Here is a 56,316-nt window from a genome sequence, read left to right on the forward strand (position 1 = left end):
ACTGGTTTCGGGTGGTGTCGGTCCCGGCGATCAGCAGGCCGGCGACCAGCATCCGCAGCTCCGCGAGGTTCAGACGGTCGCCGTCGTCACCGGCGCGGATCAGGTCGGAGAGCAGGTCGTCGGTGAGCGTCCGGCGGCGGCAGGCGACCATGTCGTCGATGTAGTCGTCGAGTTCCTGCCACGCCTGCAGGATGTCCTGCTGATGGTCCCCGACGCGCCACGAGAACACCTGGAAGATGTCGTCGGTCCACTCCGAGAACAAGCTCCAGTCCTCGGGCGGTGCACCGAGCAGGGCGCAGATCACCGGGATCGGGTACCTGCGCGCGATGTCGTCGACCAGATCGCAGCGTCCGTGGGGTAGCTGCTGATCGATCAGGTCGGTCATCACCGCGACCACGGTGTCGCGGAGCCGCTCGGTGGCTCGCGGGGTGAACGCACCGGCGATCAATCGCCGCAGCCGGTGATGCTTCTCGCCGTCGAGGCTGATCAGGTTGCCGGCCACCCGATCCCAGAGCGGCCCCGACGTGATGCCTTGCGATGCGAGAAACATTCCCTGCGGCACCCGGAATCGCGGGTCCCGCAACACCGTCCGGACGAGGTCGTAGGTCAGCACCTCCGGCCCGTGTACACCCGCCGCGATCGGTGCGCGGCCGCGCGCCTGCGCCAGCATCCGGTGGAGGACGTCGGGATCTGTCACGTCGTCGTAGTCCAGCTTCGGAGGGCCGCCGTCGTTTCCCGGGGCGATCACGCGCGAATACGTCTCCACGGTCATGAAAATCACCTCGTGTCGAGTCTGACGGCGTCCGGCTGAGGTCCCCTAAGTACCGCTCTACTGCATTGCGCGCGACTCTCGATCTGCGCCGCGGTGGCTCTTAAACTGTGTGGGTGCGCTTGACGTGGCCGATGGTCGGCCGCTCAGGGGAAACGCGCCGAATACAAGACGCGCTTCTCGATCCCCACTGCGCCGGTCTGGTCGTCAGCGGCGCCGTCGGCGTCGGAAAGAGCCGACTCGTCCGGGAGACGCTCGCCGAGCTCGCCATTGCGGGTTGGCAAACCCGTTGGGCGACAGCGACCTCGGCCGCCCGCACCCTTCCGCTGGGAGCGCTGACTCGCTGGGTGCGGACCACCTCCGACGACGGGCGTGAACTGATCCGAAGCGTCACCGAAGCACTCACCACCACACCCGACGGCGGTCCGGTCGTGGTCTGCATCGACGACGCCCCGTTGCTCGACGACCTGTCGACCATCGTGGTGCAGCAGATCATCGCGCGAGGGTCGGCAAAGGTGTTGCTGACCGTCCGCAAAGGCGACCCCGTTCCGCCGGCAACTCAGGAGTTGTGGCGGGGCGCGGAATTCGAGTGGTTGCACCTGCAACCGCTCGACGAGGTGAACACGCGAGAACTGCTGACCCGCACCCTTCGCGGTCCATTGGATCCCACAGCAGCGCAGCGCCTTTGGGACCTGACCCGAGGTAATCCCCTGTACCTGCGCAACATCGTCGACCAGGAGGTGGCCGATGCGAGACTGCTCAGCCATGACGGGATCTGGGTCTGGCGCGGCGATCCCGTCCTGCCACCCAACCTGGTCGAGCTGGTCGAATCCCGGCTCGGGACCCTGTCCGGCCCGGTCTGCGACGTCGTCGACGCGTTGGCGGTGGGCGAGCCTGTCGAGCTGCGGGCCCTGATGCGCATCACCGGAGCCGACGCCGTCGAGGAGGCCGACCGTCGCGGGTTGATCACTTACAGCAGGATGTTCGAAGAGGTGGAGGTGTCCCTGGCACATCCGCTCTACGGCGAGGCGCGCAGGCAGAGCGCTCCCCGGGCCAGCCTGCGACGCCTGCGCGGGATGGTCGTCGCCGAACTCGCCGCATCCGAACGCCGCAACGAGTTGCAGACGGTGGTTCGACGCGCCGAGTTGAGCCTCGACGCCGACATCGCACCTGATGCCGACCTGTTGCTCGAAGCGGCCACGGCAGCCGCGGGAATGCTGGATCTCAGGCTGGCAGAACGTCTTTCCGGAGCAGCCATCGCTGCGGGAGGCGGCACCGAGGCGCGTCTCGTCCGCGCTTTCGTGCTGTCCTGGTCGGGAAACGGAGAGGAGGCCGAGTCGCTCTTGGCCGAGATCGAGATGTGTACGCTCTCGGAATCCGATCGGGCCCGACTGATACTCCTGCGTGCAGTGAACAGACTGTTCACGCTGGCCGATCCCGAGGCCGCGAAAGCAGTCATCGACCAAACCCCTCCCACCTCGCGGCCAGTCCGCAGAAGTATCGCGGTGTTCCAGGGCCTCTACTGGGCATTGACGGGCAGACCCGACGCGGTGCTCGAGCACGCCGGGGCATTGTCCTTCGACGAGACCTCGGACCACCTGCAGGGTCGGCTGACTGCGTTGGCCCTCACCGTCGCCCATGGCGAGGCCGGTCGCACGGCTGCGGCCATCGCGGCGGCGGAGCACGGTTATCTGATTCCGGTGCGCGGATTCATCGTCATCGCCGACGCCCATATCGATGCGATGCTGCTGGCCGGCCGGGTGACCGACGCACTGACGGTGGCCGCCACCATGCGGCGAAGGGCGTTGGCTTCGCGCGAGGGGCCGTTCGGCCATGCGGCCGAGGCGGTTTCGGGGCACGCCGAACTCGGCGCCGGTCACCTCGATGCGGCGTGCACCCTGCTGCGCTCCGCCGTGGATCGCGTCACCGTGTGGAGCGCGGCCACGGGCTTTCCCTACCGCTACCGCATCCTGTTGATGACCGCCCTGGCGATGCGCGGACTGACCGGCGACGCCGACCGGATCCGCACGACGCTGCGTAGCAGCTGGCACCCGAGTTGGCGCCACCTCGACTACGCCGGCGCCATCGGAGAATCCTGGGTGCTGGGCGCCCAGGGCGCGGTACGAGAAGCGATCCACACGGTCCACGTCGCGGCCGAAGAAGCCAGAGCGAAAGGCCAATACGCCGCCGAGGTGCTCTGCCTCCAGACGGCGACACACTTCGGTGACGCATCGAACGTCGAGCGGCTGCGTGAACTCGACGACCTCGTCGAAGGACCGCGGGCCGGTTTGGCCGCCCGTTTCGCGGCCGCTCTGCGGGCAGCCGATGGCGACGAATTGGACCGGGTGTCACACGAATTCGAATCGGTCGGCGATCTGATCGGAGCCGTCGACTCCGCGGCACATGCCGCGGCCAGCCACCGCCACAGGAGTCTGCGCGGATCCGCACTCCACTGCTCGGCCCGCGCCGAGGAGTTGGCCGAACGATGTGGCGGAGCGTTCACCCCGGCGCTTCGCCAGGCCGTCGACCGGCTGCCCCTGACCGACCGCGAGCGTGAGATCGCGATGCTGGTCGGTGAATCGCTGTCGAATCGGGACATCGCAACCAAGCTGACAGTCTCGGCGCGCACCGTGGAAAGCCACATCTACAAGGCCATGGCGAAGACCGGCGCAACGAGCCGAGCGGAACTGGCCGCGCTCGTGGCTATCCACCCCTCGCACCGCAGTTAAGTAGCTCACCGCATCATCGCCCGGTGTCCCCGAAAGTCAGTATCGCGCTACTGACGCACCCGTCAGAGGAGTAGCTGACGATGTAGCCGAGTACGGGGAAAGGAACGGTCATGACCGTAGTCGGATACGTCGGCTCCCATGCCTCCCACGGATGGGCGGTGACGACGGCACGAGTGTCGACCCTGGTGCACTGGAGGACTCACGAAGTCGAGGACGGCGGGGTCCGGGTCCCGCACCTCTATCCGAGGCACTATGCCTTCATGGAGAACGCACTGCTGTCCCGGGAGATGGACCACTTGTAGGGGCGTAGCGGCTCCGTCGCGTCAGACCACTGAGCACGGCGCCGAGTGCGCCCAGAACCACGAGCACCAGGCCGACGAGCAGGGTGACGGTGAGCCAATGGTGCAGGCTGTCGACGGCGTGGTCGACCATCACCTCGGCCACGGTGCGGATGTTGCCGGTGGTGCGGTTCAGCGCCGTCTCGACGTACCGGTCGGCGATCTCGATGCCCGCCCAGCCGGCCGCACCCACCAGGAGCGCCGAAACACCCAGCGCCGTCAGCGCTTTCCCGCGTCGACGGGCCGCCATCAGCGTCAACAGGGCCAGCAGTCCGGTCACCACCGCCGCCCCGACACTGATCCACGGACCCCACGTCGCCAGCCACCGCAGCTTGCCCGGCTGCAGTTCGGGCGAGTCGACGGTGATGGGCACGGTCAGGGATTCGGGGACCTGTAGGTCCAGGTTGCCCAGGGTGGCGTCGAACGACGGATCGGCGAGCATGGGCGCGACGTCGATCAGCCACTGGTCGGTAGAGTTTCCGCTGGGCACCGCGCCGGTGAACATCCACCGGTGCGCGATCCGATTGGCCTGCCCGAACTGCCCGGGGAAGCCGTCGTTGTGGGTGTACGAGTCGGCCACGTGAGCCACCAGCACCGGGTTGAGCGTGTAGCCGCTGTCGGCGGCCAACGCGACCGTCTGGGTGGTCAGCTCACCGGCCATCGCCTGCTGCAGGCGTGGATCCTCGGCGGCCGACGACGCCAGCGCGGCGTAGCCGTCTTCGTCGACGATCGTGGCCTGTGCCCACAGGGCAGGCACCGCCGCAGCCAACGCCACGGTCGTGAGCAGCCACAACAGCAGCGCTGCGAGGAAACGCATCGAGGTGCGGGCGCCTACTTGGCCATCCGGCGGGGCCGGATCAGCGCGAGCTTGGTCATCACCGTGTTCATCATCTTCAACGCGCGGTCGGAGTTGTTGTAGTAGTTGCCGCCGGCGCCGATGTTGGTGCGGGGGCTGACCACGGTCTCGATTCGGCAGTACTTGCGCAGGCCCTCGGGGCCGCCGAAACGCGCGCCGATGCCCGAGGTCTTCCAGCCGCCCATCGGCGCCGTGGTGCACATCAAGTTCGAGATGACGTCGTTGACGTTGACGCCGCCGCAATCCAGTTGCAGCGCAACCTTTTGCGCACGATCGACGTCCTTGGAGAACACCGCCGCCGACAACCCGTACGGGCTGTCGTTGGCCAGCCGGATGGCCTCCTCCACCGAGGACACCTTCATGATCGGCAGGGTCGGCCCGAACGTCTCCTCGGTCATACACGACATCGAATGGTCCACGTCGACGAGCACGGTGGGCTCGTAGAAGCTGCCCGAGCCGGTGCCGCGCTTGCCGCCGGTCAGGACGCGCGCACCCTTGGCCAGGGCGTCGGCGACGTGCCGTTCGGCGACGTCGACCTGGGAGTCGTCGATCATCGAACCGAAGTGGTTCCCCTCTCCGCTGCCCATCCGCAGGTTCTTGACGTCACGCACCACCGCGTCGACGAACTGGTCGTAGACCTGCTCGAGCACGTACACCCGCTCGACCGACACGCAGGTCTGGCCGGCGTTGAACATCGCCCCCCACACCGCGGCGTGCGCGGCGAGGTCGATGTCGGCGTCCTCGAGCACGATCATCGGGTCCTTGCCGCCGAGTTCCAGGCTCACGGGGGTGAGCCGGCGCGCAGCGCGTTCCATGACCTTGGCGCCGGTGGCGCTCGAACCGGTGAACTGGATGAAGTCGGAGTTGTCGATGACGGCTTCGGAGACCGCCCGGGCGCCCTGGGCCAGCGCCAGTACGTCGGGTGCGCCGGAGTCGAGCCAGCCGCGCAGCAGCAGCTCGGCGGTCAGCGGGGTGCGCTCCGACGGTTTGAGCAGCACCGCGCAGCCGGCGGCCAGCGCGCCGATGGCGTCCATCAGCGCGTTGGCGACGGGGTAGTTCCACGGCGCGATGATGCCGACGACCGGGCGGGGCCGGTAATGCACCGTGATCTTCTTGATCGACATCATCGGCAGCGCCGCCGGCCGGGGTTGCGGCGCCAGCGCCTTCTCCATGGTGCGGATGTAGTACGACGTGATCATCAGGATCAGCGGCACTTCCTGCGCGGCGTCGACCGCGGACTTGCCGGTCTCGGCCATCAGCAGCTCTTCGATCTCGCTGCGGTGCTCGCCGAGCCACACGGCGTACCGGGCCAGCACCTTGGCGCGGCCCTTCGCGCCGCGGGCTTCCCACTCGCGTTGCGCCGTGCGCAGCCCGGCGGCCAGGTGCGGCACGTCTGCGGGATCGGTCCACTGGACCTCGCCGGCGACGGCGCCGGTCGCAGGGTTTCTGATGGTGCCGGTACCGGTGAACGGGTCGGGCGTCTGCACGTCGGTCGTCGCGGTCATCCCTCCATGCTAACGACCGCTGTGACGTGCGTCTCCCCGGTGTTGACGCGCGTCAAGATCAGGGCGCGATGCCTCTCAGGTAGGCGGCCTGGCCGAGGTGCTGGGCGGCGTCGTCGATGATGCTGACCAACCGGGCGCCGGCGGTCACCGGCGGGTTCCAGTTCCGGTCGACGATGCGGGCGAGTTCGTCGGGCGACACCGAGGCCACGTACTGGAGTGACTCCCGGTGCACGGCGCGGTAGTAGCCGGCCAGCAGGTCCGCCGGCGCCCGCACCTTGGCGACCTCCTCGGCGGTGTGGCCGTAGCCGTGCGCGTCGCGCGGCAGATCGAGCGCGAAACGGTCCACCCATCCCTCGCGGAACCACACCTGCTCGGTGCCGGCGATGTCGCAGAGTTGGGCGTCCTGGATGCGCGCGCTGTGCCACACCAGCCACGCGATCGTGTTGGCCTCCGGTGTGGGTCGGTACAGGGCGACCTCGCCGGTCAACCCGTCGGTGACCTCCTCGACATGCTCGATCAGGCGGGTGAAGAAGTCGCGCAGAAGTTCGCGGGCCGCGTCGGCGTCGGACATCACTTCACGCTACGCCGCTTCATCCATTGGGCGGCCCGCCGCTTCATCCATCAGGCGGCCCGCCGTATCTATTGGGCGGTCCGCCGCCTCATCTATTGGGCGGCTCGCCGCCGTGGAACACCGCTTCGACGTTGTTCCCATCCGGATCCCGCACGAACGCGCCGTAATAGTTCTCGTGGTACTCCGGCCACAGCCGGGGTTCATGCAGCGGTTGCGCTCCCAGCGACAGCGCCGTCCGGTAGAACGCCTGCACCGACTCGGCGTCTTTCGCCACGAACGCCACGTGCACCTCGCGGTTGGGCCCTGCGGCATCGCCGGCGGCCGCGTCGGCGATCCAGAACTCCGGGTGCTCGTCGGCGCCGTACCCGATGGCCACCCCGAAGTCCATCAACCGGCGGTAGCCCAGCACCCCGAGCACCTTGTCGTAGAACGTCGTGGACCGTTCCCAGTCGGCGCAGTTGATTCCGAGGTGGTCGATCATGGGCTGAACGTACATTCGGGGTATGACTTTCGACCTGCTTATCCGCAACGGCACCGTCGTCGACGGCCTGGGCAACGAACCGTTCGTCGGCGATGTCGCCGTCCGTGATGGCGTCATCGTCCAGACCGGGACCGTGACCGGTGACGCCGACCGCGTCATCGACGCGACGGGACTTCTGGTCACCCCCGGCTTCGTGGATCTGCACACCCACTACGACGGTCAGGCGATCTGGTCCGATCGACTGACACCGTCCTCCGCCCACGGTGTCACGACCGCGGTGATGGGCAACTGCGGTGTCGGCTTCGCGCCGTGCCGCCCCGAGGACCACGACGTGCTCGTCGATGTGATGGCCGGGGTCGAGGACATCCCCGGCGTGGTGATGGTCGACGGGTTGCCGTGGCACTGGGAGACGTTCCCCGAATTCCTCGACGCCCTGGACGCGCGGAAACGGGACATCGACGTGGCGGCCCTGCTGCCGCACTCGCCGCTGCGGGTGTATGTGATGGGGCAGCGAGGGGTGGACCGCGAACCGGCGACCGCCGAGGACCTCGCCTTGATGGGCAAGCTCGCCGAAGAGGCGGTGCAGGCCGGGGCGCTGGGTTTCGCGTCGTCACGGTTCACGTTGCACAAGACCGAGAGTGGCCATCCGATACCCAGTTACGACGCCGACCGCGCCGAGATCGAGGCGATCGCGCGTGGTGTCGAGGCCGGTGGCGGTGGGCTGATCCAGTTCGTTCCCGACCTCGTCGCCGGGGACTACGAACCGGTCCTGCGGACGGTGTTCGACGTCGCCGCCGACGTCGGCTTGCCGGTCACCTTCACGCTGGCGATCGGCAACGCCGGCGAGCCGTTCTTCCTCGACGCGCTGACCATGGTCGAGAAGGCCAATCAGAACGCCGGAGCTGACGGGCCGCTGGTGACCGCCCAGATCTTCCCGCGTCCCATCGGCCTGGTGCTGGGCCTGGAGCTGTCGGGCAATCCGTTCGTGTTGTACCCGAGCTACCGCGAGATCGCCGCTCTGCCGCTGGCCGAGAAGGTCGCCTTGATGCGCAAACCTGAAGTGCGCGAAAGGATCCTCAACGACACGTCCGCCTCCGACGGTCACCCCCTGATGTTCGCCGCCCAGGCGTGGGACTACATGTTCCCCCTCGAGGATCCGCCGAATTACGAACCGTCCCCGGCGGATTCGATCCGCGCCCGCGCCCGCGCCCGCGGTGTCAGTCCGCTTGAAGAGGCCTACGACCGCCTGCTCGACGACGACGGCCACGCGATGCTGCTGGTCACGCTGGCCAACTTCCGCGACGGCAGCCTGGACACCGTGGCCGAACTGATCCGCCGCGACGATGTTGTGCTCGGTCTCGGCGACGGCGGTGCCCACTACGGGATGATCTGCGACGCAAGCTTTCCCACCTACATGCTGACCCACTGGGTCCGCGACCGGGCCGGCGACAAGCTGACGGTGCCCGAAGCGGTGCGGGAGCTGACCTCGGTGCCGGCGCGCGTCGCCGGCCTGCACGACCGCGGCCGCATCGCGGTCGGTTACAAGGCAGACATCAACGTCATCGACCCCGACGCGATCCGCCTGCACCGCCCCGTCGTCGCCCATGACCTGCCCGCGGGCGGCCGGCGTCTGGACCAGCGCGCCGACGGCTACGTCGCCACCGTCGTCTCCGGTGCGGTGATCGCCGAGAACGGCGCACCCACCGACGCCCGCCCGGGCCGGTTGGTCCGGGGGCGTCAGCCCGCTCCGGCCAGCTAGCGACGGGACCGGCGCAGCGCCGGATGCTGACTCGCGATCAACGGCAGCACCAACCGGCGCGGCAGCAGTTCCATCAGCCGCGCCGAGATCTCGTGTTGCAGGCCGGGAATGACCGCGCCGCGGCCCTGGTCCAGCCCGTCGATGCCGGACTTGGCCACGGTGCGTGACGGCATCCACAGGAACTTCGGGAACGCCGCGGCGAATGTCTGCTCGTCCATCCCGGCGGTCTGCAGGAACTCGGTGCGCACCGGACCGGGATGCAGCGCGGTCACGGTCACCCCGGTGCCTGCCAGCTCGCCGCGCAGACCGTCGGTGTAGGTCCGCACGAACGCCTTGGTGGCCGCATAACCCGATTGGCCGGGGAACGGCTGGAAGCCGGCAGTGGACCCGACGTTGAGGATCGCCCCGCGTCCGCGCGGCACCATCTGGTGCACAGCGCGCGTGGTCAGGTCGATCACGGCTTCGACGTTGACCCGCACCTGGGCGATCTCGGCTTCCGGCGTGGACTCGACCACCGGCCCGATGGTGCCGATCCCGGCGTTGTTGACCAGCACGTCGACGGTCAACCCCCGGCGCGCGAGCTCGTCGAACAGGTTCGCCCGCGCGTCGGAGTCGCCGACGTCGCAGGTGAGCACCTCGACGCGCACCGAACCGGACAGTTCGTCGGCCAGCGCGCGGAGGCGGTCCTCGCGCCGCGCCACCAACGTCACCCCGTGGCCACGCGACGCCAGTTCCCGGGCCAGGTCGGCGCCGATCCCGGCGGACGCGCCGGTGACGACGGCGGTGGTGGACGCAGACGGTGTCGGCAGAGGCATGCTTTCGAACGTAGCGTCGTAGGCTCGGTCCATGAGCGTCAAGGTGGACATCGACCGGTTGGCCGACACCCTGGGCGACTTCACCTTCGCCTACCTGGTCACCGTCGGCGACGACTTTCGCGCCCACACCGTCGCCGTCGATCCGGTGCTGGTCGACGGTGTCCTGCAGATCGCCTCGGTCGGCAACAGCACCCGTCGCAATGCCGCCGCTCATCCCGACGTCACCCTGGTGTGGCCGCCACGACAGCCCGGCGGGTACACGTTGATCGTCGACGGGCACGCCACCACCGACGAGCAGGGCCTGCACGTCGGACCGACCGGTGCTGTCCTGCACCGCAAACCGGGTCCGGATTCGCCGCCGTCGGCGACCGGTTGTGGGGACGACTGCGTGCCGCTGCGCAGCTGAGCTTTCACTCACGGCGCGCACAAACCTGGTCTGGGCGGGCCGCGGATGCGCTGATAGACCGTTGTGACCGTCCTGAACGCACCCGCGGCCGAACCGCAGCGCGCCACCCCGCAAGCCCGTACCGCGCTGTGGGCCAGCCTGGTGGGCACCACGATCGAGTGGTACGACTTCTTCCTCTACGCCACTGCCGCCAGCCTCGTGTTCAACCAGGCGTTCTTCCCCGATCAGAGCACCTTCGTCGGCACGATGCTCTCGTTCGCAACGTTTGCCGTCGGGTTCGTCGTCCGGCCCATCGGTGGGTTCGTGTTCGGCCACGTGGGCGACCGGATCGGCCGGAAGAAGACGCTGGCGCTGACGATGCTGCTGATGGGCGGCGCCACCGCGTTGATGGGGGTGCTGCCCACTGCCGCGCAGATCGGGGTGGCCGCCCCGATCCTGTTGCTGCTCTTGCGGATTGTGCAGGGGTTCGCGCTGGGCGGCGAGTGGGCCGGCGCGGTCCTGTTGGCCGTCGAGCACGGGCCGACGCGCCGACGAGGACTGTTCGGCAGTGTGCCGCAGGTCGGGTTGGCACTCGGGCTCGCGCTGGGCACCGGGGTGTTCGCGCTGCTGCAGATCGCGCTGCCGGATGACGCGTTCCTGACCTACGGTTGGCGCATCGCGTTCCTGTTCAGCATCGTGCTGGTGATCTTCGGCGTGGTGGTGCGGTTGAAGGCCAGCGAGACACCGGCTTTCGAGAAGGTTCGCGACAGCGGCGAGCGCGCTGCGGTACCGGTACGCGAGGTGTTCCGCCCGCCGGTCCTGCGCTCGACGGTGTTGGGCATGTTGTCACGGTGGGGTGAAGGTGCGGCGTTCAACACCTGGGGCGTCTTCGCGATCTCCTACGCCACAGGCACTCTCGGGCTCGGCAAGGTACCGGTGCTGATCGGGGTGACTGCGGCCGCGCTGTTGATGGCGGCGCTACTGCCGGTGTCGGGTCTGCTCAGCGATCGCTACGGACCCAAGCGCATCTACACGATCGGTATCGCCGCCTACGCGGTGGCGGTGTTCCCGGTCTTCGCGTTGCTCGGCACCGGCGACTTCGCGCTCTACGCGATCGGGATGCTGTTGGTGTTCGGCGTCATTCACGCGCTGTTCTACGGGGCCCAGGGCACGCTGTACGCGTCGCTGTTCCCGGCGCGGATCCGCTACACCGGGCTGTCGACGGTGTATCAGCTCTCGGGGGTGTACTCCTCCGGGTTGACGCCGCTGATCCTCACGGCGCTGATCGGTGTTGCCGACGGTTCGCCGTGGATCGCGTGCACGTACCTGGTCGTCACGGCGATGATCAGCATCGTCGCCACGCGGGCGTTGAAACCCGCGCCGCTGCACACACTCTGAGGTCGCCGACTGCACGCTTTCTGACGGATTTCCGCGGATTCTCGTCAGAAAGCGTGCGCTCGGCGCCTGAGACACGAAAAAGCCCCGGCTCGCCAAGCGAGCCGGGGCCTTTCTCGTACAGGGACCTAGAAGTCCATACCGCCCATGCCACCGGTCGGGTCGCCCGCAGGTGCGGCGGCCTTCTCCGGCTTGTCGGCGACGACGGCCTCGGTGGTGAGGAACAGCGCCGCGATCGAAGCTGCGTTCTGCAGCGCCGAGCGGGTCACCTTCACCGGGTCGGCGACGCCGGCCTTGAGCAGGTCCTCGTACTCGCCGGTCGCGGCGTTGAGGCCGACGCCCTTCTCCGAGTTGCGGACCTTCTCGGCCACCACGCCGGGCTCCAGCCCACCGTTGAAGGCGATCTGCTTCAGCGGGGCCTCGAGCGCGACGCGCACGATGTTGGCACCGGTGGCCTCGTCGCCCTCGAGCTTGAGGTCCTCCAGCGCCGGAGCCGACTGCAGCAGAGCCACGCCACCACCGGCGACGATGCCCTCCTCGACGGCAGCCTTCGCGTTGCGGACGGCGTCCTCGATGCGGTGCTTGCGCTCCTTGAGCTCCACCTCGGTGGCAGCGCCGGCCTTGATCACCGCAACACCGCCGGCCAGCTTGGCCAGGCGCTCCTGCAGCTTCTCGCGGTCGTAGTCGGAGTCGCTGTTCTCGATTTCGGCGCGGATCTGAGCCACCCGGCCGGCGATGGCGTCGGAGTCACCGGCGCCCTCGACGATGGTGGTCTCGTCCTTGGTCACGACGACCTTGCGGGCCTGGCCCAGCAGGGAGATGTCGGCGGTCTCGAGCGACAGGCCGACCTCTTCGCTGACGACCTGGCCACCGGTGAGGATCGCCATGTCCTGCAGCATCGCCTTGCGGCGGTCACCGAAGCCCGGGGCCTTGACGGCGACGGACTTGAAGGTGCCGCGGATCTTGTTGACCACCAGGGTCGACAGGGCCTCGCCCTCGACGTCCTCGGCGATGATCAGCAGCGGCTTGCCGGCCTGGATGACCTTCTCCAGCAGCGGGAGCAGATCCTTGACGGTCGACACCTTGGAGCTGACCAGCAGGATGTAGGGATCCTCGAGGACCGCTTCCTGACGCTCGGCGTCGGTCACGAAGTAACCCGAGATGTAGCCCTTGTCGAAGCGCATACCCTCGGTGAGTTCGAGCTGCAGGCCGAAGGTGTTGGACTCCTCGACGGTGATGACACCCTCGTTGCCGACCTTGTCCATGGCCTCGGCGATGAGCTCGCCGATCTGGGTATCACCGGCGGAGATCGCGGCGGTGGCGGCGATCTGCTCCTTGGTCTCGACCTCCTTGGCCGAGTTGAGGAGGCTGCTCGTGACGGCCTCCACGGCCTTCTCGATGCCGCGCTTCAGACCGAGCGGGTTGGCGCCGGCAGCGACGTTGCGCAGACCTTCGCGAACCAGGGCCTGGGCCAGAACGGTGGCGGTGGTGGTGCCGTCGCCCGCGACGTCGTCGGTCTTCTTGGCGACTTCCTTGACCAGCTCGGCGCCGATCTTCTCGTACGGGTCCTCCAGCTCGATCTCCTTGGCGATGGACACACCATCGTTGGTGATCGTGGGGGCGCCCCACTTCTTCTCGAGGACGACGTTGCGGCCCTTGGGGCCCAACGTCACCTTTACCGCGTCGGCGAGGCTGTTGAGGCCCCGCTCGAGGCCGCGACGGGCCTCTTCGTCGTACGCAATTGTCTTGGCCATTGCGAAGTGTTCCTCCGGATTGGGGATGCACGTCTTGCTGGTCGGGCGCAGTGCCCGCGACGGACGGCTCCGGTGTGCTCCGCTGACGCGGCCCGTTGCCTCACCGTCCCGACCTAGCACTCACCGGTCGCGAGTGCCAACTGCATTCTTAGCACTCGACCAGGGCGAGTGCAAGGTCGGAAGGAGTTCCGCTGTCGGCGAACACGGCGGCGTCGCCGTGCTCCGTACAGTCGACTCATGACCGACTGGACCACCGCCGACATTCCCGACCAGAGCGGCCGCACCGCCGTCATCACCGGCGCCAACACCGGTCTGGGCTTCGAGACTGCCAAGGCCCTGGCCGAACGCGGGGCGCACGTGGTCCTCGCGGTGCGCGACGCCGGCAAGGGGGACCGTGCCGCGGCACGCATCGCCGGGGACGTGACCGTCACCGAACTCGACCTGACCTCGCTGGCCTCGATCCGCGCCGCGGCAGAGGCACTGAAGGGCCGCTACGAGCGGATCGATTTGCTGATCAACAACGCGGGCGTGATGACGACGCCGAAGGGCACCACCGCCGACGGCTTCGAGTTGCAGTTCGGCACCAACCACCTGGGCCACTTCGCGCTGACCGGTCTGCTGTTGGACACGCTGCTCGACGTCGACGGTGCGCGCATCGTCACGATCAGCAGCAACGGCCACAAGATGGGTGGGGCGATCCACTTCGACGATCTGCAGTGGGAGCGCAGCTACAGCCGGATGGGTGCCTATTCGCAATCCAAACTGGCCAACCTGATGTTCACCTACGAACTGCAGCGCCGCCTGGCGCCGCGCGGCAAGACCATTGCGGTGGCCGCGCACCCGGGCACGTCCAGCACCGAGCTGGCCCGCAACCTGCCGGCCGTCCTGCAGCCGGCGCTGAACCGGGTGACGCCGCTGCTGGCCCAGAGCGCCGCCGCGGGCGCGCTTCCGACGTTGCGCGCGGCCACCGACCCCGGTGTCCTCGGCGGGCAGTACTACGGGCCCGACGGCATCGGCCAGCAGCGCGGCCACCCCGTCGTCGTGGCGTCGAGCAACCTCTCGTATGACGTGGCGACCCAGCAGCGGCTCTGGACGGTGTCCGAGGAGCTGACGAAGGTGACCTACCCGATCAGCTGACGCGCGCGTGGCGCGCCGTGCGCGCCTGGTCGCGGGAGCTCGAGGCCGATCGGCGCACGTCGCGGTCCTCGGCGCGCTCGGTGCGCTCGGTGCGCTCGGCGCGCGGACTCCGGTCGGCATGCGACCCGCTCTCGCTGCGCCGACGTTGGGGCCCGAGGTCCGGTTCCTCGCCGTCGCCGCGGAGCAGCCGGCCCTCCGACAGATACGGCCGGGTGTCGCCGGGCTCGTCGTGGCGGCGGTAGCCGGCGTCGATGACGGGACGCAGGATCGAGTCGGCGACGTCGACCACCCCGTCGGGGACACCGAGGTCGCGCAGCGGCCGGGTCAGCGGCAGCTGCGGGGTCGGCACGAAGTATCGGGTGACGTTGCCGGAGACGGTGACGTTCTCCGGCGGGATGTCGGCCGGGTCGATCTGCCAGGAGGGCGGCCCGTGGACGTAGAAGAAGCCCAACACGGCATTGGCCATCGCGACCAGGTTCCACGGCCGGTCCGGCGGGTCGGCCCACGGGTCGTACTCACCGACGACGACCGTGGTCGGGTACGGCAGCTCGGGCATGCGTCGCACCCGGTAGTTCAGCAGCGGGACGAAGGCGCCCTCCTTGAAGAGACGCGCCGCGCCCGGCTCGGGTGGGGCGATCAACACGAGCCGGAGGTTCCTCGACGTCGGCGCATCGGCGGCGAATTCCTCGGCCAGCCGGGTGGCGACCATGCTGCCCATCGACTCTCCGACGATCACGACGTCACCCTCGAGATCCCGGACCATCTCGCGCGCCCGCTCCACCCCGTCGCGCAGCGACCGGTCGAACGTGAAGGGGTCCTGGGAGTAGTCGACCACCAGCGGGTGCTCGTCGCCGTGGAAGTGGCGGCCGATCTGCGGATAGGTGGCCGCGATCGCCGGATAGCGCGGGTTGAGCGACTTGAACAGCGACGCCCCGGGGATCACCACGGTGGTCTCGGCGCTGCCTACCGGGGGCAGCACCGCCGTCGCGGCCAACAGCGCCGAGGCGAGCAGCAGCGTGGCCGACCGCCGTGCGCGCCTGAACACCATCTTCTCGTCCCCGTTCGAGAGTGCGTCCCCATCAGCGTGGCACGGCACGGCCGACGATGTGACGTAGTTCACAATCTGAGGTCGCAACGCCTGCCGGGCGGACACGCCGGACCGGACACGCCGCGTTGGATGCATTCGCGGAACCGCCTGCCCTAGACTGCATTTCCGGTTCAGGAAAGGAGTCGTGGGTGCGGGCTGACGCAGCGCCCAGCACCCAGGCGTTGCGGGGCTGGCAGCGACGGGCACTGGTCAAATACCTGACCGCCAAGCCCCGGGACTTCCTCGCCGTGGCCACGCCCGGCGCCGGTAAGACCACCTTCGCGCTGCGCATCGTCTCCGAACTGCTCGCCGAGGGCACCGTCGAGACGATCACGATCGTCGTGCCCACCGAGCACCTGAAGATCCAGTGGGCGCAGGCGGCCGCGCGGCACGGCATCGCCCTGGACCCGAAGTTCTCCAACTCCAACGCCCAGACGTCCTCGGAGTACCACGGCGTCGTCGTCACCTACGCCCAGGTCGCCACCCACCCGTCGCGCCATCGGGTGCGCACCGAGAACCGCAAGACTCTGGTGGTCTTCGACGAGATCCACCACGGCGGCGACGCCAAGAGCTGGGGCGACGCCATCCGCGAGGCATTCGACGACGCGACCCGGCGTCTGGCGCTGACCGGAACACCGTTCCGCAGCGACGACAGCGCGATCCCGTTCGTCACCTACGAGACCGGCCCGGACGGGTTCGCCCGCTCCAGGGCCGACTACACCTACGGCTACAGCGACGCCCTGGCCGACGGGGTGGTCCGGCCGGTGATGTTCATGGCGTACTCGGGTGAGGCCCGGTGGCGCGACAGCGCCGGGGAGGAGCACGCCGCCCGGCTCGGGGAACCGTTGACCGCCGAGCAGACCGCGCGGGCGTGGAAGACGGCGTTGGACCCGAAGGGCGAATGGATGCCCGCGGTGATCGCGGCGGCCGACAAGCGTCTGCAGGGCCTGCGGCAGCACGTGCCCGACGCCGGCGGCATGATCATCGCCTCCGACCAGACCACCGCTCGGGCCTACGCCGAGCTGCTGCTCAAGATCACCGGCGAACCGGCGACGGTGGTGCTCTCCGACGACAAGGGTGCCTCGGACCGCATCTCGGAGTACTCGGCGGGCACGTCGCGGTGGCTGGTGGCGGTGCGCATGGTCTCCGAGGGCGTCGACGTGCCGCGCCTGGCGGTCGGCGTGTACGCCACGAGCGCGTCGACGCCGTTGTTCTTCGCCCAGGCGATCGGCCGGTTCGTCCGGTCGCGCCGTCCCGGGGAGACCGCGAGCATCTTCCTGCCGTCGGTGCCCAACCTGCTGCTGCTGGCCAGCGAGATGGAGGCCCAGCGCAACCACGTGCTCGGCAAGCCGCACCGCGAGACGCTCGAGGACCCGCTCGACGCGGAGTTACGGGAGCAGAAGCGCGACGAGCCCGGCGAGGAGGAGAACAAGATCGAGTACCTCGGCGCCGACGCCGAACTCGATCAGGTGATCTTCGACGGGTCGTCGTTCGGTACGGCCACCCCGGCCGGCAGCGACGAGGAGGCCGACTATCTCGGCATCCCCGGGTTACTCGACGCGGAGTCGATGCGAGATCTGTTGCGCCGCAGGCAAGAAGAGCAGCTCACCAAACGCACCGAAGCAGGCGGTCCCGCGGTTCCGAGGACCACACACGGACAGCTGCGCGAGCTGCGCACCGAACTCAACACGCTGGTGTCGCTGGCCCATCACCGCACCGGACGCCCACACGGCTGGATCCACAACGAGCTGCGGCGGCGCTGCGGCGGACCGCCGGTGGCCGCCGCCACGCGCGAACAACTGCAGGCCCGCATCGAGGCGGTCCGGGTGCTGCAGCGCGAGCTGACGGCCTGACCGGCTGCTGACCGCCTGCTACAGTCGGCTGTCCTTCGGCGCTGGTCAGAGGAAGTCCGGTGCGATTCCGGCGCGGTACCGCCACTGTGTGCGAGACGACATCTCGTGAGCCAGACACTCGCCCTCGCCGATTCCTTTCCACCGGGGCGGAACTCCCCGAGAAGGGGTGGGTCGATGACCGACCGCAGCCGTCACCTCGTCCTCGTCGGGATGGGCGCCGACGCGCACGCCCGCCACACCGAAGCGACCCAACTCGCCGAGAACATCGGGGCACGCCTGGCCTATCTGCAGCTGGCCACCCCGACGCTGTTCGACGTCCTCGACGACATCGCCGCCGCCACACCGGGTTCAGCGGTCCGGCTGCTGCCGCTGCCGGTGGGTGCGGCGCCGGCTCCGGCCCGGTCGTGGTTGCGGCGTATCGCCGGGGACTGGGTGCGCCGAAACAAGGGTCTGCTCACGGTCGAGACCGTCAGCGGCGCGGTCACCGGCTGGGAGTCCGGGCTGACCTCCCCCGCCTGGGAGGACCTCCCCTCGTTCGGACGTCACGTCCTCGTCTGCCGCGGACCGCGGTGCACCGCAAAGGGTTCCGCGGCCACCGCACAGGCCATCGCCGAAGCGCTCAAAGCCCGCAGGCTCGGCGACGACGAGGTGCTGGTCACCCAGACCGGCTGCCTGTACCCGTGCAACCACGCACCCGTGGTCGCCGTCCACCCCGACGACGACTGGTGGGGTCCGGTCGAACCCGACGACGCGCCGGCGCTCGTAGCGTCGTGGACCTCCCGCGCCGCCGGATCCGGCCGCGCGGTGCAGACGCCGCCGCGCACCTGAGACGCAGCCCACCGACCCTGCCGCCCGTCCCGGCCCGTCAGCTGTTAACGTCACCGCAAGCCGTGGTGAACGGGAAGCCGGTGTGACACCGGCGCGGCCCTCGCCACTGTGATCGGGATTGCGACGTTCCTTCCCACCGCGCTGACCCGCGGTGGGGCCACTGAGGCCCACCGGCCTTGGGAAGGCGGAACGCTCGCGGTATGCCCGTCAGCCAGGAGACCGGCCACGGCGACGAAGTACCCCATCCACGAGGATCTGGAGAGGCGGGCTGACAGTGGCCTATGCATTGCCCCGAACCCTGACCGCGGTTGCCGCGGTCGTCACCATTGCCGCGTCGGGTTGTTCGTCCCCGGACCCGCAGGAAGACAGCAGATCCGAGAACGCGGTGACCGTCGAGAACTGCGGCATCGAGGTCAGCGTCGACGGACCGCCCGAACGCGTATACGCCGCGTACCAGCCGGCCACCGAGATCGCGCACGCGCTCGGCATCAGCGACCGGCTCGTCGGCACCGCCTACCTGGACTCACAGGTGCTGCCCGAGTACGCCGAGGCGCAGAGCCAGGTGCCCTATGTGCCGCAACTCCCCAGCCGCGAAGGGCTGTTGGCCGCGCGTCCTGACTTCGTGCTGTCCGGCTACAACAACTTCTTCGCCGAAGGCGACGCCGACGAGAGCGTGGGCACCCGCGCGAGCCTGGCCGAACTCGGTATCCAGTCCTGGATCCTGAGCCCGTTGTGCCCCAGTCAGGACGGTCTGTCCGACGAGGCCATCGACCCGGCCTCGGTGCGCGTCGACACCATCTATCGGGATCTGCGTGATCTCGGCACGATCTTCGGCGTCGAGGATCGCGCCGAGCAGGTCATCACCGACCAGCAGCAACGGATCACCGCCGTCGAGGAAGCCGTCGCCGGGGCCGACCGCCCGAAGGTCGCGATCGTGCTGATCGACGACGACGGCGGATACCGCGTCGCCGGCGGCGTCGACTTCGGCACCCAGATCATCGAACACGCCGGCGGGGTCAACGCGTTCGCCGATCTGCAGCAGCGCCGACACGTCGAGGTCGACATCGAGGAGATCATCCGGCGCGACCCGGACGTGATCCTGACCAGCGTCTGCTGCGACATCTCGTTCACGGCCGAGACCGGCGCCGAGGAGGCCGCCGCGCTCGCGCAGAGCCCGGCGCTGGCCGGCGTGAGCGCAGTGCGGAACAACCAGGTGCACCCGTTCCTGTTCGCCGACCGGGCCGCCGGGGTGCGGGCCGCTCACTCCGTCGAGTTGGTGGCGTCGATCCTGCACCCCGACCGGGTCCGCTGAGCAACCCTCCGACATGCCCGTCGCCCTGACCCGCCCCGCGACAGGTACCGGCCGGCCGGCCGGTAGCGGCCGGCAGCTGCTGCGCAACAGGGGGGTCCGGCTGCTCGGCCTGACCGTCGCGGCGCTGGGTCTGGTTGTCGCAGCGCTGATCTCGCTGCTCGTCGGCAACTACACGATCGGGGTCGGCGACGCCCTGGCCGCGCTGACGGGTCCGGCCGAGACCGACGTGGACCGGATCGTGCAGCACGTCCGCGTGCCCCGTACCGTCACCGGCCTGCTGGCCGGCACGGCTCTGGGCGTGGCTGGGGTCGTGATGCAGGGCATCACCCGAAACCCGTTGGCGGGACCGGGAATTCTGGGCATCAACTCCGGTGCGGCGCTGGCGGTGGTGATCGCGATGACGGTGTTCGGCGTGACGACCGCCGGCGGCTACGTGTGGTTCGCCTTCGCGGGGGCCGCGATCGCCGCGGTGTTCGTGTACTCCCTCGGCTCGCTCGGTCTGGGCGGGGCGACACCGGTGAAGCTGGCGCTGGCCGGGGCGGCGTTCACCGCCCTGGTCGGCGCGGTCACCACCGCCCTCACCCTGCTGGATGCCACCACCCTCAACGATTTCCGCTTCTGGGTGGTGGGTTCCCTGACCCGCGCCGATGCCGCCGCACTGACCGCGGTGGTGCCGTTCATTGCCGCCGGCGCGGTCGCCGCGTTCGCGACCAGCCGCACCCTCAACGTCGTGGCCCTCGGTGAGGACATGGCCCGCAGTCTGGGAACCACCCTGTGGTCGGCGCGGCTGCTGGCCGCGCTGGCGGTGGTGCTGCTGGCCGGCGCCGCCACCGCGATCGCCGGCCCGATCGGTTTCATCGGCTTGGTGGTCCCGCACATCGCGCGGTTGATCACCGGGCCGGACTACCGGTGGATCATGGCGTGGACGGTGGTACTGGCCCCGACGTTGCTTCTGCTCGCCGACGTGCTCGGCCGAATCCTGGTGTCGCCCCAGATACTTCAGGTCGGCATCATCACCGGGCTGGCCGGCGCCCCGTTCTTCCTGTACCTCGTGCGCAACCGGAAGGTCTCGGGTCTGTGAGCGCCGACATGCTGGTGCTCACCGACCGTCGTGCGCGGTTCGCGGTGCGGGTCAGTCGCCGCGGCACCCTGCTGACGGTGCTCGCCTGGACGGCGGCAGTCTCGGTCGCGGCGGCGTCGCTGACGCTCGGCGAGTTCCCGATCAGCATCACCGAGGTGCTCGACGTCCTCGCCGGTGGCGGCACCCTGATCGACCGCGACGTGGTGCTCGGCGACCGGCTGCCGCGCGCCGTCACCGGACTCGGGGTGGGCGCGGCCTTCGCGCTGTCGGGCGCCATCCTGCAACGCATCGCCCGCAACCCGCTGGTGAGTCCCGACGTGATCGGCATCAACTCCGGGGCGGCGCTGGGCGCACTGCTGGTGATCACCGTCGTCGGGGGCAGCGGCGCGGCCGTCGTCGTCAGCGCGCTGGCCGGGGCCCTGCTGGCCTCCGCGGTGATCCTGCTGGTGGCCTACCGGCGCGGGCTGCACGGCTTCCGTCTGGTGCTGGTGGGCATCGGCGTTGCCGCGATGCTGACCTCGGGGATCTCCTACCTGCTGACCCGCGCCGACGTCCACGAGGCGATGAGCGCCGCGGCCTGGCTGACCGGCAGCCTGGCCAATCGCGACGGCATGCACGTCGCGGTGATCGGGACGACGCTGGTGCTCGTCGTGCCGGTGCTGGCGGTGGTGGGCCGCCAGCTGCGGCTGCTCGAACTCGGTGACGAGCTCGCCACCTCCCTGGGCAGTCGCCAGCGCCACCGCATCGCGCTGGTCCTGGTGGCCGTCACCCTCGCCGCGATGGCCACGGCCGCCGCCGGCCCGATCGGATTCGTCGCGCTGGTCGCACCGCAGATCACGCGCCGGCTGCTCGCCGAGCGGCACGTGGGGCTGGCCCCGTCGGCGGCCGTCGGCGCACTCCTGGTCGTCGCCGCCGATCTCGCCGCCCGAGTGCTGTTCGCGCCCGCCGGTATGCCTGTCGGTGTGGTCACCGCCGTGCTCGGCGCCCCCGTACTCCTGTTCCTGCTTGCCCGCGCCAACCGGATCGGAAGTGCCGGATGACCCACGACGTCCCCGTCAGTCTCACCGCCCAGCGGCTCAGCCTCGGCTACTCCGGTCGCGTCATCGTCGAGGAGGCCAGCACCACGCTGCCCGCCGGCGCGATCACCGCGATCATCGGGCCCAACGGCTGCGGCAAGTCCACCCTGCTGCGCGGCCTGGCCCGGCTGCTGGCGCCCCAGCACGGCGTCGTGCATCTCGACGGACGTGACCTGGGCGCCATCCCGAGCCGCGAGCTCGCAACCAAAGTCGGTCTGCTGCCACAGCAACCGGCCGCCCCGGACGGCATCACCGTGGCGGATCTGATCGGCCGCGGCCGCCACCCCCACCAGCGCTGGTTCCGGCAGTGGAGCGCCGCCGACGACGCCGCCGTCGCCGCCGCGATGCAGTCCACCGGTCTGACCGAGCTCGCCGAGACCCCGATCGACGAACTGTCCGGCGGCCAACGTCAGCGCGTCTGGATCGCACTGGCACTCGCGCAGGACCCCGAGGTGATGCTGCTCGACGAGCCCACCACCTACCTGGACCTGGCGCACCAACTCGACGTGCTCGGGCTGCTCGCCGAGATCAACCGCGTGCACCGGCGCACCGTGGTGCTGGTGCTGCACGACCTGAACATGGCGGCCCGCTACGCACACCATCTGATCGCGATGCGCGACGGCCGACTCGTGGCCCAGGGGTCGCCGCACGACATCATCACCGCCGACATGGTCGGTGACGTCTTCGGTGTCGAAGCCACCGTCATCACCGACCCGATCACCCACACCCCGCTGGTGCTGCCGCACCCACGCGTCGCGGCTACAGCCCCAGCAGTTCCGGAAGATCGGCCACCGAGTCGATGACATGGTTGGGTTGCATCGCGAATTCGTCTGCAGCCCAACGGTCCAGCGTGTCCTGACGGAACTTGCCGGTGCGCACCAGCACCCCGGTCATGCCGACCACCTGCGCGGCCAGCACGTCGTTGTTGAGGTCGTCGCCGACCATGTACATCTCCTCGGGGTCCACCCCGAGCCGGCCGGCCGCGGCCAGGAAACCCGCAGGGGCGGGCTTGCCCACCGCCGTCGCCTTGCGACCGCAGGTCTCCTCCATGCCGATCAGGTACATGCCGGTGTCGATGCGCAGCCCGTCGGCGGTGTTCCACGCGGTACTGCGGTGCATCGCGACCACCGGAACCCCTTGTGCCATCCAGTCGTACACCCACGACAGGGTCAGGTGGCCGAACTCCGGGCCCGCCCCGCCGAGCAGCACCACGTCCGGGGTCGGGGGTGCGTGCGGCCCGCTGAACTCCTCGGAGGACACGAGGTCGATGCCCGGCATGTCTTCGGCGATCTGTCCGCTGTTGACCAGGAAGCAGCGCGCACCGGGATACCGGGTGCGGACGAATTCGGCGGTGAGCACCGCGGCGGTGATCACCTCGTCGGGGGCCACCGCCATGCCGGCCTCGGTCAGCAGGTCGGCGATCTGCACCCGCGTACGCGTGGTGGTGTTGGTCAGATAAGCACACGCGATCTGCTGCCGCGCCAAGCTCTGCAACGTCTCGGCCGCGCCGGGAATCGGCTTCCAGGAGGTGACCAGCACGCCGTCGATGTCGAAAAGCACTCCACCGATCGCCATGAATCGACAGTAAACCGCCGTCGTTCGGACGCAACTCGGCCCGGTCAGTCGCGCGCCCAGGCGCTGGCGCCGACCCACGGCGTCACCCCGGCGGCGATGTCCCACGCCAACTCGGCCGGCACGTCGACGACCTCGTAGTGCTTGACCCCGGCCGCGGTGGCGGCCACCAGGGTGGCGACCCCGGCGCGGCGCTGCGGCCAACTCTGCCGCACGGTCCAGGCCACCACGCCCGCGCCGTCCAGGCAGTCCCGGCGCCGGTCCAGGCTGCCCGCGCGCGCCGCCAGCCACCCATCACCGACCCGGTGGCCCAACGCTCGGGAGCGGTCCACCGCCAGCCCGACGCCGACCACGGTCAAGACACCGACGACGACCCAGACCCATCCCGGCAGCGAACCGACGACGGCGCCGACCCCGGCGGTGACCGCCGCGAGCACCGGCAGCACCAGGGCCCGCACCCAGCGCCGCCGTACCGCGGCCGGGCCGTGCGGGCGCAACGGCCCGTCGACCATGTCCGGCTGGTCGATCAACGCGCGCAACACCGACGCCGCGGTTCCCCGCGGGCACGGCGGTAGCAGTTGGGAGGCCTCCCCGACCCCGGACACCCCGGTCATCACGGCGTCCAGGCGCGCACCTCCGAACAGCCGCACCAGCAACGGTTCTCGCAGGGTGCCGCCGCGCAGGCGGCGCATGTCGAAGGTGTGTTCACGCACCCGCACCAAGCCGTGGGACAGGTGCAGCAGTTCGGCGTCACGGCGCAGCATCAGGTTGCCGTAGGTCAGCAGCGACTGGGTCACCGACAACGCCGCCGAGGCCAACACCAACGCCGCGACCGCGCCGGCGACCACGGCCGCCACGCCGACCGACTCGACGACATCGGCCCCCGCCTGAGTCCACGGCGAATCCTCCAGCGCGCCGAGCACTCCGGTCTGGCTGATCACCCCCGCGGCTGCGGCGATGGTCACCATTCCCCCGAAGGTCAACGCGCTGTAGCGCAGCCACGACGGTTGCCACCGCGCGAGCACCTGGCCCGGCGTCTGGACCGCGGGACCCAACGATTCGGCGAGCAGGGTCGCGCGCAGCCGCGGCACCTGCTCGGCGGCCATCGCGTCGAGCGCGAACGCAGACTCGGCGCTGGCCTGCTGCCCGGTGCTCACCGTGACCACCGTCAGTCCCAGCAACCGGTGCAGCAACCGCGAATCCGTCGATACCGATCGAATCCTGTTGCGCGGCAGGGAAACCACCTTGCGCTGCAACACCCCGGAGCGCAACTGCACATCGTCGGGCCCGATCCGGTAGGTGGTGGTGAACCAGCGCGCCACGCCGTAGGCCACGATCAGCACCACGCCGAGCATCGCCCACACCGGATTTCCGGTGGCCGAACCGAGCACGAAAGAGCCGACCAGCACCGGCATCTGACGCAGGATCTCGTGCACCGGATGCACGAGCAGCATGCGCGGGTCGAGTCGCTGCCAGTCGCTCATGTCGCGTCCTCGACCCCCAGCGCGGCGATGTCGGTCAGCCGTGCGACCAACCAGTCGGCGACGTGGGCGTCCAACGCGACGATGCGCACCGCACCCGCCGACGACGCCGTCGTCACCGTCACGTTGGCCAACCCGAACAGCTGGTCCAGTGGGCCCCGGTAGGTGTCGACGGTCTGCACCCGCGAGATCGGCGCGATCCGGCGTTCCTGCACCAGCCACCCCGACCGGGTGTAGACCGCGGTCGCGTCGACATCCCAGCGGTGCACCCGGTAGCGCCACAGCGGCGCGATGACCACGTTGACCACGATGCCGACCACGGTCAACGCCGCCACCAGCAGGTGCAACCACACCCACCGCCCGTCGACCGCGAACCACACCATCTGGCCCACCACCGCCATCGACCACGGGATCAGCGACCCGATCGCCCACACCAGCGGGGCTTTCTGGCTCGGCGGATGCGCGGGGTCGACCAGGTCCATATGACGAGCATGCCTGGCCACCATCAGTAAGTTGAACCCCATGAGCCGCAAATGGACCGCCGACGACGTCCCCGACCAATCCGGCCGGGTGGCCATCGTCACCGGCGCGAACACCGGGATCGGATACGAGGCCGCCGAGGTGCTGGCCGCCAAGGGCGCCCACGTGGTGGTCGCGGTGCGTGATCTGGCCAAGGGCCGTGACGCCGTCGCCCGCATCACCCGCGCCACCCCCGGCGCGCAGGTCAGCCTCCAGGAACTCGACCTGTCGTCGCTGGACAGCGTGCGGCAGGCTGCCGCCGCGCTGGCCGCCGCCCATCCGCGCATCGATCTGCTGATCAACAACGCCGGCGTGATGTACCCGCCCAAGCAGGTCACCCGCGACGGGTTCGAGTTGCAGTTCGGCACCAACCATCTGGGCCACTTCGCGCTGACCGGGCTGCTCCTGGAGAACCTGTTGCCGGTCGAGGGCTCCCGCGTCGTGACCGTCGCCAGCATGGCGCACCGCAACATGGCCGACATCCACTTCGACGACCTGCAATGGGAGCGCCGCTACAACCGCGTCGCCGCCTACGGGCAGTCCAAGCTGGCCAACCTGATGTTCACCTACGAACTGCAGCGCCGTCTGGCCGCCAAGAACGCGAAGACCATCGCGACCGCGGCCCACCCCGGCCTGTCGAACACCGAACTGATGCGCCACATCCCGCTGATGAAGCTGCCCGGGGTGCCCAAATTCGCGGGTCTGGTCACCAACAGCCCCGCGGTCGGGGCGCTGCCGACGCTGCGCGCGGCGACCGATCCCGCGGTCCAGGGCGGGCAGTACTACGGTCCGTCCGGGTTCCAGGAGATGGTCGGCCACCCCGTGCTGGTCGACTCCAACAAGAAGTCCCACGACGTCGCGGTGCAACAGCGGCTGTGGGCGGTCTCCGAAGAGCTCACCGGCGTCACCTACGGCATCTGATGCGTTCGGTCGACGAGCACCGGCAGGTGGTAGCCGGGCTGATCACCGGACGCGTTCCGGTCACGGTGGCGCCGACCGAGGCGCTCGGACTGGTGCTGGCCCGTGACGTGGTGGCCGGCGTCTCGCTGCCGGCGTTCGACAACTCCGCGATGGACGGCTACGCGGTGTTCGTCGAGGACGTGGCCGCCGCCGGCCCCGACCAGCCGGTGCGTCTGCCGGTCGCCGAGGACATCCCGGCCGGGCGCACCGACATCCCGACGATCACACCGGGCACCGCCCACCGGATCATGACCGGGGCGCCGCTGCCGACCGGCGCCACCGCGGTGGTCCCCGTCGAGGCCACCGACGCCGCGACCGACGTCGTCAGCATCCGGGCGACCGCCCGTCCCGGCCAACACATCCGGCGCGCCGGTGAAGACGTCACCGCGGGCACCACGGTGCTGCGCGCCGGCCAGGTGCTCACCCCCGCCGCGCTCGGCCTGGTGGCCGCACTGGGACTGACCGAGGTGGAGGTGATCCCCCGACAACGGGTGCTGGTGGTCTCCACCGGCACCGAGCTGGTCCCCGCGGGCACCGCGCTGCAGCCCGGCCAGATCTATGAGTCCAACGGCGTCATGCTCGCCGCCGCGGTCCGCGACGCGGGCGCCGAGGTGGTGGCCTCCCCGATGACCGGAGACGACGTCGAGGCGTTCCGGGCGGCGATCCGTTCGGCCGGGGACGCCGACGTCATCCTGACCACGGGCGGGGTCAGCGCCGGCGCCTACGAGGTGGTCAAGGACGCATGGTCGGATCAGGTCGAGTTCGTGAAGGTCGCGATGCAGCCGGGCATGCCGCAGGGTGCCGGCGTGGTCGACGGCACCGCGGTGATCACGCTGCCCGGCAACCCGGTCAGCGCGCTGGTGTCCTTCGAGGTGTTCGTCCGGCCGGCGCTGCGCGCGGCGATGGGCCTGGCCGACACCGAGCGGCCGCGCCGCACCGCGACGCTGCGCGAGGACCTCACCTCCCCCGGCGGCAAACGCCAGTTCCGTCGTGGCGTACTCGACGGCGACTCCGTGACCAGCTACGGCCCGCCGGCCTCACACCATCTGCGGTGGCTGGCGTCGGCCAACTGTCTGCTCGAACTCGACGAGAACACCACCGAAGTCGCCGCCGGTTCCCAGGTCCAGGTATGGGACCTGCGCTGAGTTCCCATCGGTAGTATCGCGGGCACCATGGCCCGACGCCCCGACCTCCCCTCAGGCCCAGCGCGGCTCGCTGCCCTGGTTCGCTCCTCGGTCCCCCCGATGCACCCGGAAGGGCTGCCGTTCGTCGGCGCCGCCCTGGCGGTCGCGCTGGCCGGCCGACGGTCCCCGTGGATCCGGCGCGCCGGGCTGACCGCCGCGGCCGCCAACGCCGCGTTCTTCCGGCATCCGCCACGCACACCGCCGACCCGCCCGGGTGTGGTCGTCGCGCCGGCCGACGGGCTGATCTGTGTGGTCGACGAACACAGTCCACCCGCCGAGCTCGGACTGGATCCTTCCCCGGTTCCGCGGATCAGCATCTTCCTGTCCATCCTCGACGCCCACGTGCAGCGGGCGCCCGTCGGTGGCGAGGTCGTCTCGGTGGTGCACCGCCCCGGCCTGTTCGGGTCGGCGGACCTCGAAGCCGCCAGCGAGGACAACGAACGCAACAGCGTGGTGCTGCACACCCCCGACGGCGCCACGGTGGTCGCCGTGCAGATCGCCGGGCTGGTGGCGCGGCGCATCGTGTGTGACGTGCACGCCGGGGACAAGCTGGGCATCGGCGACACCTACGGTCTGATCCGCTTCGGCTCCCGCCTGGACACCTACCTGCCCGCCGGGTCGAAAGTGCTCGTCACCAACGGCCAGCGCACGCTGGCCGGTGAGACGGTGCTGGCCGAACTGCCATGATCAAGCCGCGCAAACCGCGCCTACGGGCACCCGTGGTCAGCGCGCGCATCCTGCCCAGCGCCATGACCGTGGTGGCGATCTGCCTGGGTCTGTCGGCGGTCAAGTTCGCGCTGGACAACCGGCCCACCGAGGCGATGGCGTTCCTGGCCGCCGCGGCGATCCTCGACGCACTCGACGGTCGCACTGCGCGCGCGCTCAACGCGACATCGCGGATGGGTGAGGAGATCGACTCACTGGCCGACGCGGTGAACTTCGGTGTGGCACCGGCTTTCATCGTCTACGGCACATTGCTGTCGACCTCGCAGATCGGCTGGATCGTGGTGCTGCTGTACGCGGTGTGCATCGTGCTGCGGCTCGCGCGGTTCAACGCGATGCTCGATGTCGACCAACCCTCCTACGCCTCGAAGTTCTTCGTCGGCATGCCCGCCCCGGCCGGGGCCATCGGGGCTATCGGGCCGCTGGCGGCCAAGATGCAGTTCGGTGAGGGTTGGTGGACCTCCGAGCCGGCCGTGGTGATCTGGATGATCGGCGTCTCGCTGCTCGTGGTCTCGACGCTGCCGATGCGCAAGATCCACACGTTCTCGATCCCGCCGAACATGGTCGCGCCGCTGCTGGCCCTGGTCGCGATCGGCGTCGCGGCCGCGATCCTCTACGGCTACCTGGTGATCCTGGTGATCATCGTGGCCTACGTCATCCACATCCCGTTCGCGATCCGGACCCGGCGCTTCCTGGCCGCCCACCCCGAGGTGTGGGGCGACAAGCCGCGTCAGCAACGCGCCGCCCGGCGCGCGATCCGGCGCGCGCAGCCGCACCGGCGATCGATGGCGCGGCTGGGGCTGCGCCGCCCGCCGAGGCAGTGACGTGTCGTCGCTCGACGAGTCCTCGGCCCGCCGCGGGACCCCGCCGCACCTGACGCTGACCGCACGCCTGAACACCTCGGCGCTCGACGCCCGTCGCGGGGTGGTCCGCCTGCACCCCGAGGCGATCGCCGCACTGGGCATCCGGGAGTGGGACGCGGTGTCGCTGACCGGATCACGCACCACGGCCGCGGTGGTTGGCATCGCCCCCGCCGGCACGCCGACCGGCACCGCGCTGCTCGACGACGTGACCCTGTCCAATGCCGGACTGCGCGAGGACACCGCGGTATTGGTGGCCCCGGTGACGGTGTACGGCGCGCGCGAGGTGACGCTGCGCGGGTCGCGGCTGGCCACGCAGTCGCTGTCGCCGGCGACGCTGCGACAGGCGCTGCTGGGCAAGGTGATGACGGTCGGCGACACCGTCTCGCTGCTGCCCCGCGACCTCGGACCGGGCACCTCGACCTCGGCGGCCAGCGCCGCACTCGCCGCGGCGGTCGGCATCACCTGGACCTCCGAGCTGCTGACCGTGACCGGGGTCGATCCCACGGGACCTGTGAGCGTACAACCGAATTCTTCTGTCTGCTGGGCGGATTCGAATTCGACACCGTCGGCCCCCGCGGCGGACACCGGTACGCCGGTGGCCGCGGCCGCGGCCCCGCCGACGATCGGCTTCGACGACCTGAAGGGTTCCCACGCCCAGGCAGGCCGACTCAAGGACTGGCTCAAGCTGGCGCTCGACCAGCCCGAGCTTCTCGAGAAGCTGGGTGCCACAGCGCAATTGGGTGTCCTGGTGTCCGGGCCCGCCGGTGTCGGCAAGGCGACGATGGTGCGCACGGTGTGCGCCGACCGCCGATTGATCGAACTCGACGGTCCCGAGGTCGGGTCGCTGCGCGCCGAAGACCGCCTGACCCGGGTGACGGCGGCGGTCGCCGCGGTGCGCGACGGTGGTGGCGTGCTGCTGGTCAGCGACATCGACGCCCTGCTACCCACGCCCGCCGACCCGGTGGCAACGCTGATCCTGGCCGAGTTCCGCACCGCGGTGTCGACTCCAGGGGTGGCGTTCGTGGCCACCACGGCCCGGCCCGACATCGTCGACCCCCGCCTGCGCGCCCCCGAACTGTGCGACCGGGAGCTCGGGCTCACCCTGCCCGACGGCGCGGTCCGCGGCCAGCTGCTGGAATCCCTGCTGCGCGACGTTCCCGCCGAGGATCTGGACCTGACCGAGATAGCCGATCGCACACCGGGTTTCGTGGTCGCCGATCTGGCCGCGCTGGTCCGCGAGGCAGCGTTGCGGGCAGCCGCGCGCGCCAGCGAGAACGGTGAGGACCCGGCGCTGCGGCAGGTGGACCTGACCGGCGCGCTGAGCGTCATCCGCCCGTTGTCGCGGTCGGCCACCGAGGAGGTCTCGGTCGGGTCGGTGACCCTCGACGACGTCGGCGACATGGCGGCCACCAAACAGGCGCTGACCGAGGCCGTGCTGTGGCCGCTGCAGCACCCGGAGACGTTCGAACGTCTCGGCGTGCAGCCGCCACGCGGGGTGTTGCTCTACGGCCCGCCGGGTTGCGGCAAGACGTTCGTGGTGCGCGCACTGGCCAGCTCGGGCCGGCTGTCCGTGCACGCGGTCAAAGGCGCCGAGCTGATGGACAAGTGGGTCGGCTCGTCGGAGAAGGCGGTGCGCGAGCTGTTCCAGCGGGCGCGCGACTCGGCGCCGTCGATGGTGTTCCTCGACGAGATCGATGCGCTGGCGCCGCGGCGCGGGCAGAGCTTCGACTCCGGGGTGACCGACCGGGTGGTGGCGGCGATGCTCACCGAGCTCGACGGCATCGAACCCCTGCGAGATGTCGTGGTGGTCGGCGCGACCAACCGGCCCGACCTGATCGACCCGGCGCTGCTGCGGCCCGGCCGGCTGGAGAAGCTGGTGTTCGTCGAGCCGCCGGACGCCGAGGCGCGCACGCAGATCCTGCGCACCGCCGGCAAGGCGGTGCCGCTGACCGCCGAGGGGCCCGAGGCCGTCGACCTGGAGGCGCTGGCCGCCGACCTCGAGGGCTACAGCGCCGCCGACTGCGTGGCGCTGCTGCGCGAGGCGGCCCTGACCGCGATGCGCCGCTCGATCGATGCCGCCGACGTGACCGCCGCCGATGTGGCACAGGCCCGCCAGACCGTCCGGCCATCCCTGGACCCGGCGCAGGTGGCAGCCCTGCGGGCGTTCGCCGACAACCGCTGAACCCACCATCTTGACAGTGCCTAGTTTCGGCTTCATCCTGTAACTAGTCATTGTCCAGATTTGATCGGAGGTCCCATGAGTACGACCACCGCGCTGCGCGCCGGCGACCTGGACCGGAACGCGACAGCCGAACTCCTGGGTCGCGCAATGGCGCAGGGCTACCTCGACGTCGCCGAATACGACACACGGCTGCAGGCCGTCTACGACGCCACCACCACCCCGGACCTGAGCCGGTTGACCGCCGACCTGCCGCTGGCCCGGCTGCGCCGCCACGATCCGCGGCGCCGTGCCGCGGCACGCACCGCCGCCCGGCTGCACGTGGTCGGCTACCTCGCGATGGTGGTCACCGTGCTGACGGTGTGGCTGGCGGTCGGCCTGTCGTCGGGTTCCTGGTATTTCTGGCCCATCTGGCCGATCGCGGGTGCCGGTCTGGGGCTGTTCGCCCATCTCGGCGGCTGTCCGCCGGCGAGGAGGATGGCACTTCGACGGTGACCGGGACCGCGCCGACGCGCCGCCGACACCGAAAGCGCTCCCCGTAGACTGGGCGACGACTTCGGAGTCCGTCGGCTGACACGTCAGTGCTCCTCGCCACGACGGGCTCCGCCCCCGGGTGTCTCCACGGGCGCCCTTGCCGACCCGCGACGAGACGGAGCCATGCTCGCCATCCTTGCTGCCCATGCAGTGGCCACGATGCTGGCCCCGCTGCTGGTGTACCGCTGGGGATGGCGAGCCTTCTATCCGCTGTCGCTGGTGCCGCTCGCATCGCTGGTGTGGGTGTTCGCGAACTGGCCGGGCCGGGGCGAAGCCCACGTGGTGACCGTGTCGTGGGTCCCGGCGCTGTCGATGGACATCGTCCTGCGGTTCGATCCGCTCAGCGCGATCATGAGCGTGCTGGTGCTGGGCATCGGGGCACTGGTGTTGTTCTACTGCGCCAACTACTTCCGGCATCACGACGGCCGGATCGAACGCCGCCTGCCCAGCTTCGCCGCGGAGATGGTCGCGTTCTCCGGCGCCATGTTCGGTCTGGTGACCAGCGACAACATGCTGGTGCTCTACGTATTCTGGGAGACCACGACCGTCCTGTCGTTCCTGCTCGTCGGGCACTACGCCGAGCGGGCCACCAGCCGTCGCGCCGCCACCCAGGCCCTGCTGGTCACCACGTTCGGCGGCCTGGCCATGCTGGTCGGGATCGTCGTGCTGGGCAACATGACCGGCAGCTACCTGTTGTCGGAGTTGATCGCCGAGCCGCCCACCGGGCTGGCTGCCTCGGTGGCCGTGGTGCTGATCCTGGTCGGCGCCCTGTCGAAATCGGCGATCGTGCCTATGCACTTCTGGCTGCCGGGCGCGATGGCGGCACCCACCCCGGTCAGTGCGTATCTGCACGCCGCGGCCATGGTCAAGGCCGGCGTGTACCTGATCGCGCGGATGACACCCGGGTTCGCCGATGCCCCGGAGTGGCGCCCGACCGTGGTCGGTCTCGGCCTGCTCACCATGCTGGTGGCCGGGTGGCGCGCGATCCGCGAATACGACCTCAAACTGATCTTGGCGTTCGGCACCGTCAGCCAGCTCGGGTTCATCACGGTGATGGTGGGTACGGGCGGCAGCGAGATGATGCTGGCCGGACTGGCTCTGCTGTGCGCGCACGCGATGTTCAAGGCCTCGCTGTTCATGGTCGTGGGCATCATCGACCACGCCACCGGCACGCGCGACATCCGCCGACTGGCGTGGCTCGGCGACCGCAACAGACCGTTGCTGATCATCGCGTGCGGCGCCGCGGCGAGCATGGCCGCGCTGCCGCCGTTCTTCGGGTTCGTCGCCAAAGAGGCCGATTTCGAGACCGTGCTGTACAGCCCGTACCTCGGTGACTGGGCGCCAGTCGTGCTCGCCTGCATCGTCGCCGGCTCGATCCTGACCACGGTCTACTCCCTGCGCTTCATCTTCGGCGCGTTCGGGCGCAAAGGACTACCGCACGCCAGCACCCGCGTCGCCGAGATGCACCGTCCAGAGCTGACGTTCCTGATCCCGCCGGCGGTCCTGTCGGCCGCCGGTCTGGTCTTCGGGTTGTGGCCCAACCCGCTGGACCGGGTGCTCGGCGATTACGCCGCCAGCGTTCCCGACCCGCCCGGTTACGCCGCCGGATACCACCTCGCACTGTGGCACGGCCTGGGGCTGCCGTTGCTGCTGTCTGCGGTGGTGATCGGCGCCGGCGTCGCGATGTACGCGATGCGCGGCCGCCTCCGGCGCAAGCGGTTGAACTTCCTGCCGCTGGCCAACGCCGACCGCATCTACGACGCGGTGCTGCGCGCCGCCGACGTCGCGGCCGTGCGCCTGACGGCGGTCACGCAGCGCGGCTCGCTGCCCACCACCCAGGCGGTCATCCTGACCACTCTCGTGGTGCTGCCCGTCGCGGTGTTGAGCCTGGGTACCCGCGACCGCCCCGAGTTCGAGTTGTGGGATTCGCCGCCGGTGGTCGTGGTGGGCATCTTCATGGTCGCCGCCGCGATCGGCGCGACGCTGATGCGCAACCGCCTGGCCGCGGTGCTGATGGTCGGGGTGACCGGGTACGGCTGCGGCGTGATCTTCGCCTTCCACGGCGCTCCCGATCTCGCGTTGACGCAGTTCCTCGTGGAGACGCTGACGTTGGTGGCGTTCGTGCTGGTCCTGCGCACCCTGCCGGCCGAGACCGGGCGCGCGGACATCACCCGGCTGCGGGTGCCGCGCGCAATGCTCGCGGTCGCGGTCGGCGCGACGGTCAGCGGGGTCGCGGCGTTCGCCCTGGCCGCCCGCAGCGGTCGCCCGTTGGCCGAACTGCTGCCGGACGCCGCATACCTGCGCGGTCACGGCGCCAACACCGTCAACGTGCTGCTCGTCGACATCCGCGCCTGGGACACCATGGGCGAGATCTCGGTGCTGCTGGTCGCGGCGACCGGCGTCGCGTCGATGGTCTTCCGCAACCGGCGCTTCGGCGTGGCGCCCCGGGTCGCCGACGCCGGCCAGCCCGACATCGGTCAGCTGGCCGTCAGCACTCGTCACAGCCCCGCCGCCGGTGACATCACGTGGCTGCGCGGCAGCGAGCTGCGCGACCCGCGGCACCGTTCGCTGGTGCTCGAGGTTGCCACCCGGCTGATCTTCCCGGTGATGATGGTGCTCTCGGCGTACTTCTTCTTCGCCGGGCACAACACGCCCGGCGGCGGCTTCGCCGGCGGTCTGATGGCGGGCCTGGCGCTGGTGCTGCGTTACCTGGCCGGCGGGCGCTACGAGCTGGGCGAGACGCTGCCGCTGGACGCCGGGAAGATCCTGGGCGCAGGTCTGACGCTGGCCGCCGGGACGGCGGCGGCGTCGCTGCTCGTCGGCGCGCCGGCGCTGTCGTCGGCGCTGATCGAATTCGAGGTCCCGGTCCTGGGCACGGTCAAGTTCGTCACGGCGCTGTTCTTCGATCTCGGCGTGTATCTGATCGTGGTGGGGCTGGTCCTCGACGTGCTGCGCAGCCTGGGCGCCCGCATCGACGTCGAGCTCTCCGAGCAGCAGGCGGCGGTGAGTCGACGATGACGGCCTACGTGGTGTCCCTGATCGTGATCGGTGTGCTCACCAGCGCCGGGGTCTACCTGTTGCTGGAACGCAACCTGACCCGAATGCTGCTGGGGCTGCTGCTGATCAGCAACGCGATCAACCTGCTTCTCCTGACGGCCGGCGGCCCGGCCGGCAATCCCCCGGTGCGCGACCGCACCAGCGGTGACAACGCGGCCACCGCCGACCCGCTGGTGCAGGCGATGATCCTGACCGCGATCGTCATCACCATGGGCGTGGCGGCGTTCGTGCTGGCGTTGACCTATCGCTCCTACCGGATCAACACGATCGAGGAAGTCAGCAACGACCCCGAGGACACCAGGGTCTCGCAGCTGTCGGGCAAGGAGTCCGCCGAGGAGATCGAGGAGCAACTCGAACCCGACCACCTCACCGACACCGACCTGCCCGACGAGCTCGACGCACTCCCAGGATTCGAGGGATCACGATGACCGGCCCCGAGGTCGCGCAGGTGCTCACCCCGCTCCCGGTGTTGATCCCCATGCTGGGCGCGGCGATCACGCTGTTCGCCGGTCGCCGGCCGCGCCTGCAGCGCGCGGTGACCGTGCTGGCCCTGACGATCGTGCTCGCCGTCTCGGCCGCGTTGGTGTACCTGGCCGACCACCACGGCACGCTTGCGCTGCAGGTCGGCGGGTGGGGCCCGACCGACGACGGGCTGGGACCGCTCGGGATCACCCTGGTGGTCGACCGACTGTCGTCGATGATGCTGATCGTCTCGGCGATCGTGCTGCTGGCGGTGGTCTTCTACGCGATCGGGCAGGGTATCCGCGACGGCGACGAGCGGCAGCCGGTGTCGATCTTCCTGCCCACCTACCTGGTGCTCTCGGCGGGCGTGTTCATGGCGTTCCTGGCCGGCGACCTGTTCAACCTGTTCGTCGGTTTCGAGGTGCTGCTCACCGCGAGCTTCGTGCTGCTGACCATCGGCGGCAGCAAGGAACGCGTGCGCGCCGGGATCTCCTACGTCATGGTCTCGATGGTCTCGTCACTGGTCTTCCTCTTCGGGATCGGCCTGGTCTACGCCGCGACCGGCACCCTGAACATGGCGGAGCTCTCGCTGCGGCTGGGCGGGGTCACCGAGGGCACACGCACCGCGCTGTTCGCGGTGCTGCTGGTGGCCTTCGGCATCAAGGCCGCGGTGTTCCCGCTCTCAGCGTGGTTACCGGACTCCTATCCCACCGCGCCGGCCCCGGTCACCGCGGTGTTCGCCGGGCTGCTCACCAAGGTGGGTGTGTACGCGATCATCCGCGCGCACTCGCTGCTGTTCCCCGGCGGGAGCCTGGACCGGGTGCTGCTGGTGGCCGGGCTGCTGACCATGGTGATCGGCATCTTCGGTGCCATCGCCCAGAGCGACATCAAACGTCTGCTGTCGTTCACCCTGGTCAGTCACATCGGCTACATGGTGTTCGGCATCGCGCTGTCCAGCCAGCTCGGGATGTCGGGCGCCATCTACTACGTCGCCCACCACATCCTCGTGCAGACCACCCTGTTCCTCGTGGTCGGCCTCATCGAGCGACAGGCCGGCGCCTCGACGCTGGAACGGCTCGGCGGCCTGGCCGCAGCCAGCCCGGTGCTGGCGTTCGTGTTCGTCGTCCCCGCACTCAATCTCGGTGGCATCCCCCCGTTCTCCGGCTTCATCGGCAAGGTCGCGCTGCTCGAGGCCGGCGCCGAGATCGGGTCGGTCCTGGCCTGGCTGCTGGTCGCCGGCAGCGTGATCACCAGCCTGCTGACGCTGTACGTGGTGGCCCGGGTGTGGACGAAGGCGTTCTGGCGGGCCCGCAAGGACGCGCCGGAAGGGCATCTGTCGGCGGCAGCACCGGCGGTGCTGCTCGACGACACCGAGGAATCGGTGGACGTGGAGTACGTCGAGCGCGACGATGTCGGCCGGATGCCGGTGGGCATGCTGGCCCCGACCGGCGCGCTGATCGTCGTCGGGTTGATGCTGACCGTGCTGGCCGGACCGATCTTCGCCTACAGCGACCGTGCCGCGGTGGAGGTTCTCGACCGCGGGCAGTACATCACCGCGGTACTCGGGGAGCCGGCGCCATGAGAACCATCGCCCTGCGCATCTGGATCGTCTGCTGGCTGATCCTGGTGTGGGTGCTGCTGTGGGGCAGCATCTCTGCGGCCAACATCCTGTCGGGACTGGCCATCGCACTGGTGATCACGCTGCTACTGCCGCTGCCGCCGGTGCCGGTCGAGGGCAAGCTGCACCCGCTCTCACTGGTGCGCCTGATCCTCACGATGGCCTACTACCTGCTCAGTTCGTCGGCGCAGGTGGCCTACCTGGCGCTCAAGCCGGGACCACCACCGCTGACCGCGGTGCTGCGCGTGCATGTGCCGGTGCGCTCGGATCTGGTGCTGGCCTTGGCGGTCAACATGATCAACCTCACCCCGGGCACCATCGCCCTGGAGATCGACCAGGCGCGGCGCCTGGTCTACGTGCACGTCCTCGACGTCGGCACCGACCGCGCGGTCAAGCGGTTCTACCGCCAGATGGCCACCCAGCAGAAGCTGTTGGTGAACGCCTTCGAGCGGCCACAGGACTGGCGGCCCTCGGCGGAGAAGGTCGACGACGTCTCGACGAACGGGCAGGAGGTGGACACCCCGTGAGCGCCGTCTGGATCGCCGCAGGAGCCATGCTGTCGGTGGCAGCGATCGCCACCATCATCCGAATGTTGTTGGGGCCCACCACGTTGGACCGCCTCGTCGCGCTGGACACGTTGATCGCGGTGTCGATGTGCTCGATCGGCGCGTGGGCCGCGTTCAGCCTCGACACCACGGTCACCTACAGCCTGACCGCGCTGGCGTTGATCACGTTCGTCGGTTCGGTCAGCGTGGCCCGCTTCCGCGTGCCCGACGTGGCCGACCCGGCAGACAAGGGACCGGAGCGATGAACGTCGACGACATCATCGCCAGCGTGCTGATCCTGCTGGGTTCGGCACTGGCACTCAGCGCAGCGATCGGAGTGGTGCGCTTCCCCGACACGTTGTCGCGGATGCACGCGGCCACCAAACCCCAGACCCTCGGTCTGCTGCTGGTGCTGGCCGGCGCGGTGATCCGACTGCGCGGCAACGCCGATGTCGGGATGCTGCTGCTGACCGGGATGTTCACCATCATCACCGCACCGGTGATCGCCAACCGCGTCGGCCAACTCGCCTACCGGGAGCAGAACATCCGCGACGACCTGATGACCAGGGACGAATTGCATGAATTCACTGCCGATCGGGAATCCGACGGCAATGAGTCACCGCCACGCTGAGCCCTGGGGGCCCGACGAGAGTGTCGGCCGCGCCGTGCTCGGCGTCGCGCTGGCCCGAGCGCTCGAGGACTCCTCCTCGTGCCCGCTGTTCACCGACCCCTACGCCCGGCTGTTCGTGGAGGCGGCCGACGGGCACACCCCTCACCTCTCATCCGACCAGCAGGCGTCGGCGACCACCTACGCCGCCACCCGGACCAAGTGGTTCGACGAGTACTTCGTCGCCGCCGGCGCCGCCGGCCTGTCGCAGGTGGTGATCCTCGCCGCGGGCCTGGACACCCGCGCGTGGCGGATGCCGTGGCTTTCGGACACCGTGATCTACGAGGTGGACCGCCCGAAGCTGTTGGAATTCAAGGCCGCAACGTTGCAGGAGGCCGGTGCCCGACCGGCAGCCGCCTACGTGCCCGTGCCCGCCGACCTGCACGAGGACTGGTCCCGCGCCCTGACCCAGGCCGGTTTCGACCCGTCGGAACCGACCGCATGGGCGGTCGAAGGTCTGATGCCGTGTCTGCCCGCGACCGCCCAGCAGCGGGTGCTCGAACGCATCGCGCTCTACAGCGCGCGCAGCAGCCGCATCGCGCTGGAGGCCGGCACCGAGAGCACCGACGTCACGACGTGGCTGTGTGCGCACCGCTGGGATGTGACGGCGATCGACGCGGCCGAACTGTTCGCCAGGTACCACCGCCACCCCGACGATGACGCCGACGGACAGATCGGGCGCAACATCTTCATCGAAGCCCGTCTGCTCTGACGCTCACTCCGAGAGTCCGAACTCCACCATCGCCGCGACGGTGTCCACCGCGTCGGACAACGCCGCCACCCGCTCGGCCACCGTCGGCGCGGCCAGCACCGCGTAGCGGTCCGCCTGCCCCAGGGGGAGCCGACCGCTCAACGCGTACAACCACGTTGCGGCGTCGCCGGATTCGTCGGCGCCGGCCACCACGCCGCGGGCGTCGACCTCCACGCCGCGTTGGGCGGCGATCCGGGCGAACACCGCGACCATGCGGTCCTCGATGTCGCGGATCTTCTCGACGTCCACCGGCAGACCGGGCTCGTCGGGCCACACCTCGACCACAGCGCGCGGATACGGGTCGTCGGGCAACCACTCGATGACCCGGATCCGTTCGCCCATGGTGCATTTGAGTCGGTAGCGGCCGGCACCCTGGTCGAGGTGATCGGTGATGTGGGCCAGCGCACCGACGTCGCTGCGGGTGTCCCCGCCGCCGACCTCACGGCCCGCGGCGATCAGCACCGTGCCGAAGACCGGGTCGTCGGCGGCCAGGCAGGCCGCGACCAGCGCGGTGTACCGGGGTTCGAAGATCCGCAGCGGCAATTCTTCGCCGGGCAGCATCGCCACCTGCAGCGGGAACATCGGGACGGTCGGCACGCGCTCAGATCACCAACTCGCCGACCAGAGCGTCGACCACGGCGCGCAGATCCCCGTCGTGTTCCTCGGCGACGCGGCGCTGACGCTGATAGGACCCACCGGTGCGGTAGATGTCGGACACCCGGGCCAGCTCGTCGGAGCAATGCAGCGATTTGGCCACCGGCGCAAGACGTTCCAGAAGGTCGTCGAGATCTTCGGTGACCAACCGCTCGTTGCTGGCGGCGTCGAGGATCACGATCGCGTCGAGGCCGTAGCGCGCTGCGCGCCACTTGTTCTCCTGGACGTGCCAGGGCGGCATCACCGGCAACGTCTCCCCGGCGTCGAGACGCCGGTCCAGATCGACGATCAGGCAGTGCGTCAGCGCGACCAACGCGGAGAGCTCCGCCAGGTTGGACACGCCGTCGAAGATGCGGACCTCGATGGTGCCGAGATGCGGGGACGGCCGGATGTCCCAACGGATCTCGTTCATGTGATCGATGATCCCGGTCTTCTTCTGATCGGCGACGAAGCCCTCGAACTCGCGCCACTCCTGGAAGTGGAACGGCAGGCCGGCGGTCGGCAACTGCTGGAACATCATCGACCGGTTGCTCGCATATCCGGTGTCCTCGCCGTCCCAGTACGGGGAGGACGCCGAGAGCGCCAGCAGGTGCGGGTAGTGGTGCAGCAGCGAGGTGATGATCGGCATGACCCGGTCCGCCGACCGGATCCCGACGTGGACGTGCACGCCCCAGATCAGCATCTGCCGGCCCCACCACTGGGTGCGTTTGATCAGTTCGGCATAGCGCGGCGCGTCGGTCAGCTTCTGCACCGACCAGTGCGCGAACGGATGGGTCCCCGCGCAGAACAGCTCCATCCCGCGGTCGCGCACGATCTTTCGGACCGGACGCAGGGTGTCGGCCAGGTCGTCCATCGCCTGCCCGGCGTTCTCACAGATGCCGGTCACGATCTCGACGGTGTTGCGCAGCAATTCCTTGTGCACCCGCGGGTTCTCGCCGAGTTCGGCGATCACCGAGGCGGCTTCGTTGCTCAGGTCCCTGCTGTCGGCGTCGACGAGGGCGAACTCCCACTCGACCCCGACCGTCGGGCGGGCCGACCCGGAGAAATCGATGCGGGCGTCAGCCGCGGCCGATGACACCGCACGCCACCCGCGCACCGGCGTCACCGGTGTCCAGGGTGGTCTGGTCCGGTGGCGGGTCGCCGTTGATCTGCTGGTAGCGCTCCGGCGGGATGTTGGCGTAGTTGTCCGGCTTCTCGTGGATCATGATGGCCGCGCCGCCGTCGGCGAGCAGGTCCTCCGCGGTGAACGCGTCGGTGGTGGTGACCAGCTTGCCTTCGCCGTCGCTGCGGATCTGCAGCGCGGACAGGTCACCCGCGGCGGGGTGTCCCTCGTTGTCGCGGGAGGTGTGGAGGTGTCCGCCGGCGGAGTTGAAGTTGCCCGGTGCGCCGCCGGTGGGCGACACCGAATCGGTCTCGCACTTGCCGACCGAGTGGATGTGCAGGCCGTGGAATCCCGGGGTCAACCGGCCCTGGCCGGTGGTCTCGACGGTCACCGTGGCGAAGCCGTCGGTGAAAGCGATGTCCGCGGTGGCCACCGTGACGCCGTCGGCGTTGCGGATGTCCGCGCTCAGCGTGTCGCCGGCGGCGGCGGCGGCGCCGTGCCCCGCTCCGTGGCCGCCCGCCTCGGTCGTGGGGGCCGGCGAGCCGGTCCACACCGGGGGTTGGGTGCCGGGTGAATCCGACGGCACTTCCCCGGGGGGAGAGCAGGCGCTCAACACGAGTGCGGGCGCTGCGAACAGGGTGGCGGCAACGGTCCTACGCATGGGGGTCCTACGCATGAGCAAGAGCCTAACCAATCACCGCGACGATCACGCCCGGTGGTTGGTCTACGAGCTCGGGTACCCGCGGAGCCACCGGCGCTTCGAGCAACCGGCCGATGTCCTCGGCAGCCTGCTGCTCCTCCGGCGCCTCCCCGAAGTACACCGTGGTCACCGTGGTCTCGGGCAGGACGAAGTTCCCGGTCTCGGTGACCGTCCAGCCTTCGTCGCGCAGTCGGGTGGCGGTCGCCTCGGCGGCGCCGGCGACCTCGGAGATGTTGAGCACCCGCACATCGGGCCGGGCGGGTTCGGCCGTGGTCGTCGGTGACGTCGTGGCGCTGGTAGTCGCCGTCGCGGCGATCGAGGACTCGTCGTCGGAGTCGCCGCCGAGTGCCTGGATCGCGACGAGCAGGAAAACCACGCCGAGGAACAACAGGACCATCACCATGGCACGCAGGGGCAGCCCTGAGGAATCTCGCTGGTTCATCGGCGCTACTGTATCGACCCGCCGCGGAGGTACAGAAAAAGTCCGGTCGCGATCAGGTCACATCGAAGCCGAGGCGACGCGCGGCCCGCGCCTTCTGGCGACTGGCCCGCAGCCTGCGCAGCCGCTTCACCAGCATCGGATCGGCGGCCAGCGCCTCGGGACGGTCCACCAGCGCGTTGAGTACCTGGTAGTAGCGGGTGGCCGACATCGAGAACAGTTCTTTGATCGCGTCTTCCTTGGAACCCGCGTATTTCCACCATTGCCGTTCGAACGCCAGGATGTCGTGCTCCCGACGGGTCAGGCCGTCGGCGGGTTCGGTGTCGTCCCCGGACTGCTCAGCCCGCGCGATGGCGCCGTCCATATCGCTTCTTGGACCCTTCCGACAAGTGAATGACATTGGTGTGGTTTATCGCGGTCATTCAATCACGGCCGGGTCACGGCCGCGGGACGGATCGCCGCGCGTCGGCACGGAAAATGTCGCCGGAGCCGCCCGATTAAGCTGGCCCACCATGGCCGTACGTCCGATCCGCATCGTGGGCGACCCTGTCCTGCACACCGCCACCGAACCGGTGCCGGTTGCCGAGGACGGGTCGCTGCCCGCCGACCTCGCCGATCTCATCACCGATCTCTACGACACGATGGACGCTGCCCACGGTGTCGGCCTGGCCGCCAACCAGATCGGGGTGGCCAAGCGGGTCTTCGTCTACGACTGCGCCGATGCCCGCGGCAAGACGCTGCGCCGCCGCGGCGTCGTGGTCAATCCGGTGCTGGAGACCTCCGAGATCCCCGAGACCATGCCCGACCCCGAGGACGACGACGAAGGTTGCCTGTCGGTACCCGGCGAGTCGTTCCCCACCGGACGCGCCTCGTGGGCACGGGTGACCGGGTTGGACGCGGACGGCAACCCGATCACGGTCGAGGGCACCGACCTGTTCGCCCGGATGCTGCAGCACGAGACCGGACACCTCGACGGCTTCCTCTATCTGGACCGGCTGATCGGCCGCAACGCGCGCAGCGCCAAGCGCGCGGTGAAGTCGAACGGCTGGGGTGTGCCGGGCCTGTCCTGGATGCCCGGTGAGGATCCCGACCCGTTCGGGCACTGACCGATGCCCGGCATGCCTGACGTCGGCACCCGCGTCAGCCTGCGCTACCGGCTGCCCGCCGGCGAGGTTCCCCCGCTGACCGACGTCGTGGGCCGGCTCCTGCAGACCGCGCCGACGGTGCTGGTGCAGACCAAGAACGACGGCGTCGTGGCCGTCGCCCCGGCCGACGTGGTGGCCGTGCGGGAGCTGCCGGAGATCCCCGTGCGTACCGGTGAGATCCGCAATCTCGAACACGCGGCCGCGCTGGGCTGGCCCGGCACCGAGCACCGGTGGCTCGACGGCTGGTTCGTGCGTCGCGGCGGCACCACCCGGCGGGCCAACTCCGCTGTGCCGCTGCGCTTCACCAGTCACCGGGAGATCGTCGACGTGGCCCGCTGGTACGCCGACCGCGGTGTCCCGGCGTTGATCTCCGCACCCGACCGGTTGTTCCGGGTGCCCGCCGGGGTGCCCACCGACGCCGAGAACCTGGTCATGGCAACGGATCTCGAACGCACCACCCACGACACCGAGCTCGAGGTGCTGCCCCGGCCCTCCGACCGGTGGTTGCACCTCTACCAGCGCGACGTCCCGGTCGACGTGCTGACCGCCGTCGTCGACGGCGAGGTCGGGTTCGGCTGTCTGTCCGGTGCCGCGGTGGGTCGCGTCGCGATCACCGAGGCGCCCGACGGCACCCGGTGGGCCGGTGTCTCGGCGGTACGGGTGGCCGAATCGGCTCGCCGCCGGGGTCTGGCGCGCCGTCTGTGCGCCGGTCTGCTGGACTGGGCCGCCCAGCGCGGGGCGACCCGGGGTTACGTGCAGGTGGTGGTCGAGAACACTGCGGCGCGCAGCCTGTACGAGTCCATGGGCTTCGTCGTGCACCATCGGTCCCGCTACGTCGCCGCCGACGCCCTACTGTGAGAGCCATGCGTCTGGCCACCTGGAACGTCAACTCGATCCGCGCCCGGGTGGACCGGGTCACCGACTGGCTGTCCCGCGCCGACGTCGACGTGCTGGCGATGCAGGAGACGAAGTGCTCCGACGACCAGTTCCCGACCATGCCGTTCGCCGCGCTCGGTTACGAGGTGGTGCACTGCGGGTTCAACCAGTGGAACGGCGTGGCCATCGCGTCGCGGGTCGGCATCGACGACGTCGAGGTCGGGTTCGCCGGCCAACCGACCTGGAGCGACAAACCCGAGATCGAGGGCGCCGCGGAGGCTCGCGCGCTGGGCGCCACGTGTGCCGGGGTGCGGGTGTGGAGCCTGTATGTGCCCAACGGCCGCACGGTGGACTCCCCGCACTACCGGTACAAATTGGAATGGCTTGCCGCACTACGGGACACGGCCGCCGGATGGTTGAAAGACGATCCGTCGTCGCCCATCGCCCTGGTGGGCGACTGGAACATCGCCCCCACCGACGAGGACGTGTGGAGTGTGGAGTTCTACCAGCACAGCACCCACGTCACCGAACCCGAACGCAGCGCATTCGAGGCGATCGTCGCGACCGGCTACACCGACGTCGTCCGCCCCTACACCCCCGGACCGGATGTCTTCACCTACTGGGACTACACGCAGCTGCGGTTCCCGAAGAACCGGGGCATGCGCATCGACTTCATCCTGGGCTCGCCCGCGCTGGCCGAACGCGTCGAGCACGCCGAGATCGTCCGCGACGAGCGCAAGACCGGCAAGAACCGGGTAGGCTCGCCGAGCGACCACGCCCCGGTCCTGGTGACGCTGCGGTAGCGACCGAAATCTCCGGTCCGCGAGCCGAATTCCGCGCTCGCCGAGCGTGCATCGTCGGCGGAAAATCGGCCCGAATCCCGCCCTGAGCGCACGTTCGGCGAAGACAACCGCCGCTTCCCCTTCCCCTCTCCCACTCCCCTGCGCTAGCGTGTCACCCGTCCACCACGCGGGAGCGCGTCGTAACGCGCTGAGAGGACGGGTAGACCCGTCGACCGTACGAACCTGACCGGGTAATGCCGGCGTAGGGAGAGGCCGAAATGTCTGGCGTCCACAGCACACCCACTGTCACCACCGGCCCGATCGCGGGCAGCAGCAAGATCTACCGCGGCGAGGCGCGGGTACCGTTCCGCCGCGTACACCTGAGCACCGGCGAACACCTCGATCTGTACGACACCTCCGGCCCGTACACCGACGACGACGCCGTCATCGACCTCGAGGCCGGTCTGCCGCGCCGGACCGTCGTCACCGACCGCGGCACCCAGCTGCAGCGCGCCCGCGCCGGCGAGATCACCGCGGAGATGGCGTTCATCGCCGAACGTGAAGGCGTGGCAGCCGAACTCGTGCGTGACGAGGTCGCCCGCGGGCGGGCGGTCATCCCCGCCAACCACCGCCACCCCGAGGCCGAACCGATGATCATCGGCAAGGCGTTCGCGGTGAAGATCAATGCCAACATCGGCAATTCGGCGGTGTCGTCGTCGATCGCCGAGGAGGTCGACAAGATGGTGTGGGCCACCCGCTGGGGCGCGGACACCATCATGGACCTGTCCACCGGCCGCGACATCCACACCACCCGCGAATGGATCCTGCGCAACTCCCCGGTACCGGTCGGCACCGTACCGATCTACCAGGCACTGGAGAAGTGCGACGGCGACCCGGTGGCGTTGACGTGGGAACTGTACCGCGACACCGTGATCGAGCAGTGCGAACAGGGCGTCGACTACATGACCGTGCACGCCGGGGTGCTGCTGCGCCACATCCCGCTGACCGTCGACCGGGTCACCGGGATCGTGTCGCGCGGCGGGTCCATCATGGCGGCCTGGTGTCTGGCACATCACCGGGAGTCGTTCCTCTACACCCACTTCGAGGAACTCTGCGAGATCCTCGCCCGCTACGACGTCACGTTCTCCCTCGGCGACGGACTGCGGCCGGGATCGATCGCCGACGCCAACGACGAGGCGCAGTTCGCCGAACTCCGCACCCTCGGCGAACTGACCAAGATCGCGAGATCCCATGGCGTGCAGGTGATGATCGAGGGTCCCGGCCACGTCCCGATGCACAAGATCGTCGAGAACGTCCGGCTCGAGGAGCAGTGGTGCGACGAGGCGCCGTTCTACACGCTGGGCCCGCTGGCCACCGACATCGCCCCGGCCTACGACCACATCACCTCGGCCATCGGTGCCGCGATGATCGCCCAGGCCGGCACCGCGATGCTGTGTTACGTCACACCGAAGGAACACCTGGGCCTGCCCAACCGCAAGGACGTCAAGGACGGTGTGATCGCATACAAGATCGCCGCCCACGCAGCCGATCTCGCGAAGGGGCACCCGCGGGCCCAGCAGCGCGACGACGCACTGTCGCGAGCCCGCTTCGAGTTCCGGTGGGAAGACCAGTTCCACCTGTCGCTGGACCCCGACACCGCCCGCGCTTACCACGACGAGACGCTGCCCGCGGCCCCGGCCAAGACCGCACACTTCTGCTCGATGTGCGGCCCGAAGTTCTGCTCGATGCGGATCAGCCACGAGGTGCGCGACACCTACCAGCAGCAGATCTACGAGCAGGGCATGGCCGACAAGGCGCGAGAGTTCGCCGAAGCCGGCAACCGGGTGTACCTGCCGGTGGTGACACCGTGAACCGCCTGCCGCTGACGCCACCGGGTCAGACCCCGCTGCGGGTGATGACCATCGCCGGATCGGACTCCGGCGGCGGCGCCGGCATCCAGGCCGATCTGCGGACCTTCGCGATGCTGGGGTTGCACGGGCTGGTCGCCGTGACCGCCGTGACGGTGCAGAACTCCTTGGGCGTCAGGGGTTTTCACGAGATTCCGCGCGATGTCATCGCGGGACAGATCGAGGCGGTGGCCTCCGACATCGGACTGCAGGCCGCCAAGACCGGCATGCTGGCCTCGGCCGAGATCATCGACACCGTCGCCGGGGCGTGGGAGCAGGCAGGCCTGGCAGATCACGTCCCGCTGGTGGTGGATCCGGTGTGCGCCTCGATGCACGGGGATCCGCTGCTGCATCCCAGCGCGCTGGACTCGTTGAAGTCGCGGTTGTTCCCGCTGGCCACCCTGGTGACGCCGAATCTCGACGAGGTGCGTCTGCTCACCGGGATCGAGGTGATCGACGCGGACACCCAGCGTGCGGCCGCCCGTGCGCTGCACGACATGGGTCCGCGGTGGGCGTTGGTGAAGGGCGGGCACCTGCGGTCGTCGGCGCACAGTCCGGATTTGTTGTTCGACGGCACCGATTTCCACGAGTTCGACGCGGTGCGCATCGACACGCCTCACGACCACGGCGCCGGGGACACGCTGGCGGCGGCCACCGCGGGCGCACTGGCGCACGGCTACCCGGTGCCCGAGGCAGTCGCCTTCGGAAAGCGGTGGGTCACCGAGTGCCTGAAGGCGGCCTACCCGTTGGGCCAGGGCCACGGCCCGGTGTCGGCGCTGTTCCGGCTCGGCGAATGACCAGCGACCTGGACACGATCGCCGGCGTCGCCCACGAACCGGCCGGCACCCCGACCGGTGTGGTCGCGCTGACCCACGGCGCCGGCGGCAGCCGAGAGTCGGCGATGTTGACCGCGCTGTGCGACGAGTGGGCGCGACGCGGGTGGCTCGCGGTGCGCTACAACCTGCCCTACCGGCGGCGCCGCCCGAAAGGACCACCGTCCGGGTCGGCGGCGGCCGATCAGGCCGGGATCGTCGAGGCGGTTGCGGTCGTGCGCGCGATGGCCGCCGGGCCGGTCGTCGCGGGCGGGCACTCCTACGGTGGGCGGCTGACGTCGATGGCGGTCGCCGACGGCCTCGACGTCGACGTGTTGACGCTGTTCTCCTATCCGCTGCACCCGCCGGGCAAGCCGGAACGCGCCCGCACCGAGCATCTGCCCCGGATCGGCGTGCCGACGGTGTTCACCCACGGCACCTCCGACCCGTTCGGCACGCTCGACGAACTGCGTCCGGCCGCCGGGCTGATCGCCGCGCCCACCCGGATCGTCGAGGTCACCGGCGCCCGACACGACCTCGCGTCGACGAAACTCGACGTACCGGCGCTGGCCGTCGAGGCCGCACTGGGCCTGCTGGACTGAGGTTCCCCGGACCTCGGGTACCGTTTCTCCATGCCTTCGGAGCATTTCGACGCGCTCATCGTGGGGGCGGGGTTCGCCGGTATCGGCGCCGCGATCCAGCTCAAACGCATGGGATACCAGAACTTCGTGATCCTCGACCGCGAGGACGACCTCGGCGGCACCTGGCACGTCAACCACTACCCCGGTCTGGCCGTCGACGTGCCGACCACCACGTACTCCTACTACTTCGAGCCCAACCCGAACTGGTCGCGGCTGTTCTCCACCGGCACGGAGATCAAGCAGTACGCCGACTCGGTGGCCGACAAGTACGACGTCCGTCGCCACATCCGGTTCAACACCACCGTCGACGGCGCCCGCTGGGACCCCGAGGCCGGGGTGTGGCGGGTCAACGTCTCCGACGGCCCGGAGCTGACCGCGCAGTTCCTGATCACCGCGACCGGGTTCCTGTCTCAACCCAAGCTGCCCGACATTCCCGGCATCGAGGACTTCGCGGGCAAGGTGGTGCACACCACCGAGTGGGACGACACCTATCGGCCGGACGGCGAACGCATCGCGGTGATCGGCACCGGCGCCACCGCCGTGCAGCTGATCCCCGAACTGGCCAAGACCGCCGCCGACCTGACGGTGTACCAGCGCACCCCCATCTGGGTGGCACCCAAGTTGGACTTCCGGATCTCGGATCGCACCAAGCGGCTGTTCGCGCGGCTGCCCTGGACGCAGCGCGTCCTGCGCGCGATCACCGACACCATCTACGAGGCGATGATCAATATCGGCGTCGTGCACTACAAGGTGCCGCTGTTTCGCCGGTTGAACATCTCGGCGATGGACCTGTGCAAGATCAACCAGTTCATCCAGGTCCGGGACAAGGACCTGCGGCGGCGTCTGACCCCCGACTACGACATCGGATGTAAACGACCGACGTTCTCCAACAGTTACTTCCGCACGTTCACCAAGCCGCACGTGCACCTGCAGAGCGACGGCATCGACCACATCACCGCCGACGGCATCGTCAATGCCGACGGCACCAAGACCGTGATCGACACCCTGGTGCTGGCCACCGGGTTCGACCTGTGGGAAGCCAACTTCCCGGCCATCGAGGTCATCGGCCGCGACGGCCGCAACCTCGGAAAGTGGTGGCGGGAGAACCGGTTCCAGGCCTATCAGGGCGTGTCGATGCCCTATTTCCCCAACTATCTGAGCCTGGCCAGCCCGTATGCGTTCCTGGGGTTGAACTTCTTCAACTCCATGGAGTACCAGATGCGTTTGATGGACCGGCTTTTCGGTGAGCTGCAGCGCCGCGGCGCCACCACGTTCGAGGTCACCGAGGAAGCCAACAGCGCCTACCTGGACCGGATGACCGAACTGCTCGGCGACTCGCTGTGGACGCTGGGCAACTGCGCGACGTCGCGGTCGTACTATTTCAATCCGCACGGCGAACCGAGCCTGCTGCGACCGATGTCGACGCAGGACGCGATCTCCGAAGCTTCGACGTTCCCGCTCAGCGATTACCACCTCACCTAGGAGAACTGTGCCACAACAGCATTCGCGCCCTGCCACCATCGCCGGTCTGGTACTGGCCGCCGCCGGGCTGTCGCACTTCATCGCCCCGCAGCTCTACCAGAAGCTGACCGAGCCGGCGTTCCCGACCGACACCCGCAAGCACATCTACATCGACGGCGCGATCGAGACCGCCGTCGGTCTGGGTATCGCTGCACCGCAGACCCGTAAGTTCGCGCTGGCCGGCCTGGTCGCCTACCTGCTGTATCTCGGCGCCAACGTGGCGCGCAACCGCTGAGCAGCGACCCGCAACCGGCGCTGCCGCGCCGGCTGGGCACCTTCGACGCCGCCACCTTCGGTGTCGGATCGATGGTCGGTGCCGGCATCTTCGTGGTGCTCGCACCCGCCGCGGCGGCGGCCGGGCCCGCGTTGCTGATCGCGCTGGCCTTAGCCGCATCGGTGGCGGTGTGCAACGGGCTGTCCTCGGCCCGGTTGGCGGTGCGCTATCCGCGCTCGGGTGGCACCTACGTCTACGGCACCGAACGACTCGGCCCGTTCTGGGGGCACACCGCGGGCTGGAGCTTCATCGTCGGCAAGACGGCGTCGTGCGCGGCGATGGCGTTGACCGTCGGGCACTACGTGTGGCCCGAGCAGGCCCGGGCGGTGGCGGTCGTGGCGGTGCTGGTGTTGACCGCGCTGGGCTGCGCCGGGGTGCATCGCTCAGCGGCCGTGACGCGGTGGATGGTGGCGTTCGTGCTGGCCGTGCTGGCGGGTGTGGTGATCACGGTCCTCGGCTTCGGCGACGCCGAGGTGTCGCACCTGGTGCCCCATGACGTCTCCACCTACGGGGTGCTGCAGGCCGCCGGGCTGATGTTCTTCGCGTTCGCCGGATACGCGCGCATCGCAACCCTCGGCGAGGAGGTGCGCGACCCGGCGCGGACCATCCCGTCGGCGGTGGTGTGGGCACTGGGGGTCGCGCTCGTCGTCTACGCGGTGGTCGCCGTGGCGGTACTCGCCGCGCTGGGCAGCCGGCGTCTGGCCGAGTCGGACGCGCCGTTGGTCGCGGCGGTGTCGGCCACCTCCGTGCCCGAGTTCGGCGTCGTGGTCACCCTCGGGGCGGCCGTCGGTGCGCTGGGGGCGCTGCTGGCGCTGCTGCTCGGGGTGTCCCGGACGACGTTGGCGATGGCCCGGGACCGCCATCTTCCGTCCGCGCTGGCCCAGGTCGACGCGCGGCACGGCAGCCCCCAGCGTGCACAGCTGGTCATCGGCGGCGTGGTCGCCGTGATCACCGCGCTCGCCGATGTGCGGGCGGTGATCGGGTTCTCCTCGTTCGGGGTGCTGTTGTACTACGCGGTCACCAACGCCTCGGCCTGGACGCTGGGAACCCGTCGTATCGTGCCGGCGATCGGGTTCGCAGGATGCGTGGTTCTCGCGTTCACGCTGCCGTGGTCGGCGGTGATCGCCGGAGTCGCGGTGGTGGCCGTGGGGATGATCGTCTACCTGAGTGGCGGCGCCCGCGCCGATGGTGTGTAGTCGCTTCGTGCTCACCTGGAAACCCGTCGAGTCCCGCACCGACACCGACTTCGTCGTCGCGCCCGACGAGCGGCTGAGCTGGCCGCGCACCATCGGTCTGGGCGCCCAGCACGTCGTCGCGATGTTCGGGGCCACCTTCCTGGTCCCGGTCCTGACCGGCTTCCCGCCCGCGACGACGCTGCTGTTCTCCGGGGTGGGAACCGTGCTGTTCCTGCTGATCACCGGCAACCGGCTGCCCAGCTATCTCGGGTCCAGCTTCTCGGTCATCGCGCCCGTGGTGGCGGCGGTGGCCTCCGACGGCACCGGCAGCGCGTTGGGCGGCATCGTCGCGGTCGGCCTGGTGCTGATCCTGATCGGCGCGATCGTGCACCTGGTGGGCACCCGTTGGCTGGACCTGGCGTTGCCGCCGGTGGTCACGGGCGCGGTCGTCGCGCTGATCGGCTTCAACCTCGCACCGGTGGCCAAGACCAACTTCGAGGAGGGGCCGCTGCTCGGGATGGTGACGCTGGTGCTGCTGGTCGGCGCGCTGGCGTTCTTCCGCGGGATGATCGGCCGGCTGGCCATCTTCGTGGCCGTCGCCGCCGCGTACCTGCTGGCGCTCGCGCTCGGCGAGGTCGACACCAGCGGGATCTCGGAGGCGGCGTGGTTCGGGTTGCCGGAGTTCCAGGCGCCGACGTTCACCCTCGGCGTGCTGCCCATGTTCCTGCCCGCGGTGATCGCGTTGATCGCGGAGAACATCGGCCACGTCAAATCGGTCGGGCAGATGACCCGCACCGACATGGATCCGTTGATGGGTCGCGCGCTGGCGGCCGACGGGGTGGCCACCACCTTGGCCGGTTTCGGCGGCGGTTCGGCGACCACCACCTACGCGGAGAACATCGGCGTGATGGCCGCGACCCGCGTCTACTCGACGGCCGCGTACTGGGTGGCGGCGGCCGTGGCCATCGCTTTGTCGTTGTGCCCCAAGGTGGGTGCGGTCATCGTCGCCATCCCGGCCGGGGTTCTCGGCGGCGCCACCGTCGTGCTCTACGGCCTGGTCGGGATCCTCGGGGTGCGTATCTGGCTGACCAACCGGATCGACTTCGGCAAGCCGATCAACCAGATGACCGCGGCCGTGCCGCTGATCATCGGGATCGCCGACTTCACGTGGCGGGCAGGCAGCCTCACGTTCACCGGGATCGCGTTGGGCTCCATCGCCGCGCTGGTGATCTACCACGGCATGCGGTTGCTCGGGTACCGCCCGTCGGACCGTCCCGCACGCCGCGCGGCGCAGACCGCCGAGAATCCCTGAGGTCGGTCAGGACTCGGTGAGTGTGTGGCGGGTGCGGTCGGCCCGGACCGGGATTCCGTTGCGTCCGCGCTGGTTCTTCGCATAGAGGCCGACGACGTAGCCGACGCCGCTGCCGTGGACCTCCATCGCGGTGCGGTTGACGGCGTCGGAGGTGTCGGTGTCCTTGTGGTAGTTCGGGTCGAACGGCTCGCCGGCCCGCCCACCCCACAGGTCGGCCTGCTCGGGGCTCATCTCCTCGCCGGCGCCGGAGAACAGTCCGCCGGCGGGGATTCCGGCGCGGATGAACGCTTCGTAGTCCGAACGCCCGTCGAAGAAGGTGTCGCGCGCCGGTTTGCCGGCGCCGTCGAGGTATTCGACCAGTGTGCGCTCGATGCCGGCGGAGCCTTCGGGGATACGCAGGACCGGTAGCTGCGGGTCCGGGCGCGCGGACAGGTCGCCGTCGTAGGTGAAGTAGCCGGGGTTCGGTGACCCGATCATGTCGAAGTTCAGGTACATCGCAATGTCTTTGAGCCGCTCGGCGTCCAGCGATGCCACGTAGTTCTCCGAACCCAGCAGCCCGTTCTCCTCGGCGCCCCAGAACGCGAATCGGACCGCGTTGGCCACGTCCGGGGAGCTGCCGAGCTGAAGCGCGGTCTCCAGGACTGCGGCCACCCCGGAGCCGTTGTCGTTGATGCCGGGGCCGTCGGCCACCCCGTCGAGGTGGGCACCGACCACCACCACGTCGGTGGTCGAACCCGTTCTCGTCTGGGCGATCACGTTGCGGGTGCGTTCGGTTCGCACCCCGGCGTTCATCGTGATCGTCACCGGCGCGTCTGGCTGCGCCCGCAAGTCGGCTCCGGCGGTCTTGCCGACACCCACCACGGGGATCTTCACGTCGGTGCCTTCACCGAGGGTGCCTCCGGCGAGTTCGTCGGGGTTCGTGTTGTCGGCGACGATAAGCGCGACCGCTCCGCGCTCGGCGGCGACGGCCTGTTTCGCGCCGAACGGGCAGGAACCGCGGTCGACCAGCACCACCGCCCCTTGCACCGGCAGGCCGTCGTAGTCGTCGACGGTGCATCCCGGGGTGTCCTCGGCCGGTGCCGCCACCAGCGGTCCCGACACCCCGTCCGGGGGCGTGCCGATGGTGAACTCCATCGGTCGGGCCTTGACCTCGGCGTCGGCGACCCTCACCGCCGGTTCGTCGGCCCACGGCAGCCGCACCTCGAAATCCGGTGTCTGCACCTGAAAACCTTTGCCCTGCAACGCTTCCACCACATAGTCGACGCTGGCATCGTAGCCGGGCGTACCCAGCGCGCGGTTGCCGTCGTGCTCGTCGGCGATCTCCTGCAGGCGCTGCAGATGGGCCATGGTCGCGTCGGCGGTGACCCGGCCCGCCAAGTCCTCGGCAAAGCCGACCGCCGCCGCGGGGTTCGGGGAGGGCACCGCCACCGGGCGCTCGGCGTCCCGGTTACAGCCACCGATCGTCAAGGCCACGACGGCCAGTACGCCGAGCGCCAGTTTCGTCCGGGTCACGGCCACCACGTTAGCGCGGCCGCACGAAGTCCAAGATTGCCGTCGCGACCACGTCGGGACGTTCGATCTGCAGGAAATGCCCGGCTGCCGGCACGAACTGCACACGGCTGCCCGGCGGCAGCACCGACGTGATCGGCTGGGAGTACTCGGCCAGCATCGCGCCGTCCTGCTCACCGTGCATGTGCAGGATCGGTACGCGCGGCAACGCGAAACGGTGCGAGTGCAACTCGGCGTACCGCACCAGCGGGCGGCCGGGCCGCACCAGCGCGCGGTAGTACCCGACCGCGGCCTGCCGGTGCGCGAGGCTGGGCAGCGCGGCCAGCGCCGCCTCGAGTTCGGCGTCGGTGTCGTATCCCGGCGGACCCCAGTCCCGCCAGAGTCGCCGGATGACGCGCGGCAGCACGCGTTCCGGTACGCCGGGCACCTGGAAGAACTGGATGTACCAGCTGTTGCGGAGTTGCCGCGGCAGCATCTGCAGCGCACGGGCGGCAGGTCCGCGGGTCCGGTTGATCGCGGCCACCGGGGGGACCGCCAGCGAGACGTGTTTGGCGAACGGCGATTCGGGATGGGCGGCGATGCCGTTACTGGCGAACGCGCCCCAGTCGTGACCGATGAGGATCGCGTCGTCGGGGGCGCCGAGGTGGCGGTACACCGCCAGGGCGTCGTACATCAATGCACCGATGTGATAGTCGCCGTCGGCGGCCGGACCGGTGGGCGCGTAGCCGCGCATGAACGGCGCCACCACGCGCAGTCCCTGCTCGGCGAGCAGCGGAGCCAGACGGCCCCAGCCCCACGCGCTGTCCGGGAAGCCGTGCAGACACAGCGCCAGCCGCCCGTCCTCGGGTCCCCACGCCAGGGCGGCGACCTCGAGATGGGGCAGCGTCAGCGACAACCTCTGGGGCGTGGTCACGTCGTCGTCAGCCTTTCGTCGCGGCGGGCTCGGCCACCGGCAGTGTAGTGGTCCTTCTCACCTGTCACCGGACACGTCAGGCGTCGCGCCGGGACACCACGACGACCGCGGCGGCGAACACCACCGCCACCACCGCCGTGAAGTACAGCAGCGATCCGGCTGGGCCCCACGGGATGACGTAGGTCGGGAACAGCCACGAGATGTCGAGGTAGCGGTACATGTTGGCGAACGGCAGGTACGGGCCGATCTGCGGGCCGCGGCCGGGCAGGTTCCCCAGCAACGGCTCGATCAGCAGCGGCCAGAGCAGCAGCGCCGCGACGGCTCCGGCGGTGTGCCGTACCAGCCCGGCGACACCGATGCCGAGCACCGCGGCCAGTCCGGCATACAGCCCCACCCCGAGCGCGGTGGACCAGAGGTCGTCGGTGATGTCGCGACCCACCTGCGGCGGGGCGACCGTCTTGGCCACCACCGTGGCCCCCAACACCATGACCACGGCGACCAGGACGGAGAACCCTGCGGCGACAACGGCTTTGGCGGCCATCACCACCGTCCGGCGCGGCATCGCGGCGAACGTGGTGGCGATCATGTCGGTCCGGTATTCGCCGGTCAGGGTCATCGCCGAGAGCACCATCAGCACGGGCACCCCGAACACCACCACGCCCATGGCCGCGGTGGCGGTGTCCAGCCGTTCGTAGTCGTAGGCGACCGAGGCCTGCAGCGCCGCGATCCCCAGGCTCAGCACCGCCGCGACGGCCGCGGACCACCACGTCGAGCGCACGGTGAGCAGCTTGATGCGCTCGGCGTCGAGCGCGCGCACGAGCGTCATCCGCGTCGGCCCCGATACTGCGTGACCGCCTCGGTGGACGACAGGTACGCCTGCTCCAGCGACGTCCGCAGCGCGGTGAGCTCGTACAAGGTGACGTTGTGTCGGCCGGCCAGCTCACCCACCGCGTCGGTGGTGGTGTCGGCGACGGTCAACGCGTCGGGTTCGTCGCGCACCGCCAGCCCGGCGGCGGTGAGCAACGAGCGCAGTGCGGCCAGCTGGGGGCTGCGGACCCGCACGCCGGCCGCACCGGAGCGGTCGAGGAACTCGGCGACGGTGGTGGACGCGATCAGGCGGCCCTGGCCGATCACGATCAGCCGATCGGCGGTCTCGGCCATCTCGGAGAGCAGATGGCTGGACACGAACACCGTGCGGCCCTCGCCGGCGAGCCTGCGCATCAGGGTGCGCACCCAGTGGATGCCCTCCGGGTCGAGGCCGTTGACCGGTTCGTCGAACAGCAGCACCGACGGATCGCCGAGCAGCGCGGCCGCGATACCCAGCCGCTGGCCCATGCCCAGCGACAGGGTGCGGGCCCGCGCGCCGGCGACGGCGCCGAGCCCGACCATCTCGAGGACCTCGTCGACGCGGCGCCGCGGGATCCCGTTGGCGGCGGCGACCCAGCGCAGGTGGTTGCGCACCGACCGGGTCGGATGGACCTGGCGCGCGTCGAGCAGCGCGCCGACGGTGCGCAGCGGGTCGGTCAGGTCGCGGTAGCGCCGTCCGTCGATGACGGCCGCACCCGAGGTGGGTCGGTCCAGTCCGAGGATCATCCGCATCGTGGTGGTCTTCCCGGCGCCGTTGGGGCCGAGGAAGCCGGTCACCACGCCGGGCTCGACCGTGCAGGTCAGTCCGTCGACGGCGCGGGTGCGGCCGTAGTTCTTGGTC

55 protein-coding genes and 3 riboswitches (2 of these 58 running past the window's edge) are annotated in these 56,316 nt (G+C 69.8%); of the genes, 35 read left to right on the forward strand and 20 right to left on the reverse strand.

The window, feature by feature from the left end; genetic code table 11:
• Nucleotides 1–772, reverse strand: partial view of a cytochrome P450 gene (locus ACAG25_RS09740; protein ID WP_370488163.1) — the 5' portion only. It extends 461 nt beyond the left edge of the window; the window shows 772 of its 1,233 coding nt (coding positions 1–772); its start codon is at nt 770–772; its stop codon lies beyond the left edge, outside the window.
• Nucleotides 773–885: 113 nt separating this feature from the next.
• Between ACAG25_RS09740 and ACAG25_RS09745 the strand changes: the two genes are divergently transcribed.
• Nucleotides 886–3,498, forward strand: a complete 2,613-nt coding sequence (locus ACAG25_RS09745; protein ID WP_370488164.1) for a LuxR C-terminal-related transcriptional regulator — start codon at nt 886–888, stop codon at nt 3,496–3,498.
• A gap of 110 nt (nt 3,499–3,608) precedes the next feature.
• Entirely contained in the window at nt 3,609–3,800 is a 192-nt protein-coding gene (locus ACAG25_RS09750; RefSeq protein ID WP_370488165.1) for a hypothetical protein, read from the forward strand.
• Here the strand turns inward: ACAG25_RS09750 and ACAG25_RS09755 are convergent.
• The 4 genes from ACAG25_RS09755 to ACAG25_RS09770 form a co-directional block, all read right to left on the reverse strand.
• Nucleotides 3,757–4,653, reverse strand: a complete 897-nt coding sequence (locus tag ACAG25_RS09755; RefSeq protein ID WP_370488166.1) for a hypothetical protein — start codon at nt 4,651–4,653, stop codon at nt 3,757–3,759. The two genes, ACAG25_RS09750 and ACAG25_RS09755, sit on opposite strands and share 44 nt — an antisense overlap.
• Nucleotides 4,654–4,667: 14 nt before the next feature.
• Entirely contained in the window at nt 4,668–6,197 is a 1,530-nt protein-coding gene (locus ACAG25_RS09760) for an aldehyde dehydrogenase family protein (RefSeq protein ID WP_370488167.1), read from the reverse strand.
• Nucleotides 6,198–6,255: 58 nt separating this feature from the next.
• Nucleotides 6,256–6,768, reverse strand: a complete 513-nt coding sequence (locus ACAG25_RS09765) for a mycothiol transferase (RefSeq protein ID WP_370488168.1) — start codon at nt 6,766–6,768, stop codon at nt 6,256–6,258.
• Nucleotides 6,769–6,856: 88 nt separating this feature from the next.
• The gene (locus ACAG25_RS09770; protein WP_370488169.1) at nt 6,857–7,249 is read right to left on the reverse strand and encodes a VOC family protein; all 393 of its coding nucleotides are present in this window, start codon (nt 7,247–7,249) and stop codon (nt 6,857–6,859) included.
• Nucleotides 7,250–7,271: 22 nt separating this feature from the next.
• On the opposite strand from ACAG25_RS09770, the gene ACAG25_RS09775 reads away from it, so the two are divergent.
• Complete coding sequence (locus ACAG25_RS09775) at nt 7,272–9,008, forward strand: amidohydrolase family protein (protein ID WP_370488170.1); 1,737 nt, start codon at nt 7,272–7,274, stop codon at nt 9,006–9,008.
• Here the strand turns inward: ACAG25_RS09775 and ACAG25_RS09780 are convergent.
• Entirely contained in the window at nt 9,005–9,823 is an 819-nt protein-coding gene (locus ACAG25_RS09780) for an SDR family NAD(P)-dependent oxidoreductase (protein WP_370488171.1), read from the reverse strand. The two genes, ACAG25_RS09775 and ACAG25_RS09780, sit on opposite strands and share 4 nt — an antisense overlap.
• 31 nt (nt 9,824–9,854) lie before the next feature.
• Between ACAG25_RS09780 and ACAG25_RS09785 the strand changes: the two genes are divergently transcribed.
• Both ACAG25_RS09785 and ACAG25_RS09790 read left to right on the forward strand, forming a co-directional pair.
• A complete protein-coding gene (locus ACAG25_RS09785) occupies nt 9,855–10,229 on the forward strand; it encodes a pyridoxamine 5'-phosphate oxidase family protein (RefSeq protein ID WP_370488172.1) in 375 nt (124 codons plus the stop codon).
• Between the two features lie 63 nt (nt 10,230–10,292).
• Nucleotides 10,293–11,606: an MFS transporter gene (locus ACAG25_RS09790; protein ID WP_370488173.1), complete on the forward strand. Its 1,314-nt coding sequence runs from the start codon at nt 10,293–10,295 to the stop codon at nt 11,604–11,606.
• Between the two features lie 125 nt (nt 11,607–11,731).
• On the opposite strand, the gene groL is transcribed toward ACAG25_RS09790, so the two are convergent.
• Nucleotides 11,732–13,357, reverse strand: coding sequence for a chaperonin GroEL (gene groL / locus ACAG25_RS09795; protein ID WP_370488174.1), 1,626 nt, complete (start codon nt 13,355–13,357; stop codon nt 11,732–11,734).
• Between the two features lie 237 nt (nt 13,358–13,594).
• Between groL and ACAG25_RS09800 the strand changes: the two genes are divergently transcribed.
• The gene (locus tag ACAG25_RS09800; protein ID WP_370488175.1) at nt 13,595–14,494 is read left to right on the forward strand and encodes an SDR family NAD(P)-dependent oxidoreductase; all 900 of its coding nucleotides are present in this window, start codon (nt 13,595–13,597) and stop codon (nt 14,492–14,494) included.
• On the opposite strand, the gene ACAG25_RS09805 is transcribed toward ACAG25_RS09800, so the two are convergent.
• Nucleotides 14,487–15,542, reverse strand: a complete 1,056-nt coding sequence (locus ACAG25_RS09805) for an alpha/beta fold hydrolase (RefSeq protein ID WP_370488176.1) — start codon at nt 15,540–15,542, stop codon at nt 14,487–14,489. The two genes, ACAG25_RS09800 and ACAG25_RS09805, sit on opposite strands and share 8 nt — an antisense overlap.
• 188 nt (nt 15,543–15,730) lie before the next feature.
• Between ACAG25_RS09805 and ACAG25_RS09810 the strand changes: the two genes are divergently transcribed.
• The 6 genes from ACAG25_RS09810 (at nt 15,731) to ACAG25_RS09835 (ending at nt 22,534) form a co-directional block, all read left to right on the forward strand.
• Nucleotides 15,731–17,434 carry a DEAD/DEAH box helicase gene (locus ACAG25_RS09810; RefSeq protein ID WP_370488177.1) on the forward strand — a complete coding sequence of 568 codons (1,704 nt, stop codon included), beginning with the start codon at nt 15,731–15,733 and terminating at the stop codon, nt 17,432–17,434.
• 8 nt (nt 17,435–17,442) lie between these two features.
• A riboswitch (cobalamin riboswitch) is annotated at nt 17,443–17,575 on the forward strand.
• A 33-nt stretch (nt 17,576–17,608) separates the two neighbouring features.
• Nucleotides 17,609–18,262, forward strand: a complete 654-nt coding sequence (locus ACAG25_RS09815; protein ID WP_370488178.1) for a ferredoxin — start codon at nt 17,609–17,611, stop codon at nt 18,260–18,262.
• Between the two features lie 46 nt (nt 18,263–18,308).
• A riboswitch (cobalamin riboswitch) is annotated at nt 18,309–18,505 on the forward strand.
• Nucleotides 18,506–18,536: 31 nt separating this feature from the next.
• Complete coding sequence (locus tag ACAG25_RS09820) at nt 18,537–19,574, forward strand: ABC transporter substrate-binding protein (protein WP_370488179.1); 1,038 nt, start codon at nt 18,537–18,539, stop codon at nt 19,572–19,574.
• 13 nt (nt 19,575–19,587) lie between these two features.
• Nucleotides 19,588–20,655, forward strand: coding sequence for a FecCD family ABC transporter permease (locus tag ACAG25_RS09825; RefSeq protein ID WP_370488180.1), 1,068 nt, complete (start codon nt 19,588–19,590; stop codon nt 20,653–20,655).
• Nucleotides 20,652–21,695, forward strand: coding sequence for a FecCD family ABC transporter permease (locus ACAG25_RS09830; RefSeq protein WP_370488181.1), 1,044 nt, complete (start codon nt 20,652–20,654; stop codon nt 21,693–21,695). Before ACAG25_RS09825 ends, ACAG25_RS09830 begins: the two co-directional genes overlap by 4 nt.
• Nucleotides 21,692–22,534 carry an ABC transporter ATP-binding protein gene (locus ACAG25_RS09835; RefSeq protein ID WP_370488182.1) on the forward strand — a complete coding sequence of 281 codons (843 nt, stop codon included), beginning with the start codon at nt 21,692–21,694 and terminating at the stop codon, nt 22,532–22,534. The genes ACAG25_RS09830 and ACAG25_RS09835 overlap by 4 nt, the downstream gene beginning before the upstream one ends.
• Here ACAG25_RS09835 and ACAG25_RS09840 read toward each other — a convergent pair.
• The 3 genes from ACAG25_RS09840 to ACAG25_RS09850 are packed head-to-tail and all read right to left on the reverse strand — an operon-like array spanning nt 22,491 to nt 25,266.
• On the reverse strand, nt 22,491–23,306 hold the full coding sequence (locus ACAG25_RS09840; RefSeq protein WP_370488183.1) for an HAD-IIA family hydrolase: 816 nt from the start codon (nt 23,304–23,306) through the stop codon (nt 22,491–22,493). The genes ACAG25_RS09835 and ACAG25_RS09840 overlap by 44 nt on opposite strands.
• Before the next feature lie 44 nt (nt 23,307–23,350).
• A complete protein-coding gene (locus ACAG25_RS09845; protein ID WP_370488184.1) occupies nt 23,351–24,787 on the reverse strand; it encodes a PH domain-containing protein in 1,437 nt (478 codons plus the stop codon).
• Nucleotides 24,784–25,266, reverse strand: coding sequence for a PH domain-containing protein (locus ACAG25_RS09850; protein WP_370488185.1), 483 nt, complete (start codon nt 25,264–25,266; stop codon nt 24,784–24,786). The genes ACAG25_RS09845 and ACAG25_RS09850 overlap by 4 nt, the downstream gene beginning before the upstream one ends.
• Before the next feature lie 40 nt (nt 25,267–25,306).
• Here ACAG25_RS09850 and ACAG25_RS09855 point away from each other — a divergent pair, with 40 nt between their 5' ends.
• The 13 genes from ACAG25_RS09855 to ACAG25_RS09915 all read left to right on the forward strand — a co-directional run bounded on the left by ACAG25_RS09855 (nt 25,307) and on the right by ACAG25_RS09915 (nt 38,807).
• Complete coding sequence (locus tag ACAG25_RS09855; protein WP_370488186.1) at nt 25,307–26,224, forward strand: SDR family NAD(P)-dependent oxidoreductase; 918 nt, start codon at nt 25,307–25,309, stop codon at nt 26,222–26,224.
• Nucleotides 26,224–27,408, forward strand: coding sequence for a gephyrin-like molybdotransferase Glp (gene glp / locus ACAG25_RS09860; protein ID WP_370488187.1), 1,185 nt, complete (start codon nt 26,224–26,226; stop codon nt 27,406–27,408). The genes ACAG25_RS09855 and glp overlap by 1 nt, the downstream gene beginning before the upstream one ends.
• Nucleotides 27,409–27,435: 27 nt before the next feature.
• On the forward strand, nt 27,436–28,134 hold the full coding sequence (locus tag ACAG25_RS09865) for a phosphatidylserine decarboxylase (RefSeq protein WP_370488188.1): 699 nt from the start codon (nt 27,436–27,438) through the stop codon (nt 28,132–28,134).
• Nucleotides 28,131–28,994: a CDP-diacylglycerol--serine O-phosphatidyltransferase gene (pssA, locus tag ACAG25_RS09870; RefSeq protein WP_370488189.1), complete on the forward strand. Its 864-nt coding sequence runs from the start codon at nt 28,131–28,133 to the stop codon at nt 28,992–28,994. Before ACAG25_RS09865 ends, pssA begins: the two co-directional genes overlap by 4 nt.
• Before the next feature lie 49 nt (nt 28,995–29,043).
• Nucleotides 29,044–31,215 (forward strand): AAA family ATPase, encoded by a 2,172-nt coding sequence (locus ACAG25_RS09875; RefSeq protein ID WP_370488399.1) that lies wholly within the window; start codon nt 29,044–29,046, stop codon nt 31,213–31,215.
• Between the two features lie 75 nt (nt 31,216–31,290).
• Entirely contained in the window at nt 31,291–31,707 is a 417-nt protein-coding gene (locus ACAG25_RS09880) for a DUF1707 domain-containing protein (protein ID WP_370488190.1), read from the forward strand.
• Nucleotides 31,708–31,869: 162 nt separating this feature from the next.
• The gene (locus ACAG25_RS09885; RefSeq protein ID WP_370488191.1) at nt 31,870–34,764 is read left to right on the forward strand and encodes a Na+/H+ antiporter subunit A; all 2,895 of its coding nucleotides are present in this window, start codon (nt 31,870–31,872) and stop codon (nt 34,762–34,764) included.
• Nucleotides 34,761–35,231 (forward strand): Na(+)/H(+) antiporter subunit C, encoded by a 471-nt coding sequence (locus tag ACAG25_RS09890; RefSeq protein ID WP_370488192.1) that lies wholly within the window; start codon nt 34,761–34,763, stop codon nt 35,229–35,231. The genes ACAG25_RS09885 and ACAG25_RS09890 overlap by 4 nt, the downstream gene beginning before the upstream one ends.
• Entirely contained in the window at nt 35,228–36,847 is a 1,620-nt protein-coding gene (locus ACAG25_RS09895) for a Na+/H+ antiporter subunit D (RefSeq protein WP_370488193.1), read from the forward strand. The genes ACAG25_RS09890 and ACAG25_RS09895 overlap by 4 nt, the downstream gene beginning before the upstream one ends.
• A complete protein-coding gene (locus tag ACAG25_RS09900; RefSeq protein WP_370488194.1) occupies nt 36,844–37,410 on the forward strand; it encodes a Na+/H+ antiporter subunit E in 567 nt (188 codons plus the stop codon). Before ACAG25_RS09895 ends, ACAG25_RS09900 begins: the two co-directional genes overlap by 4 nt.
• The gene (locus ACAG25_RS09905; RefSeq protein WP_370488195.1) at nt 37,407–37,694 is read left to right on the forward strand and encodes a monovalent cation/H+ antiporter complex subunit F; all 288 of its coding nucleotides are present in this window, start codon (nt 37,407–37,409) and stop codon (nt 37,692–37,694) included. The genes ACAG25_RS09900 and ACAG25_RS09905 overlap by 4 nt, the downstream gene beginning before the upstream one ends.
• A complete protein-coding gene (mnhG, locus tag ACAG25_RS09910) occupies nt 37,691–38,059 on the forward strand; it encodes a monovalent cation/H(+) antiporter subunit G (RefSeq protein ID WP_370488196.1) in 369 nt (122 codons plus the stop codon). Before ACAG25_RS09905 ends, mnhG begins: the two co-directional genes overlap by 4 nt.
• Nucleotides 38,040–38,807, forward strand: a complete 768-nt coding sequence (locus ACAG25_RS09915) for an SAM-dependent methyltransferase (protein WP_370488197.1) — start codon at nt 38,040–38,042, stop codon at nt 38,805–38,807. The genes mnhG and ACAG25_RS09915 overlap by 20 nt, the downstream gene beginning before the upstream one ends.
• Nucleotides 38,808–38,810: 3 nt before the next feature.
• Here ACAG25_RS09915 and ACAG25_RS09920 read toward each other — a convergent pair whose 3' ends face one another.
• Genes ACAG25_RS09920 through ACAG25_RS09940 form a run of 5 tightly spaced genes read right to left on the reverse strand, consistent with a single transcriptional unit; the run spans nt 38,811 to nt 42,105 of the window.
• Nucleotides 38,811–39,443 carry an LON peptidase substrate-binding domain-containing protein gene (locus ACAG25_RS09920; RefSeq protein ID WP_370488198.1) on the reverse strand — a complete coding sequence of 211 codons (633 nt, stop codon included), beginning with the start codon at nt 39,441–39,443 and terminating at the stop codon, nt 38,811–38,813.
• A 4-nt stretch (nt 39,444–39,447) separates the two neighbouring features.
• On the reverse strand, nt 39,448–40,578 hold the full coding sequence (locus ACAG25_RS09925) for a glutamate--cysteine ligase (RefSeq protein WP_370488400.1): 1,131 nt from the start codon (nt 40,576–40,578) through the stop codon (nt 39,448–39,450).
• Complete coding sequence (locus ACAG25_RS09930) at nt 40,559–41,263, reverse strand: superoxide dismutase family protein (protein ID WP_370488199.1); 705 nt, start codon at nt 41,261–41,263, stop codon at nt 40,559–40,561. The genes ACAG25_RS09925 and ACAG25_RS09930 overlap by 20 nt, the downstream gene beginning before the upstream one ends.
• 25 nt (nt 41,264–41,288) lie before the next feature.
• Nucleotides 41,289–41,744, reverse strand: coding sequence for a LytR C-terminal domain-containing protein (locus ACAG25_RS09935; protein WP_370488200.1), 456 nt, complete (start codon nt 41,742–41,744; stop codon nt 41,289–41,291).
• Between the two features lie 52 nt (nt 41,745–41,796).
• A complete protein-coding gene (locus ACAG25_RS09940) occupies nt 41,797–42,105 on the reverse strand; it encodes a DUF3263 domain-containing protein (protein ID WP_260761685.1) in 309 nt (102 codons plus the stop codon).
• Between the two features lie 148 nt (nt 42,106–42,253).
• Here ACAG25_RS09940 and ACAG25_RS09945 point away from each other — a divergent pair, with 148 nt between their 5' ends.
• The 10 genes from ACAG25_RS09945 to ACAG25_RS09990 all read left to right on the forward strand — a co-directional run bounded on the left by ACAG25_RS09945 (nt 42,254) and on the right by ACAG25_RS09990 (nt 52,186).
• Nucleotides 42,254–42,847, forward strand: a complete 594-nt coding sequence (locus ACAG25_RS09945) for a peptide deformylase (protein ID WP_370488201.1) — start codon at nt 42,254–42,256, stop codon at nt 42,845–42,847.
• A 3-nt stretch (nt 42,848–42,850) separates the two neighbouring features.
• Entirely contained in the window at nt 42,851–43,744 is an 894-nt protein-coding gene (locus ACAG25_RS09950) for a GNAT family N-acetyltransferase (protein ID WP_370488202.1), read from the forward strand.
• 5 nt (nt 43,745–43,749) lie between these two features.
• A complete protein-coding gene (locus ACAG25_RS09955) occupies nt 43,750–44,565 on the forward strand; it encodes an exodeoxyribonuclease III (RefSeq protein WP_370488203.1) in 816 nt (271 codons plus the stop codon).
• Nucleotides 44,566–44,721: 156 nt separating this feature from the next.
• A riboswitch (TPP riboswitch) is annotated at nt 44,722–44,830 on the forward strand.
• A complete protein-coding gene (gene thiC / locus ACAG25_RS09960; RefSeq protein ID WP_370488204.1) occupies nt 44,823–46,415 on the forward strand; it encodes a phosphomethylpyrimidine synthase ThiC in 1,593 nt (530 codons plus the stop codon). (Overlaps the previous riboswitch by 8 nt.)
• A 44-nt stretch (nt 46,416–46,459) precedes the next feature.
• Nucleotides 46,460–47,248, forward strand: a complete 789-nt coding sequence (thiD, locus tag ACAG25_RS09965; protein ID WP_370488401.1) for a bifunctional hydroxymethylpyrimidine kinase/phosphomethylpyrimidine kinase — start codon at nt 46,460–46,462, stop codon at nt 47,246–47,248.
• Nucleotides 47,245–47,865 carry an alpha/beta family hydrolase gene (locus ACAG25_RS09970; protein ID WP_370488205.1) on the forward strand — a complete coding sequence of 207 codons (621 nt, stop codon included), beginning with the start codon at nt 47,245–47,247 and terminating at the stop codon, nt 47,863–47,865. Before thiD ends, ACAG25_RS09970 begins: the two co-directional genes overlap by 4 nt.
• Nucleotides 47,866–47,895: 30 nt before the next feature.
• Nucleotides 47,896–49,386 (forward strand): flavin-containing monooxygenase, encoded by a 1,491-nt coding sequence (locus ACAG25_RS09975; protein WP_370488206.1) that lies wholly within the window; start codon nt 47,896–47,898, stop codon nt 49,384–49,386.
• A gap of 7 nt (nt 49,387–49,393) precedes the next feature.
• Nucleotides 49,394–49,660 (forward strand): hypothetical protein, encoded by a 267-nt coding sequence (locus ACAG25_RS09980; protein ID WP_370488207.1) that lies wholly within the window; start codon nt 49,394–49,396, stop codon nt 49,658–49,660.
• Nucleotides 49,657–50,895 (forward strand): APC family permease, encoded by a 1,239-nt coding sequence (locus ACAG25_RS09985; RefSeq protein ID WP_370488402.1) that lies wholly within the window; start codon nt 49,657–49,659, stop codon nt 50,893–50,895. The genes ACAG25_RS09980 and ACAG25_RS09985 overlap by 4 nt, the downstream gene beginning before the upstream one ends.
• Nucleotides 50,885–52,186 (forward strand): uracil-xanthine permease family protein, encoded by a 1,302-nt coding sequence (locus tag ACAG25_RS09990; RefSeq protein WP_370488403.1) that lies wholly within the window; start codon nt 50,885–50,887, stop codon nt 52,184–52,186. Before ACAG25_RS09985 ends, ACAG25_RS09990 begins: the two co-directional genes overlap by 11 nt.
• A gap of 6 nt (nt 52,187–52,192) precedes the next feature.
• Here the strand turns inward: ACAG25_RS09990 and ACAG25_RS09995 are convergent, their stop codons facing one another.
• From ACAG25_RS09995 to ACAG25_RS10010, 4 genes are all read right to left on the reverse strand, one after another.
• Nucleotides 52,193–53,704: a M20/M25/M40 family metallo-hydrolase gene (locus tag ACAG25_RS09995; protein WP_370488208.1), complete on the reverse strand. Its 1,512-nt coding sequence runs from the start codon at nt 53,702–53,704 to the stop codon at nt 52,193–52,195.
• A 4-nt stretch (nt 53,705–53,708) separates the two neighbouring features.
• The gene (locus ACAG25_RS10000) at nt 53,709–54,608 is read right to left on the reverse strand and encodes an alpha/beta fold hydrolase (protein WP_370488209.1); all 900 of its coding nucleotides are present in this window, start codon (nt 54,606–54,608) and stop codon (nt 53,709–53,711) included.
• Between the two features lie 76 nt (nt 54,609–54,684).
• On the reverse strand, nt 54,685–55,434 hold the full coding sequence (locus ACAG25_RS10005) for an ABC transporter permease (protein WP_370488210.1): 750 nt from the start codon (nt 55,432–55,434) through the stop codon (nt 54,685–54,687).
• Nucleotides 55,431–56,316, reverse strand: partial view of an ABC transporter ATP-binding protein gene (locus ACAG25_RS10010; protein WP_370488211.1) — the 3' portion only. The gene runs 20 nt beyond the window's last position; 886 of the gene's 906 nt are visible here — the last part of the coding sequence; its start codon lies beyond the right edge, outside the window — the gene reads right to left on this strand; its stop codon occupies nt 55,431–55,433. The genes ACAG25_RS10005 and ACAG25_RS10010 overlap by 4 nt, the downstream gene beginning before the upstream one ends.

This window comes from Mycobacterium sp. pV006 (assembly GCF_041287115.1).
In the GTDB taxonomy this organism is placed as follows: Bacteria; Actinomycetota; Actinomycetes; order Mycobacteriales; family Mycobacteriaceae; genus Mycobacterium.

Bases quoted from the DNA above. Each gene is read 5' to 3' on its own strand.
- thiD (WP_370488401.1), top strand. From the start codon at position 46,460: ATGACCATCGCCGGATCGGACTCCGGCGGCGGCGCCGGCATCCAGGCC.
- ACAG25_RS09770 (WP_370488169.1), bottom strand. From the start codon at position 7,249: ATGATCGACCACCTCGGAATCAACTGCGCCGACTGGGAACGGTCCACG.
- ACAG25_RS09775 (WP_370488170.1), top strand. From the start codon at position 7,272: ATGACTTTCGACCTGCTTATCCGCAACGGCACCGTCGTCGACGGCCTG.
- ACAG25_RS09750 (WP_370488165.1), top strand. From the start codon at position 3,609: ATGACCGTAGTCGGATACGTCGGCTCCCATGCCTCCCACGGATGGGCG.
- ACAG25_RS09885 (WP_370488191.1), top strand. From the start codon at position 31,870: ATGCTCGCCATCCTTGCTGCCCATGCAGTGGCCACGATGCTGGCCCCG.
- ACAG25_RS09955 (WP_370488203.1), top strand. From the start codon at position 43,750: ATGCGTCTGGCCACCTGGAACGTCAACTCGATCCGCGCCCGGGTGGAC.
- ACAG25_RS09835 (WP_370488182.1), top strand. From the start codon at position 21,692: ATGACCCACGACGTCCCCGTCAGTCTCACCGCCCAGCGGCTCAGCCTC.
- ACAG25_RS09780 (WP_370488171.1), bottom strand. From the start codon at position 9,823: ATGCCTCTGCCGACACCGTCTGCGTCCACCACCGCCGTCGTCACCGGC.
- ACAG25_RS09915 (WP_370488197.1), top strand. From the start codon at position 38,040: ATGAGTCACCGCCACGCTGAGCCCTGGGGGCCCGACGAGAGTGTCGGC.
- ACAG25_RS09760 (WP_370488167.1), bottom strand. From the start codon at position 6,197: ATGACCGCGACGACCGACGTGCAGACGCCCGACCCGTTCACCGGTACC.
- ACAG25_RS09950 (WP_370488202.1), top strand. From the start codon at position 42,851: ATGCCCGGCATGCCTGACGTCGGCACCCGCGTCAGCCTGCGCTACCGG.
- mnhG (WP_370488196.1), top strand. From the start codon at position 37,691: ATGAACGTCGACGACATCATCGCCAGCGTGCTGATCCTGCTGGGTTCG.
- ACAG25_RS09825 (WP_370488180.1), top strand. From the start codon at position 19,588: ATGCCCGTCGCCCTGACCCGCCCCGCGACAGGTACCGGCCGGCCGGCC.
- ACAG25_RS09850 (WP_370488185.1), bottom strand. From the start codon at position 25,266: ATGGACCTGGTCGACCCCGCGCATCCGCCGAGCCAGAAAGCCCCGCTG.
- ACAG25_RS09855 (WP_370488186.1), top strand. From the start codon at position 25,307: ATGAGCCGCAAATGGACCGCCGACGACGTCCCCGACCAATCCGGCCGG.
- ACAG25_RS09990 (WP_370488403.1), top strand. From the start codon at position 50,885: ATGGTGTGTAGTCGCTTCGTGCTCACCTGGAAACCCGTCGAGTCCCGC.
- ACAG25_RS09845 (WP_370488184.1), bottom strand. From the start codon at position 24,787: ATGAGCGACTGGCAGCGACTCGACCCGCGCATGCTGCTCGTGCATCCG.
- ACAG25_RS09900 (WP_370488194.1), top strand. From the start codon at position 36,844: ATGAGAACCATCGCCCTGCGCATCTGGATCGTCTGCTGGCTGATCCTG.
- glp (WP_370488187.1), top strand. From the start codon at position 26,224: ATGCGTTCGGTCGACGAGCACCGGCAGGTGGTAGCCGGGCTGATCACC.
- ACAG25_RS09800 (WP_370488175.1), top strand. From the start codon at position 13,595: ATGACCGACTGGACCACCGCCGACATTCCCGACCAGAGCGGCCGCACC.
- ACAG25_RS09880 (WP_370488190.1), top strand. From the start codon at position 31,291: ATGAGTACGACCACCGCGCTGCGCGCCGGCGACCTGGACCGGAACGCG.
- groL (WP_370488174.1), bottom strand. From the start codon at position 13,357: ATGGCCAAGACAATTGCGTACGACGAAGAGGCCCGTCGCGGCCTCGAG.
- ACAG25_RS10005 (WP_370488210.1), bottom strand. From the start codon at position 55,434: ATGACGCTCGTGCGCGCGCTCGACGCCGAGCGCATCAAGCTGCTCACC.
- ACAG25_RS09890 (WP_370488192.1), top strand. From the start codon at position 34,761: ATGACGGCCTACGTGGTGTCCCTGATCGTGATCGGTGTGCTCACCAGC.
- ACAG25_RS09840 (WP_370488183.1), bottom strand. From the start codon at position 23,306: ATGGCGATCGGTGGAGTGCTTTTCGACATCGACGGCGTGCTGGTCACC.
- ACAG25_RS09785 (WP_370488172.1), top strand. From the start codon at position 9,855: ATGAGCGTCAAGGTGGACATCGACCGGTTGGCCGACACCCTGGGCGAC.
- ACAG25_RS09865 (WP_370488188.1), top strand. From the start codon at position 27,436: ATGGCCCGACGCCCCGACCTCCCCTCAGGCCCAGCGCGGCTCGCTGCC.
- thiC (WP_370488204.1), top strand. From the start codon at position 44,823: ATGTCTGGCGTCCACAGCACACCCACTGTCACCACCGGCCCGATCGCG.
- ACAG25_RS09945 (WP_370488201.1), top strand. From the start codon at position 42,254: ATGGCCGTACGTCCGATCCGCATCGTGGGCGACCCTGTCCTGCACACC.
- ACAG25_RS09940 (WP_260761685.1), bottom strand. From the start codon at position 42,105: ATGGACGGCGCCATCGCGCGGGCTGAGCAGTCCGGGGACGACACCGAA.
- ACAG25_RS09970 (WP_370488205.1), top strand. From the start codon at position 47,245: ATGACCAGCGACCTGGACACGATCGCCGGCGTCGCCCACGAACCGGCC.
- ACAG25_RS09935 (WP_370488200.1), bottom strand. From the start codon at position 41,744: ATGAACCAGCGAGATTCCTCAGGGCTGCCCCTGCGTGCCATGGTGATG.
- ACAG25_RS09930 (WP_370488199.1), bottom strand. From the start codon at position 41,263: ATGCGTAGGACCGTTGCCGCCACCCTGTTCGCAGCGCCCGCACTCGTG.
- pssA (WP_370488189.1), top strand. From the start codon at position 28,131: ATGATCAAGCCGCGCAAACCGCGCCTACGGGCACCCGTGGTCAGCGCG.
- ACAG25_RS09895 (WP_370488193.1), top strand. From the start codon at position 35,228: ATGACCGGCCCCGAGGTCGCGCAGGTGCTCACCCCGCTCCCGGTGTTG.
- ACAG25_RS09975 (WP_370488206.1), top strand. From the start codon at position 47,896: ATGCCTTCGGAGCATTTCGACGCGCTCATCGTGGGGGCGGGGTTCGCC.
- ACAG25_RS09805 (WP_370488176.1), bottom strand. From the start codon at position 15,542: ATGGTGTTCAGGCGCGCACGGCGGTCGGCCACGCTGCTGCTCGCCTCG.
- ACAG25_RS09755 (WP_370488166.1), bottom strand. From the start codon at position 4,653: ATGCGTTTCCTCGCAGCGCTGCTGTTGTGGCTGCTCACGACCGTGGCG.
- ACAG25_RS09815 (WP_370488178.1), top strand. From the start codon at position 17,609: ATGACCGACCGCAGCCGTCACCTCGTCCTCGTCGGGATGGGCGCCGAC.
- ACAG25_RS09765 (WP_370488168.1), bottom strand. From the start codon at position 6,768: ATGTCCGACGCCGACGCGGCCCGCGAACTTCTGCGCGACTTCTTCACC.